The 41,228-nt window shown below is 43.7% G+C and carries 39 protein-coding genes; 24 read left to right on the top strand and 15 right to left on the bottom strand.

From position 1 onward, the window contains the following. Positions 1 to 919 (bottom strand): ORF6N domain-containing protein (locus MMG03_RS00635; protein ID WP_249505375.1); only part of this gene is annotated, 919 nt, incomplete at its 3' end. A 202-nt stretch (positions 920 to 1,121) separates the two neighbouring features. Further along, entirely contained in the window at positions 1,122 to 1,958 is an 837-nt protein-coding gene (locus MMG03_RS00640; RefSeq protein WP_249505376.1) for a tyrosine-type recombinase/integrase, read from the bottom strand. A 45-nt stretch (positions 1,959 to 2,003) separates the two neighbouring features. Here MMG03_RS00640 and MMG03_RS00645 point away from each other — a divergent pair, with 45 nt between their 5' ends. After that, positions 2,004 to 2,438 (top strand): hypothetical protein, encoded by a 435-nt coding sequence (locus MMG03_RS00645; protein WP_249505377.1) that lies wholly within the window; start codon positions 2,004 to 2,006, stop codon positions 2,436 to 2,438. A 284-nt stretch (positions 2,439 to 2,722) separates the two neighbouring features. Here the strand turns inward: MMG03_RS00645 and MMG03_RS00650 are convergent, their stop codons facing one another. Beyond that, entirely contained in the window at positions 2,723 to 4,393 is a 1,671-nt protein-coding gene (locus MMG03_RS00650; protein WP_249505378.1) for a hypothetical protein, read from the bottom strand. Between the two features lie 81 nt (positions 4,394 to 4,474). Here MMG03_RS00650 and rffA point away from each other — a divergent pair, with 81 nt between their 5' ends. The 12 genes from rffA to MMG03_RS00710 are packed head-to-tail and all read left to right on the top strand — an operon-like array spanning position 4,475 to position 15,724. Next, positions 4,475 to 5,608, top strand: coding sequence for a dTDP-4-amino-4,6-dideoxygalactose transaminase (gene rffA, locus MMG03_RS00655; RefSeq protein WP_346348695.1), 1,134 nt, complete (start codon positions 4,475 to 4,477; stop codon positions 5,606 to 5,608). 10 nt (positions 5,609 to 5,618) lie between these two features. Continuing rightward, complete coding sequence (locus tag MMG03_RS00660; RefSeq protein ID WP_249505380.1) at positions 5,619 to 6,800, top strand: hypothetical protein; 1,182 nt, start codon at positions 5,619 to 5,621, stop codon at positions 6,798 to 6,800. Between the two features lie 22 nt (positions 6,801 to 6,822). Beyond that, entirely contained in the window at positions 6,823 to 7,770 is a 948-nt protein-coding gene (locus tag MMG03_RS00665) for a glycosyltransferase family 2 protein (RefSeq protein ID WP_249505381.1), read from the top strand. Further along, positions 7,771 to 8,304 (top strand): GNAT family N-acetyltransferase, encoded by a 534-nt coding sequence (locus MMG03_RS00670; protein WP_249505382.1) that lies wholly within the window; start codon positions 7,771 to 7,773, stop codon positions 8,302 to 8,304. Positions 8,305 to 8,309: 5 nt separating this feature from the next. Beyond that, positions 8,310 to 8,543, top strand: a complete 234-nt coding sequence (locus MMG03_RS00675) for an acyl carrier protein (RefSeq protein ID WP_249505383.1) — start codon at positions 8,310 to 8,312, stop codon at positions 8,541 to 8,543. A gap of 58 nt (positions 8,544 to 8,601) precedes the next feature. Further along, positions 8,602 to 9,660, top strand: a complete 1,059-nt coding sequence (locus tag MMG03_RS00680; protein ID WP_263859240.1) for a 3-oxoacyl-ACP synthase III family protein — start codon at positions 8,602 to 8,604, stop codon at positions 9,658 to 9,660. Beyond that, on the top strand, positions 9,660 to 11,201 hold the full coding sequence (locus tag MMG03_RS00685; RefSeq protein WP_249505385.1) for an HAD family hydrolase: 1,542 nt from the start codon (positions 9,660 to 9,662) through the stop codon (positions 11,199 to 11,201). The genes MMG03_RS00680 and MMG03_RS00685 overlap by 1 nt, the downstream gene beginning before the upstream one ends. A 48-nt stretch (positions 11,202 to 11,249) precedes the next feature. Next, the gene (locus tag MMG03_RS00690) at positions 11,250 to 12,434 is read left to right on the top strand and encodes an ATP-binding protein (RefSeq protein ID WP_249505386.1); all 1,185 of its coding nucleotides are present in this window, start codon (positions 11,250 to 11,252) and stop codon (positions 12,432 to 12,434) included. Beyond that, positions 12,431 to 12,652: an acyl carrier protein gene (locus MMG03_RS00695; RefSeq protein WP_249505387.1), complete on the top strand. Its 222-nt coding sequence runs from the start codon at positions 12,431 to 12,433 to the stop codon at positions 12,650 to 12,652. The genes MMG03_RS00690 and MMG03_RS00695 overlap by 4 nt, the downstream gene beginning before the upstream one ends. A 9-nt stretch (positions 12,653 to 12,661) precedes the next feature. After that, positions 12,662 to 13,582: a phosphorylcholine transferase LicD gene (locus MMG03_RS00700; protein ID WP_249505388.1), complete on the top strand. Its 921-nt coding sequence runs from the start codon at positions 12,662 to 12,664 to the stop codon at positions 13,580 to 13,582. A 51-nt stretch (positions 13,583 to 13,633) separates the two neighbouring features. Continuing rightward, complete coding sequence (locus MMG03_RS00705) at positions 13,634 to 14,440, top strand: phosphorylcholine transferase LicD (RefSeq protein WP_249505435.1); 807 nt, start codon at positions 13,634 to 13,636, stop codon at positions 14,438 to 14,440. Positions 14,441 to 14,455: 15 nt separating this feature from the next. Further along, positions 14,456 to 15,724 (top strand): oligosaccharide flippase family protein, encoded by a 1,269-nt coding sequence (locus MMG03_RS00710; RefSeq protein WP_249505389.1) that lies wholly within the window; start codon positions 14,456 to 14,458, stop codon positions 15,722 to 15,724. Here MMG03_RS00710 and MMG03_RS16260 read toward each other — a convergent pair. The 10 genes from MMG03_RS16260 to MMG03_RS00755 all read right to left on the bottom strand — a co-directional run bounded on the left by MMG03_RS16260 (position 15,704) and on the right by MMG03_RS00755 (position 25,226). Continuing rightward, the gene (locus MMG03_RS16260) at positions 15,704 to 16,444 is read right to left on the bottom strand and encodes an acyltransferase family protein (protein WP_369077387.1); all 741 of its coding nucleotides are present in this window, start codon (positions 16,442 to 16,444) and stop codon (positions 15,704 to 15,706) included. The two genes, MMG03_RS00710 and MMG03_RS16260, sit on opposite strands and share 21 nt — an antisense overlap. 85 nt (positions 16,445 to 16,529) lie before the next feature. Beyond that, positions 16,530 to 16,724: an acyltransferase family protein gene (locus MMG03_RS16265; protein ID WP_369077386.1), complete on the bottom strand. Its 195-nt coding sequence runs from the start codon at positions 16,722 to 16,724 to the stop codon at positions 16,530 to 16,532. A 47-nt stretch (positions 16,725 to 16,771) separates the two neighbouring features. Next, entirely contained in the window at positions 16,772 to 17,944 is a 1,173-nt protein-coding gene (locus MMG03_RS00715; RefSeq protein ID WP_249505390.1) for a polysaccharide pyruvyl transferase family protein, read from the bottom strand. Next, on the bottom strand, positions 17,941 to 19,167 hold the full coding sequence (locus MMG03_RS00720; RefSeq protein WP_263859241.1) for a Coenzyme F420 hydrogenase/dehydrogenase, beta subunit C-terminal domain: 1,227 nt from the start codon (positions 19,165 to 19,167) through the stop codon (positions 17,941 to 17,943). Before MMG03_RS00720 ends, MMG03_RS00715 begins: the two co-directional genes overlap by 4 nt. 17 nt (positions 19,168 to 19,184) lie before the next feature. Continuing rightward, a complete protein-coding gene (locus MMG03_RS00725; protein WP_249505392.1) occupies positions 19,185 to 20,258 on the bottom strand; it encodes an alanine--glyoxylate aminotransferase family protein in 1,074 nt (357 codons plus the stop codon). 3 nt (positions 20,259 to 20,261) lie between these two features. After that, a complete protein-coding gene (locus MMG03_RS00730) occupies positions 20,262 to 21,605 on the bottom strand; it encodes a Gfo/Idh/MocA family oxidoreductase (protein ID WP_346348693.1) in 1,344 nt (447 codons plus the stop codon). A 441-nt stretch (positions 21,606 to 22,046) separates the two neighbouring features. Then, the gene (locus MMG03_RS00740) at positions 22,047 to 23,114 is read right to left on the bottom strand and encodes a hypothetical protein (protein ID WP_249505393.1); all 1,068 of its coding nucleotides are present in this window, start codon (positions 23,112 to 23,114) and stop codon (positions 22,047 to 22,049) included. Between the two features lie 26 nt (positions 23,115 to 23,140). Next, positions 23,141 to 23,395: a hypothetical protein gene (locus MMG03_RS00745; RefSeq protein WP_249505394.1), complete on the bottom strand. Its 255-nt coding sequence runs from the start codon at positions 23,393 to 23,395 to the stop codon at positions 23,141 to 23,143. A gap of 688 nt (positions 23,396 to 24,083) precedes the next feature. Then, on the bottom strand, positions 24,084 to 24,605 hold the full coding sequence (locus MMG03_RS00750; protein ID WP_249505395.1) for a type IV pilin protein: 522 nt from the start codon (positions 24,603 to 24,605) through the stop codon (positions 24,084 to 24,086). 183 nt (positions 24,606 to 24,788) lie between these two features. Further along, complete coding sequence (locus MMG03_RS00755; protein WP_249505396.1) at positions 24,789 to 25,226, bottom strand: hypothetical protein; 438 nt, start codon at positions 25,224 to 25,226, stop codon at positions 24,789 to 24,791. Between the two features lie 471 nt (positions 25,227 to 25,697). Here MMG03_RS00755 and MMG03_RS00760 point away from each other — a divergent pair, with 471 nt between their 5' ends. The 3 genes from MMG03_RS00760 to panB are packed head-to-tail and all read left to right on the top strand — an operon-like array spanning position 25,698 to position 27,641. Beyond that, the gene (locus tag MMG03_RS00760; protein ID WP_073155514.1) at positions 25,698 to 26,054 is read left to right on the top strand and encodes a histidine triad nucleotide-binding protein; all 357 of its coding nucleotides are present in this window, start codon (positions 25,698 to 25,700) and stop codon (positions 26,052 to 26,054) included. A gap of 22 nt (positions 26,055 to 26,076) precedes the next feature. After that, positions 26,077 to 26,919, top strand: a complete 843-nt coding sequence (recO, locus tag MMG03_RS00765) for a DNA repair protein RecO (RefSeq protein ID WP_249505397.1) — start codon at positions 26,077 to 26,079, stop codon at positions 26,917 to 26,919. Beyond that, a complete protein-coding gene (gene panB, locus MMG03_RS00770; RefSeq protein ID WP_249505398.1) occupies positions 26,919 to 27,641 on the top strand; it encodes a 3-methyl-2-oxobutanoate hydroxymethyltransferase in 723 nt (240 codons plus the stop codon). Before recO ends, panB begins: the two co-directional genes overlap by 1 nt. A 101-nt stretch (positions 27,642 to 27,742) precedes the next feature. On the opposite strand, the gene MMG03_RS00775 is transcribed toward panB, so the two are convergent. Next, on the bottom strand, positions 27,743 to 29,977 hold the full coding sequence (locus tag MMG03_RS00775; RefSeq protein WP_249505399.1) for an OmpA family protein: 2,235 nt from the start codon (positions 29,975 to 29,977) through the stop codon (positions 27,743 to 27,745). A gap of 141 nt (positions 29,978 to 30,118) precedes the next feature. On the opposite strand from MMG03_RS00775, the gene MMG03_RS00780 reads away from it, so the two are divergent. From MMG03_RS00780 to MMG03_RS00800, 5 genes are all read left to right on the top strand, one after another. After that, the gene (locus tag MMG03_RS00780) at positions 30,119 to 31,252 is read left to right on the top strand and encodes a dTDP-glucose 4,6-dehydratase (protein ID WP_073155506.1); all 1,134 of its coding nucleotides are present in this window, start codon (positions 30,119 to 30,121) and stop codon (positions 31,250 to 31,252) included. A 186-nt stretch (positions 31,253 to 31,438) separates the two neighbouring features. Next, a complete protein-coding gene (locus tag MMG03_RS00785) occupies positions 31,439 to 33,841 on the top strand; it encodes a Tex family protein (protein ID WP_088658997.1) in 2,403 nt (800 codons plus the stop codon). Between the two features lie 237 nt (positions 33,842 to 34,078). Continuing rightward, a complete protein-coding gene (locus MMG03_RS00790) occupies positions 34,079 to 34,675 on the top strand; it encodes an AgmX/PglI C-terminal domain-containing protein (protein ID WP_249505400.1) in 597 nt (198 codons plus the stop codon). 120 nt (positions 34,676 to 34,795) lie between these two features. Continuing rightward, on the top strand, positions 34,796 to 35,656 hold the full coding sequence (locus tag MMG03_RS00795) for a TIGR02147 family protein (RefSeq protein WP_073155497.1): 861 nt from the start codon (positions 34,796 to 34,798) through the stop codon (positions 35,654 to 35,656). Continuing rightward, complete coding sequence (locus tag MMG03_RS00800; RefSeq protein ID WP_249505401.1) at positions 35,656 to 37,080, top strand: LamG-like jellyroll fold domain-containing protein; 1,425 nt, start codon at positions 35,656 to 35,658, stop codon at positions 37,078 to 37,080. Before MMG03_RS00795 ends, MMG03_RS00800 begins: the two co-directional genes overlap by 1 nt. A 121-nt stretch (positions 37,081 to 37,201) precedes the next feature. On the opposite strand, the gene MMG03_RS00805 is transcribed toward MMG03_RS00800, so the two are convergent. Beyond that, a complete protein-coding gene (locus tag MMG03_RS00805; RefSeq protein WP_073155492.1) occupies positions 37,202 to 37,405 on the bottom strand; it encodes a ferredoxin in 204 nt (67 codons plus the stop codon). A gap of 181 nt (positions 37,406 to 37,586) precedes the next feature. On the opposite strand from MMG03_RS00805, the gene argB reads away from it, so the two are divergent. The 3 genes from argB to MMG03_RS00820 all read left to right on the top strand — a co-directional run bounded on the left by argB (position 37,587) and on the right by MMG03_RS00820 (position 40,975). Then, complete coding sequence (argB, locus tag MMG03_RS00810; protein ID WP_249505402.1) at positions 37,587 to 38,378, top strand: acetylglutamate kinase; 792 nt, start codon at positions 37,587 to 37,589, stop codon at positions 38,376 to 38,378. 101 nt (positions 38,379 to 38,479) lie between these two features. Further along, positions 38,480 to 39,673: an aspartate aminotransferase family protein gene (locus MMG03_RS00815; RefSeq protein ID WP_249505403.1), complete on the top strand. Its 1,194-nt coding sequence runs from the start codon at positions 38,480 to 38,482 to the stop codon at positions 39,671 to 39,673. A gap of 438 nt (positions 39,674 to 40,111) precedes the next feature. Then, positions 40,112 to 40,975 (top strand): hypothetical protein, encoded by an 864-nt coding sequence (locus MMG03_RS00820; protein WP_249505404.1) that lies wholly within the window; start codon positions 40,112 to 40,114, stop codon positions 40,973 to 40,975. Positions 40,976 to 41,228: the final 253 nt, after the last annotated feature.

The raw sequence follows: 41,228 nt of genomic DNA on the forward strand, positions 1-41,228 counted from the left end.
AATGGAACATTTTTTCGTGACTCGTTCCGTAATCCAACACGATATAACGGTCATGGAATATACCGCCTGCAGGTCTCCACTCGAAGGAAACGTCAGGACGAGCAGCCTTGAAGTCGTCAATCATCGTTTGAGTCAAAGCGCAGCCATTCCGCTGGTCGCTAAAAATCGTCACATTCACATTCTGAGCAACACCTCGCAATAAATCCAGTGTTTTTACACCAACAAAATCATCAAATACGAAAATTGACTTCTGAGCCATACCATAAATCTGCGTGTAGGCAACATCGGCCTCCAGCTTTTGCCCGTTTAGAATCAAGTGATGCTTATAGGTAGATGGATCGTGAAAGAATTCCATGACCTTGCCCAAGGATTCCTGGGTTTTCAGGGACTCCACCTCCAAACGAGCCACATCCGTGCGAATTTCCGCAATTTCGTGGGAATGTTGAGCCGTGAGGGTCGCAATTTGAACGCAGTTGGAACAACCCAGTAACTGCTGATTTTCGGCAGCAATGTAATCCTTCATTTCTTTAAACAAAAGCATTATGGCAATACTTTGCTTAATAGCAAGCTCCCCCTTAAGAACAGTCATCAACATATAAATTCCTTGTTCTGTAAAGGCATAAGGTAAATAGACTCGCCCACCTTTCACCCCTTTGACCTGCATCGAGGTGCAATTTTTGCACCTCGATAATTCAGCAATTTCGTCCATAGTCAACTGAAATCGGAAAATCTCGGGAAAACGTTCTATATTATTCTTAACTTGCCTATTGAAATCCTTGGTGCTATACCCATAAATTTCCGCCAGATCGGCGTCAAGCATCACCTTTACACCGCGGATGGTGTAAACCTTGCTCTTCAGCAAATTCTCGTCAATGAGGGTGATTCCATTCCCCGCAACAGGGGTATCTTTCTTCTTCATAACATATCCTTTCCGTTTTACAGGCATAAACAAAAACGGCTTTACTTTGATCAGACTGCACAAATATACACTAGTTTTGCAAGTTTGACAAGACACTTACAATAAATTTTCAATGTCATAGCCATCCGCCACCAACTTTTCAATGATTTGTTCTTTTAAAGAGGACATAGTTTCATTATACATATCCTTTTTCCTTTCCGTTTTACAGCCTATTAAATTTTTTCATTTCCTTGTCCAAAAATGAATCCACATATTTCGCATAAATCAAGGTCGTATCCAAGTTGCGATGACCAAGAAGTTTACTTGTCGCAGGCAGAGGAATCCCCAAAGAAATGCAGGTCGTGGCAAAAGTATGACGAGCCAAGTGACAGTGCAAATATTTTGTAAAACCAATTTTCTTTGCCGCACGACGCAAGCGCTTGTTAAAAGTCGAATTTTCAACTACATGAAATACGGGACCATTTCCATTTAATTGGCTTGGCAAGAGCAAGCGTGCCTGTACTGGTATTGGAATATACACAGACTCTCCCGTTTTCTGAGTTTGCTTACGAATTTTCCAGTCAAAAATTTCGTTGCAAGTTAACGATTGCAAATCACTATACCGAAGTCCCGTAAAACAACTGAATAAAAATACCTTCACACATTCACACTCTTCTCTTGTAAGCAAGAACTTGTTATCCGAAAAGTTTAAATAGAGCATTTTCAATTCTCGCACAGTCAGGAAACCGCGCCTTGTATAAACCCGTCCAATCCTCACCCCCTTGAACGGATCATTTTCAATAAGGCCTTCCCTACGCAAACGATTTACGAAAATTCTAAAGACAGACAAAGCTTTCGTCACGGTTGCGGGTTTATTTCCCAACTCCTGCATATGGGCCTTAAATTCGCGAATCAATCTTTCATCAATTGCAGAGCAATCAAGTTCAGGAGAAAAATCATATAATTTTTTCAAATTCCACTGATAAGTTTCTATAGATGAATCAGTGAGTTCACCAGGGTTATTTTTTAAACTTTCCAGTGCAGCATCATAAAAAAGCATAAAGCCTCCATTCTACCCCAAAAACATTTCAGGGACGAGCAAAGTTTGAAAAAAAATGATATCAACACAAATCCCATTCCCAAAACTCCCGCAGATTACGTGAAGTTGCAGGACGCATACGTCGCTGAAAAGGGCATCCGCGTTGGTACTTGGAAGGAAATTGGCTATCTCATGAAGAATAGCTCTAACTTCTACTACTGCGATGCTGCAGCCTGCACAAATAGCACGAATGCTGCTGGATATGGTGATGTCACTACCATTGATGAATATATTTTTGTTAGCAACTGGACTGCAACCAACGTTGCAACTCTGAATGATTGCAATGCTAATAGCCACTGGACCTTGACTACTAGCGGTAATTCTTCTGCAGGTGGCTTGGTTTCCTATTCTGCTACGGTTGATGGTGCCTCTGGTAAGACTGGTGCAGGAAATTGCGCAGTTCTCACTCCGAACTTCCGTCTTCTCCACACTGCATCCTAATTCTAACGGATAAGGCTTGAAAAAAGGTCTCCCCCTTTGGGGAGCCTTTTTTTGTATAGGAAAAAACATTCGCATAACGGGTGATTTCGTTTTGAAAAAGATGTTTTATGGGGAAAACTTGAAATAGGAATTATCTTCTAAAAGAAGTGTGTATTTTAGGTGCATTTAGGCGGCTTGAATTAATTTTGGGAGAAATATTTCTAAGATGACTTTTTTTTTGTCTTGATTAAAGAATTGTGTGGACGTACGACGATGATTTCCTAATTCTTAAGTGAGGATTAGGATTATTGGTTTACTGATACTGTGTATTTGTAAAATTTTAGAACGTCGAATTCTTTTTCAATACGAACGCTTACACTGTCGTCGTAGTGTCGTTCCAGAAATTCGTTTAGAACGTTGTTTCCGACAACTAGTACGTTTTCTTTGGTTGCGTCTTTTAGAGGATTTTTAATCCCCTTTTCTTTTAAAGTGTTCTCTATATCAGGGAAAAAGGGAGTCCAGTATCCCATGGGAATGATTTTTTTCCAACTACCGAAAGGCTCTGATCTATAAGGAGGTTCTTTCTTTTTTGAGAAAAAGATGTATGTCGTGTGAGAGGCGAGAACGGCGTAATTTGATGGAAGAGATTCGATGTAGTCAAGTGCATCTGCATAATGTGTTAGTTTTGCTTTTGAAACCTGGAGGTTTCTTCCGTTTGTTTGATTACGGACGTAATCTCCTTTTGTGCCAAAGGTTGCAGTGATTGCTATGACGGATACTGCTAAAGCGCTTTTAGCAAATTTTGGGGGAATTTGGGGAACCGACTTCATGAAAGGGATTGCTAGGGCGGTTGCGTAAAGCCAGAAACCCATTTCGACTCTGTAAACTATGCGGTTTAGAATGAGTAGGTAGGATGTGAGCATGGCTATTATTAGGATGGATCCCCATGCATAGGATCTTCCGTTTTTAATAAGGAACAGTACTCCACAAAATAAAAACCAAATCCAAAACATTGGTTTGTTTGTTGCGTTAGCTAATGCCGAAGGCAGGGTGTAAAGAATTGCAACAGGTTTTGTGTCTAAGGTGTTTGCGTATACGGATTTTGCGTAGTTTCGCAGACTATCTACTGAAAAAACCTGACTGTCGTAGAATACCCAGTTTCTAAGTAGGTGGAATTCCTCACTGTATGAACCCTGTTCATCGAATTCGTCGGCGACAGCGCTTGCGTCAAAAAAGGCTCCGTCTCCAAATGTTGCCCGTAGGGACTGGAATTCCTTGTAATATCGGTAATCCGGAGCTTCGTAGTGTTTTTTGTCTATCCATTGGATTGTTGTTAGACCAATGAGCAGAATGATCAATCCGAGTATTGTTCTTGTTTTATGCTTCCAACAATCTTTTACGTATAGAAGCAATGCGAATGCGAAAAAGGGGACTCCCATTAAGAAGGCCTCTCTGCGCATGATTGCTCCCCAGAGCAAGAAAAATAACGCAGATATTAAGAGTGCTATTTTCTCATTTTTACTTGAATGCTCTTTTTTTGTTGCGTATGACAAAAAAAGGAGCATTCCTGCGGCCGAATATAGTGTAGCACATTGGGTGAATTGAACGGACAAATAGCAGTCAGAAGCGAATGCCGCAGAAAATAGCAAAGCCAGTAAAGGTCCCCATTGCATCCCGGCCCGTTTAATGATGATGGTTCCTATGGTGGTGAAGGATAGGAAAACCCCAGTCATTTCGCCAATATAGTACCACCCGATTTTTGGGAAAAGGTAGTAGAAAGGTAGCAGGGCATAACCATAAAGCACATTGACAAACGTCAAATGAACGTTATAATTCTCACCGTAAACACCTTCCAGCAAACGAGCCATAAAGTAGTCGTCTGTAGCTCCGAAAGCGAGATTGCCAAAGATGAGGCAAAGTCCTAAAAGGAAAAGATTTATTAAAAGAGAGGTAATGAGGGCTCTTTTGTTACTCATGGTCAAAAAGATAATAAATATGTAGCATTAACTTTGGGATTGCACCAAAGAGGTGTAAAATAATGTATACTTGAACACATGATGAAGATTCCTTTTAACAAGCCCCCTTTTGTAGGGACTGAATTTGATTACGTTAAGCAGGCTGTTGAAAGTGGCCGTATTTGTGGAGATGGAACCTTTAACTTAAGGTGTCATGAATGGCTTGAAAAATCAACGGGATCTTCTAAGGCTCTCCTGACGACCAGCTGCACTCACGCCTTGGAAATGGCGGCTCGCCTGTGCGACATTAGGCCAGGTGATGAAGTCATTATGCCTTCGTTTACTTTTGTTTCTACGGCAGATGCTTTTGTGTCTCAGGGGGCAAAGTGTGTATTTGTGGATATCCGTCCCGACACAATGAATCTGGACGAAAATTTGATTGAAAACGCCATTACCGAAAAGACCAAAGCTATCGTTCCTGTACACTATGCTGGCGTGGCCTGCGAAATGGACAAAATTAATGAAATCGCTCGCAAACATAATCTTCTTGTGGTTGAAGATGCTGCCCAAGGAATGATGGCAACTTACAAAGGAAAGGCTCTAGGAGCATTGGGGGACTTCGGTTGCTACAGCTATCACGAAACCAAAAACTATAGCATGGGTGAAGGCGGTGCCCTGTTGATAAAAGACAAAAAGTTCAGCGACCGAGCCGAGATTATCCGAGAAAAGGGGACCAACCGTTGCCAGTTCCATCGCGGAGAAGTGGACAAGTATACTTGGGTTGAACTGGGATCTAGCTACCTGCCTAGTGAGCTGAATGCCGCCTATCTTTATGCGGAACTTGAATGTGCAGATATCATTTATGATTACCGCATGAATTGTTGGAATCAGTATAAAAAGTTGCTTACTCCTCTTGCTGAAAAAGGCTTGGTGGAGTTTGCTACGATTCCTGAACATTGCAAGCATAATGCCCATATGTTCTATCTAAAAGTCGAAGACCTGCAAACTCGAACGGCTCTCTTAAAACACTTAACCTTTAATGGAATTCTTGCGGTGTTCCACTATGTGCCGCTGCATTCTTCTCCGGCTGGGTTGAAGTTTGGTCGTTTTGATGGTGAAGACCGCTATACCACCACAGAAAGTAACAGACTGCTTCGCTTGCCCATGTTCTATGGACTGAAGCAGGAAGAAATCGAATATACCTGTCAGAAGGTATTTGAGTTCTTTGGAATGTAATTAAAGTTTTATGGATAAATTTTTGTATCCAATAATCGCAACGGCGTTAGTTACGATAGCACCTTTTCTATTAACCTTCGAAAAGGGGCAAAACGTTGTTCACGGGCTTTTGTGCTACAGCATCTTTGGATTGCTGCTGCTATTTGTTTATGTGCGTGAATCTCAAGCTAAATCAAAAAAGGTGTGTCTAGCCTTGATTGCGGTTCTTGTTGCAGCAACAAGTTTCCTTGATTTGAAAAATATTCTCTCTGCGAACCATGGAAATCTATCGTGGTATTGGATTATACCTTTGATGTCAACGGCTATAGCTATTGTCCTTTTAAAGGAGACGAGAAAGATTTCTTTAAATGGGATAAGTTTTATAATGTTTGTGAGTATGGGGGTGAATATTGTTGCCGCAAATTTCTTTCCGTCGCAACCTGTTTTTGAAATGCCCATTCTTAGGTTCATGACATCTTCTTTTAGAAATCCGTCAGAAAGGATAGGCCTAACAGAAGATCTGAAGAAACGTTATAATGCTGTTGATTCTGCGATGGTCTCTCGGCTGTATATAGATAGTAGCCGAAATAATGTTATGATCTTAGTAGAATCGTGGGGAATTCCTATCGATACAAATATTTTCAATGATGAAATGAAGATATTTGAAGGAAGCTTGAATGTTGCAGGGACTCATTCCCGAATCTATTCTAGAACTCGTGGTGCCGAAAGAGAGGATCTGGTTGATTCCATAATTAAAAATGAAAATGGTTCAAGGGATTCGGTGTTTATTCCAGCAGTCTTAAGCAGCAAGGGCTTTAAATCTGTGTTTATGTTTGGGGGTGATTCCTCCATCCAGCACCGAGATCGGTATATTCACCGATTGGGTTTTGACGAAGTTGTCTTTACCAAAGAGATTTCTTCTGACAGTGTGATTGCGTTAAAGATTGATTCCATGTTGAATGACTCCTCATCAAAAACATTCGTGGCCTGGACTACTCGCGATACTCAATTCCCTATGGGAGATGATGCTGCTACAGTAGAAAAGATATACTTCGAAAAGATGTTTAACACCTTGAAAATTGTTGCGGAATTAGCCAAAAAACACCCCGAAACTCGCTTTATAGTGCAGGGGGACCATGAACCCATTTTGTCGCCACAGGAGTTTAGGCAAAAATTCTACCGCAGATGGGTCCCCTACGTGGTGTTGAACTGATTTTTAATACTAACTTTGCAATATGACTGCAAATGCTCAAAATCCATTGATTTCCGTTGTTTCTCCGGTTTACCGTGCGGAAGAAATTGTGCACGAGTTGGTTTCCCGCTTGGTGACGGAACTTTCTACCATTACAGAAAATTTTGAAATTATTCTGGTGAACGATTGCTCTCCGGATAAGTCCTGGGAAAAGATGGTGGAGGTGTCTGCGAAAGATTCTCGTGTGAAGAGTGTGAATCTCAGTCGCAACTTTGGGCAGCATTATGCAATCTCAGCGGGATTGAGTCTGGTGAAGGGTGATTGGACTGTGGTGATGGATTGTGATTTGCAGGATGACCCTAAGGAAATTCCGGCACTTTTTGCAGAGGCCCAGAAAGGTTTTGATGTTGTATTTGCAAAACGACAGTACCGTGTAGACGGATTTTTTAAGAAGATGTCGTCCACTTTGTTCCATATTTGCTATCGCTACTTTAGTGGTATTAAGACTGATAAGACTATCGCGAATTTTGGCATATACAATAAAAAGGTCATTAAAGAATTTAATAAGATGTCGGAACGTGCAAGATCGTTCCCTTCGCTGGTCGCCTATCTTGGCTTCAAGACTACGGCAATTCCTGTAAAGCACGGTGCACGTTTTGCTGGAGAAACTAGCTATACCTTGTCTAAACTTATTCAACTTAGCTTTGACGTCACCATTGCCAATAGTAATAAACCCTTGAAGCTGGCTGTGGAATGGGGCTTTGTTTTGGCGGCTCTTTCTTTCTTGCTTGCCGTGTATAATTTGATTGCCTATAATCTTGGAGCCATTCAGGTTCCTGGCTTTACCACCACGGTTTTCTCCATTTGGTTTGTGGGTGGTTTGTTGTTGGCCATGCTGGGGATTGTCGGCTTGTACGTGGGCAAGATTTTTGATCAGGTCAAGGGGCGTCAGCTTTTCATCATTTCTGAAAAAGTGAACTTCGAGGACTAAATGGAATTCTCGAAGTATGGTGTAACATTGCAGAGATTGACAGAAGACAAGATTGAACTTGTCCGTCGTTGGCGCAATGATCCGAAGATTTCTCAGTACATGGAATATCGCGAGCATATCACTGCCGACATGCAAAAGAAATGGTTTGCGAAAGTTGATAACGACCAGAATTATTATTTCATCATCTGCTATAAAGGTCAAGAAATCGGCTTGACCAACGTGAAGGATGTTGACTTAACTGCAAAAACAGGTGAAGGAGGCATTTTCATTTATGAAGATTCCTACCTGAATACCGATGTACCCTTTCGTGTCATATTTGCATTGAACGACTTTTGCTTTGATGAATTGAAACTGGAATCCATGGTAGCGCACATTATGAGCGATAATAAGCGGGCCATTGATTTCAATGTTCTGCTGGGTTATAAAGAGAGCCCGGAAACGCCAAGTGATGCGGCGAAACTGACTTATACACTTTGCAAAAATGATTATTTTAAACAACGAGATAGATTCGCTAAGGTCCTTATTCGAGGTTAGTCTTTATGAATATTAATGAATTTGTTGCTTTATTTGCTGAACAGTTTTCTGACCCTACAGAGACTAATTTTGCACCGGAAACGAAGTTCCATGAATTGTCTGGTTGGACCTCTATGACAGCCTTGTTGGTTATTACTGTGATTGAGGAAAACTTTAGTGTATTGCTGTCTAGCGATGAGTTTCGCAATGTACAAACAATTCAGGAATTATACGATTTGATTCAAGAGAAGAAAGGCTAGATCCTTCGCTTCGCTCAGGATGACGAAGGGATGATGCTGTAGGTGACACGGATGGTATATGGCGATTTTAGAGTATAATAACATTGGGATTTCTGCTGTTGCGGCATGTGTGCCGAAACGTGTAATGAAGAATTCTGATTTGGCAGGATTCCTGAATGAAGAAGAACTCAAGCGCACCTTGGGCTATATTGGAATTCGTGAAAAGCGTTACGTTGACGAAGGTGTTTGCGCATCGGATTTGTGCTGCCAGGCCGCTGAAAAACTGTTTGCAGATAACAATGTTGACCCTGCAGAAATTGATGCTGTTATTTTCTTGAGCCAGACCCCTGATTATCGCCAGCCTGCCACGGCACCTAGCTTGGCTCATCGATTGGGTGTTCCTACATCTGTTTTGTCCTTTGACGTGAATTTGGCCTGCTCCGGCTTTGTATACGGCGTGGCAACCTGTTTCTCTTTTTTACAGAATCCGGGAATTCGCAAGGCTTTGCTTTTGGTTGGCGAGACCATGTCCAAGACCATATCTCAGAAGGATCGTGCCACGGTTCCTCTGTTTGGTGATGCTGGCACGGCAACCCTTATTGAAAAGGGTGACTTTGGTACTTCTGCATTCTCCTTGAATTCCGATGGCAGCAAGATGGATGTTCTGAAGATGCCCTATGGAGGCTATCGCAATCCCAGCTGCGAAGAGGGTTTGAAAGAAGTTGAAGACGAACACGGTAACATCAAGAATGGTGAAACCTTGCGCATGGATGGCATGGAAGTTTTTAACTTCGGCATTCGTGCAGTTCCCTCGGACATCCGTGATTTGCTGAAACATTTGAACAAGACTATCGATGATGTTGATTTGCTAATCTATCACCAGGCTAACAAGTTCATGACGGATTTCTTCAGTAAGCATCTGAAAATCCCGGCAACAAAGACGCCATATTCTTTGGATCGTTTTGGTAATACCAGTTCTGCGTCGGTTCCTTTGACTATTGTGTCAGAGCTGTTTGATAAAGAAAAGTTCTCTGCTCGTAAGTCCGTTCTTTTTTCAGGATTTGGTTCTGGACTTTCATGGGGAACCGCCTGGCTGAATCTTGAAAAGACAAAAATTTCTGAACTGGTAGAATACTGATGACTCACATTTTTAGGAATACAACTGCGGAACTTCTCTTTGGCGGTGCTGGCTATAGCTACTCCGGTTACGATGAATTGAATGTTCCCGAAGTAGAAGCTGATTCCTATGTGTGGTTTTATACAGCCCCGATTTTGCCGGATGCTTTGTCTGCCGCAAAAGAAATCAATAGCTATGCGGAACGCCTGAGTTTTGTCCATTCTCAATTGCCTGCAACAAAACCTCTGTATGTTTTTACGCTTGTGGATCTTTTTGATAGCAAGTATGAATCGACGGACTTTTCCGTAGCTCAGTCCATTGCAGATTTCAATAAATTTGTTCTTGATTTCGCCAACAAAAATTCCAATGTCAAGATTGTAGATTTTGCTGCGTTTTGTAACCGTTATACTCAAACAGACTTGGTAGATTGGAAATTCTACTTTATGTCTCAGGCGGCAATTAGTCCGAAGCTCGCCGGACCTTTCAGAAAATGGTTCGTCGCTGAAAAAGAGGCTACGGTAAAGACTGCAAAAAAGTGCCTGGTTCTTGACTTGGACAATACACTGTGGGGCGGAATCCTTGGGGAAGATGGTCCGGAGCATTTGAAAATTGGCGGCGACTATCCTGGCAAGGCTTTCCATTTCTTCCAGGAACAGATCCTTGAACTGCAGAAGCGGGGAATCATCCTTGCTGTTTGCAGCAAGAACAACGAAACGGACGCATGGGATTTTATTGAAAATAGCCGAGACCTGATTCTGCGTAAGGAACATTTTGCGGCCTGGCGCATTAACTGGACTGACAAGGCTACAAACATCCGTGAGCTTGCCCAGGAACTGAATATCGGCTTGGATAGCATGGTGTTCCTGGATGATTCTCCCACGGAACGGGAGCTTGTGGCGACCATGATTCCCGAAGTGGTTGTTCCAGAATTTCCGACGGCACCCTATGCGTTGCCTGTATTTTTCAACGACTTGAAAAATCAGTATTTCAAGATTTATCAGGCCCGCGCAGAAGATCGTGAGAAAACTCAGCAGTATAAGGCCAATGCAGAACGCCATCAGTTGCAATCTCAGTTTACGAACATAGATGATTTCATCAAGAGTCTGAATATTGAGACGACCATCCGTGTGAACGACGATGCGGACTTCCCCCGAATCGCACAGATGAGCCAGAAGACCAATCAGTTTAATTTGACCGGTAAACGTTATACAGATCTTGATGTGGTTGATGTGAAGGCTGCGGGTGGCTTTGTGTTCTCTCTCTCTGTGAAGGATAAATTCGGGGACAGCGGCATGACCGGTGCTGCGATTGTGACTGTAAACGGAGACGAGGCCTCTATTGAAAATCTGTTCCTAAGCTGCCGAATTCTTGGCCGAAAGATCGAGAACACCTTTATGAAGGCTATTCTTGATAAACTGCAGGCTGCTGGGGTGAAAAACGTCCGCGCCAGCTATGTTAAGACGTTGAAGAATGGTTCTGTGGCTGATTTTTATGAGACAGTCGGTTTTAGTACGCTAAAAAAATGTGAAAATGAGTCGTTATACCAGCTGAAATTTACGTAATTTTTACCTGCAACTCCCAAATTACGTGAAATTAGGTATATTTAGGGCATGATTCATCGTGATTTGACAGAATCCTTAAAAAAAATGGCAGAAGTCTACCCGATTGTCACCTTAATTGGACCAAGACAGTCTGGTAAGACAACCTTGGCTAGGGAGACCTTCCCTAGCTATACCTATGTCAATTTGGAACGTCTAGAAACGCGGCGCTTTGCAAAAGAGGACCCTAAGGGATTCTTTGAATCGTATCCGCCACCCCTGATTATAGACGAGGTGCAAAATTGTCCAGACCTGCTGAGTGAAATACAGGTGCTGAGCGATAATCTTGGAAAAAACGGCAACTTTATTTTAACGGGAAGTCAGCAGCTTTCCTTGATGCAGGGAGTGACGCAGTCTCTTGCAGGGCGGACCGCCTTGTTAACGTTATTGCCGTTGTCTTTGAAAGAACTAGTGCAAGCGGGTATCGATAAGAGTCGTGATGAAAGTCTCCTTTGGGGAGGAATGCCTAGAATTTATGATAGTGGCATTGCCCCCGGAGTCTACTACAGGGATTATTTTAGAACGTACGTAGAACGGGATGTGCGTTCCCTAATGAAAATCAAAGATTTTGACAAATTCGAAATATTTGTCAAATTACTTGCAGGACGAATCGGACAAGTTTTTAATGCATCCGCCTTGGCGGGTGACGTTGGCGTTTCGAACAAGACCATTGGCGAGTGGGTCTCCCTGCTAGAAACGTCAAATATCATTTTTAAATTACGGCCCTGGTTTGGAAATCTCGGTAAGCGACTAATCAAGTCCCCGAAAATCTATTTTACAGATACCGGGCTTGCAACAATGCTTCTTGGCATCGAAAATACGCAGCAGCTTTCAAGAGATCCGTTACTTGGAAATCTGTTTGAAAACCTTGTTGTGCTGGAAGTGATAAAAACTGCGTATAATGAAAATAAAATGACGGAGTTTTTCTACTTTAGGACTGATACTGGCGTTGAAGTAGATATGCTCTTTAAAGTTGATGAAAGGTGGAACGCTGTAGAGATCAAGTCTGCTTCTAGCGTGAATTCTGATTACTTTAAGAATATGGAAAAACTCGCTAAGTTGCCGGGATTTGAAACTCTGAACAAGAATCTTGTTTATTCTGGTGAAAATCTGAAGAATTTCAAGGGTGTTCGTTGTTGCAATTTTCAATCCGTTAGTTCCTTGCTGTTATCTTATGAAGAAGGAAATAGTGTATGAAAGAAAAACTTCTAAATATCTTCAAGGAAACTCTGGAAGTTTCTGACATTGATGAAAATGTTTCCCAAGCGAACTGCGAAGCCTGGGATTCTATCAAGCACCTGAACTTGATCATCGCCATCGAAGGCGAATTCGGCATTTCTTTGGAACCCGAAGAAATGGAAAAGATGGTGGACTTTGCGGCAGCACTGAAAATTGTGGAAGGGAAGGCTTCCTAAGGTTCTAATATGGTTCAACTGAAAAATTCACCACCACCAGAATTTCTAAACGAGGAAATTAGGTGCGGTTATAAAATTCCGGTCGAGATGAAAAAAGCTTGGAGTGTGCAGTTGGATCTTGCACAAGAATTGTTTCGTGTGTGCAATAAATATAATCTCAAAATAGTAGCAAACTTTGGAACCTTACTAGGCGCCGTCCGTCACAAAGGATTCATCCCATGGGATGATGACATGGACTTTACCATGTTGCGAGAAGATTATGAAAAACTTTGTTCTATTGCAGAAACAGAATTTAAATATCCATATTTTTTCCAGTTTGATAATTCTGGAAAGAGCTTTGTTAATGGTCATGCAAAATTAAGGAATAGCGAAACTACTGGAATTGTATCGGATGAGCTTAATCGCAATTTGAACTATAATCAAGGAATTTTTATAGATATTTTTCCTCTTGATAATGTTTATGATAACAAAGTTGCTCGATATTTTCAGATGAAAACAGCTTGGCTGTTTAGAAATTTGATGCTCGCATTTGCATATTTTTCAACAAGATACTTTGAGTCCAAGGGACTTGTCCGTATCCCTAAAAAGGTATTTCATTTCGTTGTAAATAAACCTTTTGGATTGCTTCAAGTAATAGCGTATAAGTTGATGATGAAGGTGTCCTTAACTTGCAGAATGAAAGAAACAAAAATGGTTTCTGGATTGTCTTTTAGCGATGCGTTGAAGACTGTTTGTCGAGATGATTTGAAAAATGTTGAATTGATGAATTTTGAGTATATCAAAATTCCTGGTTTACTGCAATATGACAATGTTTTGAAAGTATGGTTTGGGGATTGGAAAACGCCAAGAAAGGCGGCTGCAACGCACAGCGGAATTATTTTTGATACTGAAAAAAATTACATAGAATACTTAAAAAATGAATCAAAGTAGTGTTTAGTTAATGATGATAGAATTCGAAAAAGTGAGCGTGTTGTGAAAGAAATGACTTTGAAGGAAATTCAGTCTTTTAGTTTGGATATTTTAAAAGATGTTCATTCATTTTGTATTGCTCGTAATATAAAATATTCATTAGCGTACGGCACATTAATTGGAGCTATTAGGCATAAGGGCTTTATTCCCTGGGACGACGATATTGACATTATGATGCCGAGAGATGATTTTGATTTATTTTGCAAAACATATAAATCAAAAAAATTTCGTATAGCGTCTCCCTATGACGAAAAATGTTGGATAAGCTTTGCTCGAGTCTATGATTCCGATAGAACATATGTGGACTCTCCTTGCGAATGGGGTGATTTTGAGTCTGGTGTGTGGATAGACATATTCCCTCTCGACGGCGCAGATGATGAAATAAAAATTTTCAAAAAGGATGCTGAGAGAGCTCGGTGGCTATGGATGAAACAAGTTTTTTTTAGAGACGCCAAGAGCCCTTTTGTATCGCGTTTATCTTTTTTATTTAATTTTAAATTGCTGATAAAGAAAATTTTCTTTAGGAAAAATCAAAAACTTGCAAAAATAAATTTTGCGTTGACACAAAACGCAAAACGCTATAAATTTGGAGAAACAAATCATTGGACTCAGTTTGTTTGTATGGATGATAGAGATCGGAATTACCAGCTAATTGAAGATTTTGCCTCTGTATATGAAATGCCGTTTGAGGAACAAACTTTTATGGTCTTAAATGGTTATGACCGCTATTTAAGAACGATTTATGGCGATTATACGAAACTTCCCCCAGAATGTGATAGAGTTCCAAAACAGTATAAGATGAAATTTTACTGGAAGTAATACATTGTTAAAGTAATGTTGATCGAGATTTTAAAAAAACACTCTGCAATTTTAAAAAATGCAAGCTGTCTGACTGTGGTAGAAATCGCAAGTCTTGTTATGCCGTTTGTCACCTTGCCGTATTTGCTTCGAACTGTTGGTGCGGAAAAATATGGTATGGTTGTTTTTGCTCAAACAATAGCCGCTTATTTCTCTTATCTCATAAATTTTGGGTTAGATGTTTCTGCTGTTAGAGACATTTCTATAAACAGAGATTCCAATGAAAAGCTAAGCAAAATTGTTTGCACTGTTTTAAGCACAAAGCTTCTGTTTTTCTTGATTTCTTTACTTTTGCTGAACTTTGGACTGACGCTTTTCCCGATAGGAAATTTGCGAATATCATTGTTTTATTTTGCTTTTTTGGGCTGTTTTGCTGATGTGTTATACCCGACTTGGTTTTATCAGGGAATTGAAAAGATGAAATATTTGACTATTGTCAAAACAATATCAGTCCTGGTATATACACTATGTATTTTTTTGTTTGTGAAAAATCCAATTCATTTTGAACGAGTTGCTTTGATTCAATCTCTATGTAATATATTAGCTGGGGCAATATCTACTTTTATTTTACTGAAAATAATAAAAGTAAAATTAGTGATTCCGTCTGTCAGCGAGATAATAGCAACTATAAAGGACGGTTTCCCTTTTTTCTTGTCAAGAATTTCAAATTTTTTCAACAGTTCTCTTGCAAAAATTGTATGTGGAACTTTTTTTTCCATGCAATTGGTTGCTGCATATGATCTTATGTCCAAAGTGGCTTCGGGTATGTCTTTACCAATGTCTATGTTAAATCAGGCTGCTTATCCTTTTATTGCAAAAGAAAAGAACCGTTCTTTTGTCGTGAAATTTTTTGTAGCTGTAATGATGATTTCTGCCTTGTTGGGGACAACGATGTTTATTTCGGCCCCGTTAATGGAATTTATTTTTGCGAAAGGATCTCTGCCGGAGGCAATTCCTTTAATTAAAATTGCTTCTGTTACGGTATTTTTTATTGGAATAGATGTTTGTATGGGGGCGCCGATTCTCATTTCTTTTGGGTATTCGGCCCCTTTTAATAGAAGTGTTTATTTGGCTTCTGCCGTACTTGTTCTTGTTATTGTTGGTTTATATATCCTTGATGGAATTACTTATAAAAGTTTTGCTTTGGCCTATTTACTAGCTGAAATTACAACGACAATCTATAGATTTTACTATTGCAGAAAGTATAACTTAATTGACTTTTCGTTACTTCATGGATTGCGATGATTTTAATACATTCAATTTTATTAAACATCCTGTTACTGGGTTAATCATAAAATTAAGAAACCTTATATGAGATGTTATATGTAGGATTATTATGACACTTGATGTATAAAGAACAAGAAATGGCAACGATGTAGGTAAATTTAATCGTTTGATTAGCTCAAAAAAGCCATATAAAATTAAAGTATGGTATATGTAAAAGAATAGCGTCTTTTGACCATAATTGCTGAAAAAAGAAGATTTTGAACGCGATAAACAAAGTATCGATAGACCTATTAATGTAGCCGTAGATATAAAAATAAATCTGTATATTACGGCATCTTTCCAATAGAAACCTGAATAATTATAGTTGAAAAAGCCCCATATTATTTTATTGATGTCGAAATTGATAAATACGATACAGATTATTAATGATGCTGATAAAATCAAGATTGGGGGAATAGTCTTTTTTTGAATTGTAGAAATAATGTTGTTTCTTTTAACAACAAAACCTGCCAAAAAAAAGAAAAGATATACGCATGTTCTTTGTGATGAAAGGAAACCATTGATAGGGAAAAAACCTGATATGAGACTAAAAGCAAATGCTGAAGGTAGAATTAATGAACTTCTAAAAAAATTAGAGGGGATGAACTGATGTATGAATCTCCATGAAAATAAACTTATGAGATACCACATTGACCAACTTGCGTCAATAAGCATTTCTTTAAAAGAAATTGAACGCATTTCAATGAACTGATGAACGCAACAAAACAAAACAAAAGTTTCCAATAATTTTATTTCAGAAAAAATAAAATGTTGACGTTGGTCTTTATCTTTCAAGTTGTATTTTTGAAAAATATCCGCTTAGGAAAATAAAAAGAGGCATGTGAAATAAATTTATGAAATTGTAAATTCCTCTGCAAATTGCAGAGTTTTCATAATAGTTTCCCAAACAGTGCCCGAAAATAACGCATACGATGAGCATGTATTTCAAAGCATCTAACGATTTGTCTCTTGTTTGCATTGAGTTTCTATAGCTATTGTGTGTATCTAAGCGAATTTAAATTCAAACTACATTATGGAGTTGATAGCTTGCTGCAATAAATTCATTGATTTTTGTCGGTGATATTCTATAATAGAATTCACAGGTGCGTAATCAATATCATAATTTGTTAGTGGTAGCGTATCAAATTCCCAAACAATCCTGTTGTTCAGGTGGCAAATTTTGGAAAGCGAAAGCATCCTGCTGTTTTCTTCATCGCATTTGTCTAGATACAAGTAAAAGTTTTTATTGAAAATTATTGAGAAAAGCATCGCGTGGTAACTGTTTGTTATTATACATTTCGCATTATGTATTAGCCAAAGGAAATCTTCTGGAGACACTTCATATAGTTGTATTGCATTGGGATAGACTGAGGCTTTGGGAGGACAAAATGATCTTTTTAAAATGACCATTCTGCAATTATTTTTTTTTGCAAATTTATCAGCTTGATTATATATTTGATATGAATAGTTTAACGAATATACAAGAATGAAATTTTCATGTATAAGTTCGTCATGGCTGATTAAAGTTTGGTATTCTTCTTTTGAGAGAAGTAGTGTTGGGTCCAAGACGCATTCTGCGTCATTTCTTCCCAAAGTCTTGCATAATTCAACTCCGTTCTCTTCTCTAACAAGCAACTTGTCAAAACGATTTATTCGATGTTGATAATTGTTGAATTGTTTTTGGGGAATAGTTTTTAATCCAAAACTAGCTGCATATGAAAGACCTTTTCCGTTGAAATAATCTAGCATATAAATGTCCTGGCAAGGGACCTTAATCCCATTCCAAACTTGATCACTACCGACAAGAATTGCAGAATACTTGTTGAGTACGCCATTTCGGATGTCAGTGCAAGTATATTTTTTCCTTGAGTAAGGGATTTTTCTGATTAGGCTAGAAAATTTTTTTATTCGTTTAGCTTCTTCTTCAGAGTGATCCTTCTTTTTAATTAACCAATCTTCAATTCTCCACTTTATGAGATAAAATATTTTTTTGATGGATTTCGTTTTATAGTAAGAAACGCAATTTATTAGCAATTTTTTTTTGTTAACGACTTTTTCTGACCAAATACCTTCTATATTGATGACTTCAAAAGGTAGACTGCTGGGCTTGATTTTTTCAATAGCTTTGCAAAGAGCGTAAGATTGTAGTCGTGTTCCGTAATTGAAAAATACCAAGGTAAGAATTCCGAGTTTCTTCATTGTTGTATTCTCCCTAATATTTTACAAATCTTACGTAATTTCTTTTCTCCCAATGAGAGCAAAATGCAAAAATAAATTTTTCTACTAAGTCGTAAAGGGAAGAACTTCTGTTGAGTTTCATGCCATGTGTGCTGTTTAAGATATTTTTTTGCAGCATCGTTGTTTATTGGTTTGTGACTACTTCTTAATCCGCCGTTGGTTGAAAATTCTTGCCAAGATCTTTCTGTTGTTTCAATTTTTTTTGAACAATCTTTGAGTAATTTTTCACCCTGATTTGTGTTTACAATGATTGCCGAAATACCTTTTGTGTAGTTCTTTTCATTAAAAGGAATCTTGTTACCAATTCTCCAAAAGTCAGCTAGCGTAATGTCTGCATAGTAACCCTGATGGTTGCTTTTGAAATTACAGTCATAACAAGATTCTCTCATGAAGTACTCCTTAAAAAAGGCGTTATAGTACTCATTTTCATCAAGAACCTTTCTAAGCACTTTCCCGTTTTCCAGGGTGAGCTTTAACTGGAAAAGTCCTGATCTCCAACCTCGATCTTTTGTTCTAAAATTACAATCAATAACTTTTGATCCGCTTTTCGTTTCTATTTCCTTTAGGTAGGATCTAAAACTCTCTGGAGATGGTACTCCTTGGCATAAAATATCCAAGAGGTAAAGTTTTTCGTAATTTTTATTGAGAAAATGCTTGAGCCCCGCAATTTGGCAAGGTGTTCCGCAATACAATACAGTTCTTCCTTCCTTCAAAAATTTTTCCGTTTGGCGAAAAGTGTCGTTTACATCGCTTTGCACATACTTGGATCTTCGAATGAGGTCTAAATTATCCTGGCGTTCAATTGCTTTATGCTTGAGAGACATGTTTTCGTCCCAGGCGGCGCCAAAAACGATGCCACCAATGGATAAAATATGTTCTGCGAAAGCTGTGAAAATTCCTCCGGAAGAACTTTGCTCGCGTATGCCAACAGATTTATTCCATGCTGCAAGACATGTTTGGATTTTTTCATGGCAGTTTCCCTTTAACGCCTTTAGGTTCAGCACGGGGCACGCGTTCAGGCACAATCCACACGCTTTACAAAGATCTTTGTTTATGGTTGGATATGCAAATCCATCTATATCTTTTATGGATATGGCTTTGTTTTGACACTTTTGTTTGCAAGCCATACATCCAGTGCATTTGGACTGTTCACATAAGCGAATATTTGCAGGGGTGTGCTCCATGACGTTTTCCCGAGAAGCTAGATGTGTCTTTTTTGAAGTAGATTTCTAAATGCTTTTATGAGTTTATCATAGTCTTCTGTGGTTAATGCTCCGATATGGCCAACTCTAAAAACTGAATCCTTTAAAAATCCTCCATTAGGACATATCCAAATGCCGTATTCTTCTTTTAGTTTTAGAAAAATATCATATGCGGATGCGGTTGTTGGGTGGAGAGGAGTCACTGCATTGGATAACGATTCTGAAACGATTTCGAGGGGCAGATTCTTTATTTTTTCACGAAAATAAGTTGCCAATGCTTTTGTTCGTTCAATTTCTGCTTCAACGCCGCCATTTGCGTCAATTACCAAAAGCCGGGCATGGATTTGACGAAGAATTCCTACAGCAGGCGTCCATGGGGTCTGGCCTCGTTCTGCATTTTTGAGTGCTATTTTTAAGTCTAAATATTGACATTTGCATTTTGTTTCTTCGATGCGCTTTTGTGCCTTAGGAGAAAGAATCATGATGGATATTCCTGGGGGACATGCGAGAGCTTTCTGAGAACCCGTAATCATGATGTCCGCTTCAAGTTTTTCCATATGGAATGGATCTGCTAAGAATGTGCTAATGCAGTCAACGATTAGGAACAATCCGTTTCTCTTGCAAAAGTCACTAATAAGGTCCATATCATAATGGACTCCAGTGGATGTTTCGTGTTTATTGACGATAAAGGTTGTGTATCCCTTTCCTTCATATTCAGCAAGGTGCTCTGCTTTTAGGGCTTTCCCAACATCAAGTTTTATTTCTGAAAAAGGAATGTCATGTAAATCGCAGAGCTCTACAAATCGCTGACCAAAACTGCCTCCATTTACAACGAGGGCTCTATCATTTGGTGTCAAGGTATTCATGATTGCTGCTTCCATACTGGCGGAACCGGACCCTGTTATGAAAACAACCCGAGATTCTTCTGAGGCATAAGCAAATTTCTTGATCATTCGCTCGTTCTCAAACATTATGTTTGAGAACTCTTCTGTTCTAAAATAGGGAACCTGTTCTGCTCCTATTTCAAGAATACTTTGACTTGATTGTACGGGACCTACGGTAAAGTTAATCATATCTTAAATCTCGATAAAATTCTTTTTTTCATAAAAAGCTTGCATGATTCTTGCCATGCAAATGCTTTCTTTTCGATTTAGTTTTGTGGACGTAGGACGTTTGTTGTAAATACTACCGATGAATTCCTGAATTTCGTAGCGTAGCCCAAATCCGTCCCATTTGTAGAAGAATTTCTTTGTGTCATTTTGATTTTCGTATCGAAGTTCAAAATAATCAGTTTTCCACCAGGGGGCAGGAACGTAGGCGTAACCCTTTGTGCCAGAAATGACTAAACTTCCTTCTGTTTTTACCCCTAGACCAACCTTAAACGAACACACTGCGTTGGGGTAGAGAATGACTCCTTTCGTGTGCATGTCTACGTTTTTTTCCATTTTAGAATAGAAATTTAGACTCTTAAATTCTGGTCCCAATAACTTCAAAATCGGAAGTAAAGGATAGGAACCTTGTTCAAACATTGCTCCACCAGCTTGATTTACATCAAACTCGCGACCGCTTTTATCAAGTAACTGAGATAAGGAAGCTTCAATATCAACCACCTCTCCTATAAGACCAGATTTGATCATTACGATAAGGTGGTTGAATGCAGGACAGTGTGCAGTTTTGTTTGCTTCAACTAGAACTAGATTCCTTTCTTCAGCAATGTTATAAAGTTCATTTGCCTGCAGTTCGTTTAAAACCATCGGAGTTTCGCAAAGAACGTGTTTGCCCGCGAGAAGTGATTTTTTTATACAATCGTAATGTGAGAGATGGGGTGTTGCAATATAAACTGCATCAACATGGCTGTAGAAATCGTTTAAATTTTCGTAAGCCTTAACACCAATGTTCTTTTTTTCAAAATCGCAACATACTGCGTAATCTTGATCGTAGGCGGCAGTGATGGAAATTCCACTTACAACTTTAGCTTCAAAAGGAAAACGGCTGGCGACTCGTCCACATCCGATAATGCCTATATTGACGTTATATTGCGTTTCTGCTCTTAGTTGTGTTGAGGATATTCCTTCCGTGCGAGGAAGGTATATTACCTGGCAAAATTCGTTTAGGTAATCAAATTGTCCTTCCCAATCGGATCCTATTGCAAAAATATCAACATTGTATTTTAAAACATCTTCAATTTTTTGACCTACGTAATCTTCAATAATGATTTTGTCTGCAAGTCCTGTAGCCTTTACTGCTTCAACTCTTTCTAAAACATTATTGCGTACGTTTAGTTTGCCACGATCCTTATCAAAGCTATCGTTTGTGACTCCAACGATTAGATAGTCACCGAGTTCTTTTGCTTTTTGCAAAAGATTTATGTGTCCTTGGTGCAGAAGGTCAAATGTTCCGTATGTAATAACCTTTTTCATGTATATGAATATAAAAAAAAGAAAAATTACTAAAATTAGATATGAGTGATTTTAGGCTGCTAAAATGGCTTATTTTGAGACAATTGGATGAATATTGTATTTTATTAATGAAAAGATTTGAATTCAAAAAATATAATTCAAATTACATATCTTATCCACTAAGGTGGTGAATATGGAGAAATTTACAATGATATCTTTGATATTCTTCAGAAACATCACAAACATTCATGACTTACCTTCATCACTTTTAACAAACTGATAAGTTGCCTTGTTTCATTTTCTGAAAAAATATTTACGCGAGACAACATTTCTTCAAGGTGTTCAACAATAGAATCTAATTCAGCAGAAGTCTTGTTCTTCAGGGGTAATTTTATTAACTGTTTTCAGAGGAAAAGACTAAAAAGGCTGTTCTATAGTCTAGTAGAAAATAGTCAAATATTTTTATTTAGCAAATTCATCGTAAAAAAGACTATCTACGAAAGCTGTACGATATTTCCATACGGCCTTCTCAATTGCCGAAGCAGACTCGGTGGGTTTAGAATTCCACCAAAAACTGTCATGGAGGCGACCAAGAACTTGTTTCCAATAACGCTCAAAATTTACTCGTTTATCGCTATTTGCAAGATAACTCATGTTTTCTATGCCAAAGTCCTTCAAAAGATTCTTTTCATTTTTAGAATCAATGCAAACAAAAAAATCAGGTCTTTTCATTGTCAACAAGCGTGTTGCAATTGCCAACCCAATCCCTGTCGAATATTCAAGAATCTTACTTACGAAATCATTATAATGTTTCTTGGTAATCGCGCCTTCTAAGGGGATGCAATCTAAAGCCAAAGAAATGCACCTATCGTTGTTTTTTATTATAGGTTTAAGATCTTTTGCAGCTTGCATACTGCCAAAAAATTTCGTATCACTCTTTTGGGGTAAACCGGCCTTTTTAAATAATTCACTGTTCTGTCCCGCAATAAAGCGCCGAGCATCCAAATTTAATTCTGAAAAATGATCACAACTTCTAAAAAGTGCTTGCGAATATTCAAGAACTTTTAACCTACGTTCAATCCAAGGACCATGTTCATTATCAGCTTCTTCATTTTTTACAGTATCGTAAAACTTTTCCCACGTAAGACTCACTGATTTCATTTCATATGTTGGCCTGATTTTATCCAAACATTTATCATTAGGCAAACCAAAATCTCCAGATACTTTCTGCAACCTTGCCTGATTCTTTTTACAAAAAACCTTGTATTGTTCAAGACTTTTCTTATTAAATAATTTGCCCTGACAATAAGAATTATGAATCAACTCCAAAGCTTGCCCAACAATTTCATCAGATGTTGAAAGATCATCAATGTAGACACAGGCCTCTGTATTCCTTGAAAAAGCAGCATTCGTAAAATTAGCACTACCAACAATCAAACGAAACTTGATTTTTTTTCTTGAGTCAAAAGTGGTTTTGTTATCATCGGCAGCTTGCCAGAGCACATAATCAACTTTGCCATCTTTTAGCACATAGGTTTCTACGCCGAATGTTATCTTTATGTCATCATTGTATTTTTGACTGCATTCTTCGGCAAAATTTTGTATGGCGGAATTTCAAAGGTGCCGTTTCCGATTTTCCAGAAAGCCTTGTAATCAGTTTCTCCTTCGTCTCCGACTTTTGAGTTGGTGATATTCAAAGGGACAATAATCAGTTCATCCGAGGTTCCGTATTTTATTTGCAATCCTTCGTAATTGAGAAATTGGATTGTCCTGAGAGGTGTTTTCGTCTTTGTATTTTCTTTTCTTGACATGAAAGTTTCTTTTGGCTAGTGGATGAGTCTTGCTGAAAAGATAACTTAACGTCATTGCTTTTTTTTCAGAAATTTATTATTTTAGGAGATAAGGCTTCTTGAAATAACCTTTAGTGGTTGGCCGCAGACATACTTAACATATTGACGGATTACCTGCAATTTATTTGGCATTAGTAGCAAATAAATGCGGGTGATTGTAAGTTTCATTTATAACAAGAGGGTATGTCTATATGGCTACTTATCGACTAATTGTAAGATTACAGCGAAATCACGACGAAAAACGAAAGATCATCAATACCGTTCTAAGAAGGAATTGCTTGGAATGCTTCTTTTGCGGTGCCTACTATGAATTTCATGCAAATTCTAATCCGAAGAAGATTGCGGAATCTGTTATGGACACTTTGGATTCTGATGAGTTGGTTTCTTTGGAACCCTTAGATAAAAGTTCTTCGATTGGCTGGTTTTGCGAGTTCGGTGCAAATGGTTGTGTTTGCGTGTCTTGACGCCCCAAAAAAGAAAACATTATAAGAGCGTATGTTGATATCAGCTACGATATGAAAGAAGCAATTTTTTGAAAGCAATGACAAAACCATAATAAAGGATATTTTTCGGCCTAAAGAGCTATGTCAAAAAAGGTCCACCTCGTAAAGAGATGAACCTTTTTCGAATTTGAACCAAATTCTAAGAATTAGTTTGCTGAAGCAGTATTGAGCCTCAAGAAGTTCGGGGTAAGAACATCGCAATTGCCATCTGCACCACCAGAAACAGCTGCTGCATAGAGAACCATACCACCAGAAGAGCCGTTAGCAGAAGTTGTCAAGCTCCAAACACTGTTTGCCTGGCAGTCATTCAGAGTGGCCTTGCTAGAAGCTGTCCAATAAGCCACATATGCAGCATATGTGGTGGTTGAGGTGTTTCCGTAACCTGTGGCATCATCGCAAGTTTGGGCACTTGCACTTACACCACAATAGTAGTAGTTAGAGGAATTCTTCATGACGTAACCAATCTGTTTCCAGTTACCAACATTGGTGCCCTTTTCAGCGACGTATGCGTCCTGCAACTTCACGTATTCACCGGCTGCGGGGCCGACTTCAGATGCCTTGGACTTTGCGATCATGCCGAACAGCTTAGGAACTGCAACAGCGGCCAAGATGCCCATGATAACGATCACGACCATCAATTCAATAAGGGTAAAACCTTGCTTCTTCATAGTGTACTCCTTGTTATTGTGACACATTCTTTTGAGATTCACAGCTCTTGAAGCGTTTGTGTTTCAGAGTGTTTACTCTCGTTTACATTGATAAATATACCTCAATTTTTTCGAAAGTCAATAGTTTTGTCAAACTTTTTTGCACTTTTGTCAAAGTTTTTTCACGTTTCTGTCATAGAATTGTCATGAAATTTTACTTTGTACCAAAAGAAGTCTTCCAAAACCGTCTAAATTTCTTAAAAAACGGGGGATTTCCTCAATTTTTTTGATGGACTTAAGTATACAAATATTTTTCATCTGTGTGAGGCATTCATAAAAAAAATGTGAGAAAAAGTTATTCTTATTTGGAATATTGTGAAGTTTTTCACACAATTCCCATTTTACGCTTTCGTTCAAAATGCACTCGATCCGATAAATAGCCCTCAAAAAGTTCCTTTTAAACCGCCCTATATCCTGCGAATTCGCATCAAAATATCTTTTAATTTCCATCGGCACGATCGATAGCGCATCAAAATATCTTTTGATTGACTTTGTATCCGACAAAAGCGAATTAAAAGTTCTTTTAATCCACTTTGCATCCGTCAAAAGGGCTTTAAAAGTTCCTTTAATCGGCATCGGCACGATAAATACCGCCTAAAAATTTCTTTTGATTCGCCCTGCATCCGACAAAAGCGGGTTAAAAGTTCTTTCAACCGGCATCTGCATGATAAATACCGCTTGAAAAGTTCTTTTGATCTGCCTTGCATCCTGCGAATCCGCATCAAAATATCTTTTAATCCCCTTCGGCACGATAAATAGCCCTCAAAAAGTTCCTTTTAAGCGCCTTGCATCGGATCAATCGAATTTCAGCAATTCCCGGCAAGGGCATAGCCATCGACACCATCCAGCACGCCACATTTTTGACCGCAATTGCTTTCGATAATAAACTGCATGAAAGTTCACCCAGGAACAAATCATCGGATTCCTTGTTATTCCCCCACTCCCTTCTTGATTTCACACCAAGGCAATAGTCCGAAATTAGACGAGATTCCGAAACAAGTTCGGAATGATGTTTTACAGGAGTCCTCCTTTATTTTCTATTATATAGTCACTATGAGTGAAAACTGCCTTTTTTGCAAGATTATCAAGGGTGAAATCCCTTCCAAGAAGATTTACGAAGATGACGATGTGTTCGCCTTCTACGATATCGCCCCCCAGGCACCGGTTCATTTCCTGGTGATTCCCAAGAAGCATATTTCCAGCATCATGGATATGCAGGCCGAAGACTGTGAACTGGTGGGTAAGCTTTTGTTCCAGGCTCAGCGTATCGCCAAGGAGCTTGGTCTCGAAGAATCCGGCGCACGTTTCGTGTTCAACTGCAAGGCTGACGCAGGCCAGACCGTTTTCCACATCCATCTGCATGTGGTTGGCGGTCAGGTGATGGGCTGGCCTCCGTTCCCGGCTAAGTAATAGGCAAGAGGCTTCTGCGCCCATGATCGTCAAGTCCCGGGCCATTGTGCTGCACCGGTTCCCTTATAGCGATTCCAGCTGGATCGTGAAGGCTTTAACCCAGGAATGCGGCGTGGTTTCGTTTATTGTAAAGGGAGGCAAACGCAAGGAGTCTCCTTTTAAGGGCGCTATGGATCCGTTGTCGCTGTGCGAGGTGGTTTTTAACCAGAATCCACAGAAGGCGGGTGGCGGGGACTTGCAGTTCATAAAGGAAGCGACGCTTCTTGACTGGCATGCGGGTTTAAGGGCGGACCTGATGAATCAGGCGGTGGCCCAGGTGATGACCGAGATTCTGCTGAGGTACGCTCCCCAGGGGGTGCCGCTGCAAGACGAGTTCGAACTGTTGGAACAGGCGCTTAGGGACTTGAATTCTGGCGAAGGCTCCAACGGCGCCGCGACGGAATCGCGGGAAGAACTGCAGCCGCGAAGGGTGCCTTCGGATGAGGTTTTTGCGCGGTGGCTGCTGGATACTTGCGACTTGTGGGGTTACCACCTGGATCTGGATGTCTGCAGCCGTTGCGAACGCCCTCTAGAAGAGCCGGCGGCGGACTTTCATCCTGAAACGGGCGGCTTGGTTTGCAAGGCCTGCCTGGGCGTGGATTCTGCCAGGGCCAAGCCCGAAACTTTGCTGGGTTTATGGAAGCTTAGGGGCGGAACTTACCCCAACTCCCCTGCCCTATCTTTAAAGTCTGCTGGGTTCGCCCGCGTATTCGTAGAAAATGCGCTCCTGGCCTACCTGCGGAATCATATCGGTTTCTTAAAAGAGATTCATTCACTAACGTATTTACAGGAGATTCGGAAATTATGCTCAGTCCAGTCGACATAATGGCAAAGAAAGCCCGTGGTGAAAAGGTTTCAATGATTACGTCTTACGACTACGCTTTCGCGCAAATGGCGGAGGCTGCAGGCGTAGACCAGATTCTTGTTGGCGATAGTCTGGCCAACACCATGTTAGGTTATAAGAAAACCAGCGAGATCGGTATGGCCGAGATGCTGATTTTCGTGGCGGCGGTTTGCCGTGGCGCACCCAACACCCATGTGGTAGCCGACATGCCTTATTTAAGCGACAAGGATCCGCAAACGGCTTATGACAACGCCCGTCGATTCCTGGATCTTGGGGCCGCTTCGGTAAAGCTGGAAGGTACGCCCGAAGGCGTGATTGAATTTTTGCGCGCCCACGATGTTCCGGTGTGTGCCCATCACGGTTTGCTGCCCCAGACGGCAGCCAACTTCAAGCAGAAGGGTCAGACTGACGAAGAGGCGGCAGCCATCGTGAAGGCAGCCAAGTTCACCGACGAGCTGGGCTGTTTCGAAATGGTGCTGGAGCATATTCCCGAAGCCTTGGGTACGGCTATCACTCAGCAGGTGAAGGGCGTTACCATCGGCATTGGCGGCGGCAAGTTTACCGACGGACAGGTGCTGGTGATGCACGACGCCCTGGGCATGCACAATCGCAAGAATCCTCCCTTCGCCCCGAAGTTCGTAGACATGTACACGCTGGGTGTAGAAGGCTTCAAGAAATACATTGACAGTGTGAACGGCAAGTAAGGCCGTCAAACGATTTTGTAACAAAGCAAAAAGCCCCGCTTTTAAAGCGAGGCTTTTCTGCTATTTAGCCGACCCCGAGAGTCTCGGGGTGAACAGCCAGATTACTTTTTCTTGCCCTTCTTAGCAGGCTTCTTTGCGGACTTCTTGGAAGCCTTAGCAGCCTTCTTGGACTTTGCGGGCTTTTCGGCAGCAGGAGCTTCTGCGGCAGGAGCGGCAGCAGGTTCTGCAGGAGCGGCTTCAGCAGCCGGAGCAGGAGCTGCAGGCTGAGCTGCGGGTGCCGGAGCGGCAGCGGGCTGAGCAGCCGGAGTCATTGCGGGTGCCGGAGCGGCTTCAGTCTTCTTGGGCTGCTTTACGTGAGAAGCAAACACAACGCGGTTGTTCTTCGGGTTGCTCTTGGCCTTCTTCTTACCCTTCTTGTCGGTCTTGGGGAGAACCAGGAGCTGAGTATCACCGAAAGCGGCGGCACGAACGTGCTTAGAGGGAACGCCCTTCTTAACCAGGTAGTCTACAACGGCGTCTGCACGCTTCTGAGACATATCCTTGTTCTTTTCAGAAGTTTTCTGGTCATCGGCGTGGCCCTGGATTTCAATGCGCAGGTTATCACGGTGGAGCATGATGCCAGCCAGCTGATCGAGAGCCTTGGTTGCACCCTTATTGAACTTGGCGGTCCCCTTCTTGAAGGTCACCAAAGACTGGAGGTATTCCAGGTCTTCATTCTTGTTAGTGGGGCAGCCATCGCCGTCAACGGCAGCTTCGCTAATGGTCCTGGGGCACAGGTCCTGAGCGTTAACAACGCCGTCACCGTCGTCGTCGAATTCGCAGCCGTTTGCGTCAACCGGAGCAGCTTCGTTAGATCCCGGGCACTTATCCTGAGAATCAACAACGCCATCGCCATCGGTATCCACTTCGCAACCATCTGCACCGACCTTCAGGCCAGGCAGAGTACCCGGGCACTTGTCGACCATGTTGGGAACGCCGTCCTTGTCATCGTCGCCAGAGAGCTTGGCCAGGGAGTCATTGACTGCGGCGACAGAATCAAGTCTTGCTCTGTTCACGGAGTCCGCCACCATGTCAATCACCTTGATGGTGTCAACAGTGGTAATTGTGTCGATCTTGGCGACGGTATCGACCTTGGCAATGGTATCAACCTTGGCAATAGTATCGACCTTAGCAACAGTATCGATCTTGGTGGTAGTGTCGATGGTTGCCATGATAGAATCCACCTTCACCTTGGCCAGAGAATCGGCACGGACCTGGATCAGGGAGTCTACGTTAACTTCGGGCTTATCCACCTTGCTGCCAAAGCGCCAGACAAAGGAGAGAGAGCCAGAAACAATAGGAGTAGAGGAATACTTGTAGGTATAGACTTCACCATCGCCCACATCATTGCGAACGTCAAAGCCTTCCTTGCCCTTGAGATCCTTGTCAGCAGTAAAGTCCAGGTTCTTGAACATACGTCCGGCAATATCCACACCCAAAGCAATATCCATATTCTTGCCGGCATGGAAACGCACACCCGGTGTAATCAGGAGCGGATCAACCGTAGGATCAATGGGAGCTACGTCATCATCCAGGTGCATTTCGCCGGAGAGTTCCAGGAAGATGTCCAGGAGGCTGATGGGAGAAAAGTTAAAGCCGGTGCTATAGGAAAGAACATCAGACTCATTATGATCCACTACGCGGATATAGCTAGCCTGGGTATTCCAACGGAGAGGAGCACCAACGCTGTTAAAGTCAAAGGTGAAAACGAGACCACCACCAAAGGCAAAGTCACCTGCGGTGTAGGGCTTGGTATCGCGCTTGCTCAGGTACCAAGCGTGACGGGGACGTACACCGGCATCTTCGCTACCGGTGGGAGCATAGAGCTGACCCAGAATAGCGAGTTTGAACAGGGATTCGTCGTTACCGACAGCGCGAACCTTGAACCAGGCTTCCAAATCGCCCAGACCCGGAGAGCGCATATCGGAGTCGCTCAAGCGGTCTTCGTGGTCGCCAACGATATCCATGTTAAAAGGAAGGACAACACCCAAGTCCAGCCAATTGGTAAAACCCATGGCCAGATTTACATTTCCGGAAAGAGCTACAGCTTCGTCGTTAAGCACAAAACGGTCGCCGTTCTTGTCGTGCATTTCGCCACCGGCAGCCATGGACCAGCAGTCCAGAGATGCATTTCCGCCGAGACCGAACGACACATTCCATTGACCGAGGGTATTGGCACCAATCTGATGCAGACCATCCTGACCACCAGCCATACCGCTCTGTGCGGACGCCATACCGGCAGCCCCAAGCACAAGCAAGGAGCCCGCAAAAATTGAACGCAGTAAACTTGTCTTCATGTTTTCCACCTTAAATTTTTATTGATTGTAGCATAAAATTAACCTAAAAAATGGTTTTTGTCCAAACAGGCCGTCAAAATGTATAGGAAAATTGACAAAAGGTTGTCACAATAGACAATTCTCATTTTTATATTATAAGATATGAAGAATATTGTCATTACCGGCGGCGCAGGCTTTATCGGAAGCCATGTAGTACGCCTTTTCGTGAATAAGTACCCCGAATACAACATCATCAACCTGGACAAGTTGACTTACGCAGGCAATCTGGCCAACCTGAAGGACATCGAAGGCAAGCCTAACTACAAGTTCGTGAAGATGGATATCTGCGACTTCGACGCCTTCTACAAGCTGATGCAGGACGAAAAGATCGACGGTATTATTCACCTGGCAGCAGAAAGCCACGTGGACCGTTCCATCAAGGATCCGTTCACCTTCGCCCGCACAAACGTCATGGGCACCCTGGCTCTGCTCCAGGCCGCAAAGCTTTATTGGGAATCCCTGCCCGAAAAGTACGAGGGCAAGCGCTTCTACCATATTTCTACTGATGAAGTCTACGGTGCCCTCAAGATGAACCATCCGGAAGGTATCGAACCGCCGTTTACCACCACTGCCTCCAGCTCTGAACACCATCTGGCATACGGTGACGACTTCTTCTACGAAACCACCAAGTATACTCCCCATTCTCCGTATAGTGCATCCAAGGCTGGCTCCGACCATTTCGTCCGCGCCTTCCACGACACCTACGGCATGCCTACCATCGTGACCAACTGCTCCAACAACTATGGCCCCTACCAGTTCCCGGAAAAGTTGATCCCGCTGTTCATCAACAACATTCGTCACAAGAAGCCGCTGCCGGTTTACGGCAAGGGCGAAAATGTTCGCGACTGGCTCTTTGTCGAAGACCACGCCCGCGCTATCGACGTTATCTTCCACAATGGCAAGATTGCCGAAACTTATAATATCGGCGGTTTCAACGAATGGAAGAACATCGACATCATCAAGGTGGTCATCAAGACCGTGGACCGTCTGCTGGGCCGCGCCGAGGGCGAAGACCTTGACCTGATTACCTACGTCACCGACCGTCTTGGCCACGACGCCCGCTACGCCATTGATAGTAGTAAGTTGCAGCGCGAGCTCGGCTGGGAACCTTCCCTCCAGTTCGAGGAAGGTATCGAGAAGACCGTGAAGTGGTACTTGGACAACCAGGAATGGCTGGACAATATTACTAGCGGTGAATACGAAAAATATTACGAGAACATGTATAATAGAGTGTAAAGTGTAAAGGTTAAAGTGGAAAGACTTTAACCTTTAACCTTTAACCTAAAAATGACACTCCAGTGTCATTTTTTATTGTTATATTCTCCCTTACTCCCCTGATGGGAGCTGTTGTAAACCAGGGCCTAGGCCGAGACTCCTAGTTAAAGGCTGCCGGACCCTATAAATCAAACTGGAATTAGAATTATGGATTTTTCTGCTGTTATTGCTGAAGAACTGAACCTGGAAGTATGGCGTGTCTCCAAGGCACTTGAATTGATGGACCAGGGTGGTACCATCCCCTTTATCGCCCGCTACCGTAAAGACCAGACGGGCACCCTTAATGAAATTGAACTCCGCGACATCAGCCACCGTCGCGACTATCTGCAGGAACTGGTTGACCGCAAGGAAACCATCCTGAAGAGCATCGAAGAACAGGGCAAGCTTACACCGGAACTGAAGGCTCAGATCGAAGCCTGTAAGGACAAGACCCTGCTGGAAGATATTTACGCCCCCTACAAGCCCAAGAAGCGCACCCGCGCAACCATCGCAAAGGAACTGGGTCTTGAACCGTTGGCTCGCCTCATGTGGGCTCAGGAAGAAACCGGCAACACCGCCGAACAGATCGCCCTCATCTACCTGTCCGAAGAAAAGGGCCTGGCTGATCCCAAGGCTGCACTCAAGGGCGCTTGCGACATTCTGGCCGAAGAAGTTGCAGACAACACCGAATTCCGTCAGTACCTCCGTAGCAAGGTGGAAAAGACTGGCGTCATGATTTCCAAGGTGAAGAAGGACTTCGAAAAGGAAGAAACCAAGTTCAAGGACTACTACGACTTTAGCGAACAGGTGAGCAAGATTCCGTCTCACCGTATGCTGGCCCTGCGCCGCGGCGAAAAGGAAAAGGTGCTCCGCCTTTCCATCGAAGTTCCCAACGAAGAAATGGTTGGCTACCTGAAGGCAAACGTCATCAAGGGCAACACCACCTGGACCCCCTATCTTGAAGCTATGTGCCAGGATGCCTGGGACCGCCTGCTGGCACCCAGCATGGAAAGCGAAGTCCGCCTGCTTTTGAAGGACGCCGCCGAAGAAGAAGCCTTCAAGGTGTTCAGCAAGAACCTGCAGGACGTTCTGCTGGCTGCTCCCGCCGGCCACAAGGCAGTTCTCGCTCTCGACCCGGGTTTCCGTACTGGCTGTAAGGTTGCCGTACTTGACGAAAACGGCAAGTTCATGGACCACGGCATTATCAAGCCCCACGAACCCTGGAACGACAAGGCCGCCTCTGCAGTTTACCTCATGGGCCTTATCGACAAGTACAAGATTGACTTGATCGCTATCGGTAACGGTACCGCCAGCCGCGAAACCGACGCCTTCTGCGCCGAAATGGCCGCAAAGTTCAAGGGCAAGGTTCCGCCCCGCGTTATCGTTTCTGAAGCAGGTGCATCTGTCTATAGCGCAAGCATGATCGCTATCCAGGAATTCCCCAAGGAAGACGTTACTACCCGCGGCGCCATCTCTATCGGCCGCCGCCTGCAAGACCCGCTGGCAGAACTGGTGAAGGTTGACCCCCAGTCCATTGGCGTGGGCCAGTACCAGCACGACGTGAACCAGCGCGAACTGAAGAAGCGCCTGGACGAAGTGGTGGAATCCTGCGTGAACATGGTGGGTGTGGATGTGAACAGCGCTTCTGCCCCGCTGCTTTCTCACGTTGCAGGCCTCAGCAATACTCTTTCCGAAGCCATCGTCAAGCACCGCGAAGCTAACGGCGCCTACGCCAGCCGCGAAGACCTGAAGAAGGTGAAGGGCTTTGGCCCCAAGGCTTTCGAACAGGCCGCAGGCTTCATGCGCATCCCGGGTGCAGAAAACCCGCTGGACGATTCCGCAGTCCATCCCGAAAACTACGCCCTCATCGAAAAGATGGCCGAAAAGGCTGGCGTACCGGTGAAGGAACTGGTGGGCAATGCCGATGCAGTCAAGGCCATCAACCTTGAAGAATTCCTTTCCGACGAAGTGGGTAAGGAAACTCTGCAGGACATCATGCGCGAACTTCAGAAGCCCAGCCGCGACCCCCGTAAGGAATTCCGTTACGCAAAGTTCGACGACAAGATCAAGGAAATCAACGACCTAATTACCGGTAGCTGGATGGAAGGTGTGGTTACCAACGTGGCTAACTTCGGCGCCTTCGTTGACATTGGCGTTCACCAGGACGGCCTTGTACACGTTTCCGAAATCAGCGACAAGTTCGTGGAAGACGCAAAGACCGTTCTTACCGTGGGCGACGTGGTGAAGGTACGTGTTGTTGCCGTTGACGCCAAGCTGAAGCGTATCAGCCTTTCCATGAAGACCGAACAGGTTGATGGTGTGGCCGGTGCAGGCGTTAGCGGTCCTCGCGGCCAGCGCGTCGGTGGTCCCCGTGGTCAGGGCAATGGTCGTGGCGGCTTTGGCGGTCGCGACAACCAGAACCGCGGCAGCCTCCAGGGTCACGCTACCATCGCAGATCTCAAGGCAAAGATTGCAGGCAAGGGCACTCCGGGCCAGGGCAACCGCAACGCCCCCGCTCAGCCCGCCAAGGTCAACCCCCTCCTCAAGTCTATGATGAAAAAGATGAAATAGGTTATCAAGCGCAAGTGCTTGCACTTGCATTTGATAACCGCCACATCTAGCACTGCGAAGCTGTGCCAAGTTCAAATAGAGTCTAGTTCAAATAGCCGCAAGGCTGAGGTTGAAATTGAAAGTCCGGGAGTTTTGCTCCCGGGCTTTTATTTTGCCATTAAGTGAAATTTCTCACGTTCAATCTTGTCTTAAATATGTAAACTTGTTTTCACTATCTACACTTCCTATATTGTTGTAATGATGAATAAATTCGCTTTGAAATTCGCTTGTGGCCTAATCCTCATCACGGGACTCACCTTGCTGGTCCTGGCCATAACTGGAAATCATAAGAAACCCCGAAATATTGTTCGCGACTACTCTGTCGTACCTGAAGGCTTTGCGGAACAGCAGAAACTGGCCAACAGCAACTCTTCCGAATCCTTTACCGGTACAGTCATCATGCCCACCATCGACGAAATATCCGTCCACGGCAATATGGAAGGCGGCATGGCAGAAATCGAAAAGTTCATGAAGGACCGTACCAACGGCCTGAATTACATCTACAAGAAATTCCAGAAGCAGAACCCCGGCTTCGAAGGCAGCCTCTCCCTGGACGTTACGATCGACGTGTGTGGCGACGTAGTCGGCATGACCGAAATCGCCTCCACCACCGGCTACCCCAGATTCAATAACGAAGTCAAGAGTTCCCTCTCTAGGCAGAAGTACCCCAAGACGACCCAGGGGCACTACACCCTGTCATTCACCCTGAAGTTCGTGAACCAGGTTCCCGTTTCAGAAAAGGGCAATGTAAAGCCGTTGCCGCAGTCACCGGCGGATAGCGTTGCGGAAAATTGACGTAAGTTGTCAAAAACGTGTAAAACTTTTTATCAAAATTTAACGTTTTACACCCGACATTCCATAAAAATAACCGAAAAGAAAGATTTCAGCGTGTAAAATTTGCTTATTTTACGGTTCATGAGTATTGCTCTTGAACGTTTGTTTGACTACGACGACTTCCGCAAGTTCTTGCAAGATTACTTCGAGGAACAGAAAAAGATGCGGGCCGTTTTCTCCCATCGTTTTTTTGCGGCAAAGGCCGGCTTCAGTAGCAGCTCCTACTGCCTGAACGTGATTCGTGGCCGGTTCAACCTGACCCAAAAATCCATCGAGAAGATCGCCAAGGCCATGGAATTCGAGCCCCTGCAGAAGTCCTACTTCGAGGCGCTGGTGCAGTACAACCAGGCCCATCAGGTAGACGAACGCGAAAACGCCTGGGAACAGATCCTGCAAATCCGCAAGCAGCTGGAATTTTCCCACATCACCACCCGAGAGCAAGTCTATTTTTCAAAATGGTACTACCCCATCGTCAGGGAACTGGCCGTTTCTTCTAACTGGAACGGCGACTATATGACCTTGGCCCGCCTGGTGGAACCCCAGATTACCACGGAAGAGGCACGGGAAGCCATCAAGAACTTGCAGGAAATGGGGATAATCAGACAGGTTGACGCAGACAATGGAGAAGTCCGTTTCGAGGAAACCGCCCAGATGCTGGATGCCACCCGCATCCCACCCATGGCCCTGCGACAGATCCGCCGCGAATATATGCAGCACGCCATCGGCGCCGTGGAATCCAAGCCCAAGCAGGAACGATTCGCCGCATTCACCACGCTGGCCATGAGCGAAAGTTCCTACGACTACGCCGTCGAAGTTCTGGAAGAAGCCCGCAAGAAGATCATCACCCGCGCCGCCAACGACCCCAACGTGGAGCGAGTCTATGAAATGATGCTGGTAGCATTCCCCATGAGCAAGAAGGTTTCAAAGGAGGACAAGGTCTAATGAACATGCCGAATTTGAAATTCTTGCTGATTGGCGCTGCCATCGCCTCCTTCGTATTTAGCGTCACCGTACTTACCGGATGCTCCGATTCTAACGATGTAGCCGGCGGCGTTACCGACATTGGAAACTCCGTAGCTACAGGCATTGTCCTTGACGTGGCGGGAACCCCCGTGGCCCGCGCCCGTGTTGTAGCCTACTATGACAGCTGGCAACAAGATGGCATCGAGGATTCCGTAGAAACTGTAACCGACGCAGAGGGCAAGTTCGAACTGAACCTGGATGGCAACAAGGCCGCAGTATTGTTCGCCTCTGCCGGAGACAGCAGCGGTTTTGCAAAGCTGGTTCAACCCAAGATTAGCGCAAGATCCACTGAACAGCAGACTGTCACCATCGCCCAGCACAAGATTTACTCCGGCCAGATTGCCGACCGTAACACCGGCATAGTCCGCATCGTAGGCAGCAACGCCACCACCAAGCTGGACGCAGACGGTTACTTTATCTTCTACGACATGCCCTCTGGCGATATCACCCTGACCTACTCCGACACCAGCGCCGCCTCTGACAACGGTCAGTTGCAATCCCACCTGGAATTCAACACCTACGGCGAAAAGCAGATTTACGTATTGCCCAAGATGAACTTCTGGGAAGCAGACACAAGCTGGCTCACCGTAAGCAGGATGGAATACTATAGCGAAAAGGGGCACGACGGCATTATAATCGCCGCCCCGGAATCCGAAGATTGGACGCCCGCAAGTTCAGCAAGCGCCCCCGCATCTTCCGATAGCGCCATCAACTTACTCTTAACCATGGACGGCTCCGAATCCGTCTATGACAATGACACCACTCCCGCAACCAAGGTCGAATACGTCGAAGGCGTCTCGGGCAAGGCCATCCTGCTGAAGCCGGGCCAGTTCATTAGCCTGGATTCCCTGGACCCCACCGGCGGCAACTTCACCCTGTCGCTCTGGACCAAGTGGAACGGTACCAACGGAAAGCACCAGATCCTATTCAGCCAGCGCGCCTACTGGAGCGACAGTACCTCCAGATTCCAGTGGCACTTCGAACATTGCACCGGCTGGTTCACTGCCATGAAGAGCACCCCCGGCGATCCCTATGCCATCTACTTCGGCGACTCCTCCATCGTTCCCGTTGGCAAGTGGTCCCACCTGGCTTTGATTTCCAGGAACAAGAAAGTCAGCATGTATGTGAACGGCGAAGTCATGCACTTCAAGGATGAAAAAGGAGACGACTACACCGAGTGGAAGTTTGTTCCCAACAACCTAAAGCGCAAGGTTCCATTCCGTGTCGGCGGCGATGAAGTCAGCACCGAAACCTGGAACGGGGCAATTGACGAAGTCCTAATCGAGACCGTCGCCCACGACGCCAACTGGGTTAAGGAACAGTACAAGAAATACACCAAATAAAAAAACTCCCCCGAAAAAATTAAGGCGAGCCACAAGCCCGCCTTTTGCATCTAAAAAAAGAAATCCTCCCGCATTTAGGGGAGGAGTCCAGAGGAGGGCGCGAGCCCTCCTTTGCATCTCATTAAGCTTCTTCGAACTTAATCACGCCAGCGGGGCAGCCTGCAGCTGCGTCCTTGATAGCGTCTTCGTTAGCAGCGAGATCAGCGTCAGCCTTAACCTGCATCTTTTCGGGAACGGTGAAAACTGCATCGCAAGTAGCTTCGCAAGCACCGCAGGAAACGCATTCATCACTGGATTCGTCCAGCCAAACCTTAGTAATTGCCATAGTTATACCTCTTTGGGGTTGTTTGTAATTAAGTTTGGTTTAAATATAACAAAAAAAACATTGAGGGATGACAATGTTTTTCTAAATTTCCCACAACAGAATGAAGCCTGTGGCTTGCTATATATTGCGGGAGGTGCCCGCGACAGCCATATGCTTAAACTAAGTGAGGACATCACAAAAAATGAAAAAAGTGGTTGTTAAAATTGGTGGCAGCCTGGCTATTGACGAAGCCAAGTTGGCCGATTTTGTGGCAGCAGTTTCCAAGCTTCCGGCTATGGGCTGCCAGGTCGCCGTTGTGCACGGTGGTGGCAAGGACATTAACGAAAACATTTCCCTGCTGCGAGAACAGCCCACTTTTATCGATGGCCTCCGAGTAACTACACCCGGCATTATGAAAATGGTGGAGATGACCCTCTCCGGCCACGTGAATAAGAAGCTGGTCCGCATGCTTCTGAACAACGGCGTGAATTCCATCGGTCTTTCCGGTGTGGATGGCAAGCTGTTCGAAGTAGTCAAGAAGCAGGGCAAGGTTGACCTGGGTCTTGTGGGCGAAGTCAAGAAGGTGAACCAGAAGATCGTGGAAGACCTCTGGGCAGCCGGCTGGGTTCCTGTAGTTAGCCCCATTTCTTACGGTCCCGACGAAACTGGCGTAGGCGTCAGCTGGAACGTGAATGCCGACACTGCCGCAAGCGAACTGGCTGTGGCACTTCAGGCTGATCAGTTCGTGCTGGTGAGCGATGTGCCGGGCGTTCTCGATGGCGACAAGCAGGTGATTCCCGAACTTTCCGAAGCCGATGCTGAAAAGTTGATCGAAGACGGCGTTATTAGCGGCGGCATGATTCCTAAGGTCCGCGAAAGCTTCAAGTCCATCCGACGAGGACTGAAGAGCATTCATATCGTAGGCTGGAAGGATGCAGAATCCTTCATCAAGCAGATTAACGGCGAACACAACTACGGCACTATTCAGCGCTAGAAGTGATTAGTAAACAGTGGTTAGTAAACAGTGAAAATAAGGCGGCTGCGCCGCGATTATAAAACTAACCACCAATCACTAACCACTAAAGGAATATTAAAATGTCTTTTATTGAACAGGATAAGAACGTCATCGCCCCGCTGTATGGCAAGGCTGACATTGAAATTGTAAAGGGCGAAGGCTCTTACCTCATCGACTCCAAGGGCGACAAGTACCTGGACTTCGTTGCTGGTATTGCAGTGAACGCCCTGGGCCATCAGAACAAGGCCATCAAGGAAGCTGTGATGAAGCAGATGGATTGCTTCAACCACATCTCCAACCTTTATGTGAATATGCCCCAGGTTGAACTGGGCAAGAAGCTTCTGGAAATCACTGGTTTCGACAAGGCTTTCTTCTGCAACTCCGGTACCGAAGCTAACGAAGGTGCCATCAAGTTTGCTCGTAAGTATTTCGATCGCAAGGGTGAAGCCAACAGGCAGAAGATCATCACCTTCGTGAACAGTTTCCACGGCAGAACATTTGCCGCTCTTTCTGCAACCGGTCAGCCGGCTCTGCGCGAAGGCTTCGGCAACATGCCGAGCGACTTCGTACATGTAAAGTGGAATGACTGCGCTGCATTGAAGGCCGAAGTCAACAAGGACACCTGCGCCATCATGCTGGAATCTCTGGCAGCCGAAGGCGGCGTCATGACTCTGTCCGCAGAAATGGTTGAAACCATCAACAGCCTCCAGAAGGAATTCGGTGTGCTGGTGATCGTCGACGAAGTTCAGGCTGGTTGCGGCCGTCTCGGAACTTTCCTTGGCTTTGAAAAGTATGGTCTGAATCCTGACCTGGTGACTCTCGCTAAGGGTATCGGTGGCGGCCTCCCCCTGGGTGGCGTGCTGCTCCGTCAGAAGATTGCCGATGAACTGAAGGCCGGCGACCACGGTACCACTTTCGGTGGCAACCCCATCGCTTGCGCTGCAGGTCTCGCTGTAGTGAACCAGGTTGCAGAACCCGCTTTACTTCAGAATGTTGTGGATAGGGCTGTGCAGATCCGCGCCGCTCTGGCTGACATCAAGGCCAAGTACAGCTTCATCAAGGAAATTCGTGGTGAAGGCCTTATCGTCGGCCTCGCTCTGGACGAATCCATGCCGGTGGGTAACGTTGTGGCTGCAGCCCGCGCAGAAAAGCTCATGGTGCTCTCTGCCAAGGGTAACGTGCTCCGTATGCTTCCGCCGCTGAACATCAGCGCTGCCGAAGTGGACGAAGCCATGGCAAAGCTGGCAGCAGCATTCGCAAAGGTCGCTGGCTAATCCGCGCCTCGCGAATCAAATCGCCTCCCCTAAAAAAGGCGGTGGAAATTGACTAAATCAGGTCTTTTCCACCGCTTTTTTATTATGTTATATTAAATCACACCACAAAAATCAACCGTTCGCCAACCATATTGGGTGATTTAAGGACAAAATCACGTTCCAAAACACCTCTGCACCCCCTATTCTCGCCGCCAACCACAAACAAAATAAAGAAAAGGCAGTGGAAACCTCGCTAAAATAGCCGTTTCCACCGCCTTTTTTGCACACAGTCCAAGCTTTTCGCGCAGCCGCGCCTTATTTTCTATATTTTCATTCGCATTATTATACATTCCCTATCTGATTACTCAGATTTTTTATTATATCGTCCCCCTAAATTTTCGCTACAACCAGACTTTAGAATTCTGGTTTTCATCAAAAGCGTCATAACAAAGGATTATCATGGAAAATGTATTAATACATTTGTCCAAAGACAGAGTGCTGTCTTCACTTCAGAAAAGAGTTGAAGAACTTGACTCCGCAATAAGACAACTCGGGATTTGTTTAAAAAATTCTCCAACAGAAAAACTCAAGGTTTCACCACACAATGGAACATATCAGTATTATCTCATATCCTCAGAAACCGGTAAAAAAGGAAAATTCATTTCAAAAAAAGAATGGAACATTGCAGAACGAATCGCCCAACGCGATTACGATACCAAACTACTAGAGCAATTAATCAACCAACGAACGGCATTACAGACATGCATCGCTACATATCACCCAGAAATTGCTGAAACTTTTTGGTCTGAACAACATCCAGGACGTCAAAAGCTAACACAACCCAGAATCATTTCTGATGATGAATACGCCAATGAATGGCAACTTAAAGAATTCTGCGGTCGTCCTTTTGACAAGACGGATCATGAGCTAAAAACTGCTAGAGGTGAACGGGTCCGATCCAAGTCAGAAGTCATCATCGCAAACGCCCTAGATCATTTCAATGTGCCATATCGATATGAATTCCCGCATAAGTTGAAAATCACCCAACAATCTATCAAAGGAAAGTACAATTCAAAACGCATCAATATCTTTCCGGACTTCACCTGCCTCAACAAAAAAACTCGAAAAGAAATCATATGGGAACACTTCGGGTTAATTGATGACAGCTCCTATGCACAGACAATGGCCTTGAAGCTAGAGGAATATCAGCAGAATGGTTTCTTCCTTGGAGATAATTTCATCATGACCACAGAAACTAGTGAACATCCCTTAAGTTATGAAACCGTTGAAAAGCTTATCCGGCGATATCTATGCGAATCGTGAGATTGTAAGACGTTTTACCGCAAAAAAGGCGGTGGAAATTGACCAAATCAGGTCTTTTCCACCGCCTTTTTGTTACGTTATATTAAACTTGTGCCACGAAAACCAACCGTTCGCCAACCATATTGGGTGATTTAAGGACAAAATCACGTTCCAAAATACCTCTGCACCCCCCTATTCTCGCCGCCAACCACAAACAAAATAAAGAAAAGGCAGTGGAAACCTCGCTAAAATAGCCGTTTCCACCGCCTTTTTC

This window comes from Fibrobacter sp. HC4, from assembly GCF_023373925.1.
Lineage (GTDB): Bacteria > Fibrobacterota > Fibrobacteria > Fibrobacterales > Fibrobacteraceae > Fibrobacter.

Excerpts from the sequence above, each read along its gene's own strand:
- MMG03_RS00745 (WP_249505394.1), bottom strand. The coding sequence starts at position 23,395 with ATGTCAAGAAAAGAAAATACAAAGACGAAAACACCTCTCAGGACAATC.
- MMG03_RS00670 (WP_249505382.1), top strand. The coding sequence starts at position 7,771 with ATGGAATTCTCGAAGTATGGTGTAACATTGCAGAGATTGACAGAAGAC.
- MMG03_RS00660 (WP_249505380.1), top strand. The coding sequence starts at position 5,619 with ATGGATAAATTTTTGTATCCAATAATCGCAACGGCGTTAGTTACGATA.
- MMG03_RS00790 (WP_249505400.1), top strand. The coding sequence starts at position 34,079 with ATGATGAATAAATTCGCTTTGAAATTCGCTTGTGGCCTAATCCTCATC.
- argB (WP_249505402.1), top strand. The coding sequence starts at position 37,587 with ATGAAAAAAGTGGTTGTTAAAATTGGTGGCAGCCTGGCTATTGACGAA.
- MMG03_RS00785 (WP_088658997.1), top strand. The coding sequence starts at position 31,439 with ATGGATTTTTCTGCTGTTATTGCTGAAGAACTGAACCTGGAAGTATGG.
- MMG03_RS00715 (WP_249505390.1), bottom strand. The coding sequence starts at position 17,944 with ATGAAGAAACTCGGAATTCTTACCTTGGTATTTTTCAATTACGGAACA.
- MMG03_RS16260 (WP_369077387.1), bottom strand. The coding sequence starts at position 16,444 with ATGCGTTCAATTTCTTTTAAAGAAATGCTTATTGACGCAAGTTGGTCA.
- recO (WP_249505397.1), top strand. The coding sequence starts at position 26,077 with ATGATCGTCAAGTCCCGGGCCATTGTGCTGCACCGGTTCCCTTATAGC.
- MMG03_RS00800 (WP_249505401.1), top strand. The coding sequence starts at position 35,656 with ATGAACATGCCGAATTTGAAATTCTTGCTGATTGGCGCTGCCATCGCC.
- MMG03_RS00705 (WP_249505435.1), top strand. The coding sequence starts at position 13,634 with ATGACTTTGAAGGAAATTCAGTCTTTTAGTTTGGATATTTTAAAAGAT.
- MMG03_RS00650 (WP_249505378.1), bottom strand. The coding sequence starts at position 4,393 with ATGAGTAACAAAAGAGCCCTCATTACCTCTCTTTTAATAAATCTTTTC.
- MMG03_RS00695 (WP_249505387.1), top strand. The coding sequence starts at position 12,431 with ATGAAAGAAAAACTTCTAAATATCTTCAAGGAAACTCTGGAAGTTTCT.
- MMG03_RS00815 (WP_249505403.1), top strand. The coding sequence starts at position 38,480 with ATGTCTTTTATTGAACAGGATAAGAACGTCATCGCCCCGCTGTATGGC.
- MMG03_RS00685 (WP_249505385.1), top strand. The coding sequence starts at position 9,660 with ATGACTCACATTTTTAGGAATACAACTGCGGAACTTCTCTTTGGCGGT.
- MMG03_RS00710 (WP_249505389.1), top strand. The coding sequence starts at position 14,456 with ATGTTGATCGAGATTTTAAAAAAACACTCTGCAATTTTAAAAAATGCA.
- MMG03_RS00760 (WP_073155514.1), top strand. The coding sequence starts at position 25,698 with ATGAGTGAAAACTGCCTTTTTTGCAAGATTATCAAGGGTGAAATCCCT.
- MMG03_RS00795 (WP_073155497.1), top strand. The coding sequence starts at position 34,796 with ATGAGTATTGCTCTTGAACGTTTGTTTGACTACGACGACTTCCGCAAG.
- MMG03_RS00680 (WP_263859240.1), top strand. The coding sequence starts at position 8,602 with ATGGCGATTTTAGAGTATAATAACATTGGGATTTCTGCTGTTGCGGCA.
- MMG03_RS00750 (WP_249505395.1), bottom strand. The coding sequence starts at position 24,605 with ATGAAGAAGCAAGGTTTTACCCTTATTGAATTGATGGTCGTGATCGTT.
- MMG03_RS00700 (WP_249505388.1), top strand. The coding sequence starts at position 12,662 with ATGGTTCAACTGAAAAATTCACCACCACCAGAATTTCTAAACGAGGAA.
- MMG03_RS00775 (WP_249505399.1), bottom strand. The coding sequence starts at position 29,977 with ATGAAGACAAGTTTACTGCGTTCAATTTTTGCGGGCTCCTTGCTTGTG.
- MMG03_RS00730 (WP_346348693.1), bottom strand. The coding sequence starts at position 21,605 with ATGAAAAAGGTTATTACATACGGAACATTTGACCTTCTGCACCAAGGA.
- MMG03_RS00690 (WP_249505386.1), top strand. The coding sequence starts at position 11,250 with ATGATTCATCGTGATTTGACAGAATCCTTAAAAAAAATGGCAGAAGTC.
- rffA (WP_346348695.1), top strand. The coding sequence starts at position 4,475 with ATGAAGATTCCTTTTAACAAGCCCCCTTTTGTAGGGACTGAATTTGAT.
- MMG03_RS16265 (WP_369077386.1), bottom strand. The coding sequence starts at position 16,724 with ATGCAAACAAGAGACAAATCGTTAGATGCTTTGAAATACATGCTCATC.
- panB (WP_249505398.1), top strand. The coding sequence starts at position 26,919 with ATGGCAAAGAAAGCCCGTGGTGAAAAGGTTTCAATGATTACGTCTTAC.
- MMG03_RS00780 (WP_073155506.1), top strand. The coding sequence starts at position 30,119 with ATGAAGAATATTGTCATTACCGGCGGCGCAGGCTTTATCGGAAGCCAT.
- MMG03_RS00675 (WP_249505383.1), top strand. The coding sequence starts at position 8,310 with ATGAATATTAATGAATTTGTTGCTTTATTTGCTGAACAGTTTTCTGAC.
- MMG03_RS00720 (WP_263859241.1), bottom strand. The coding sequence starts at position 19,167 with ATGGAGCACACCCCTGCAAATATTCGCTTATGTGAACAGTCCAAATGC.
- MMG03_RS00665 (WP_249505381.1), top strand. The coding sequence starts at position 6,823 with ATGACTGCAAATGCTCAAAATCCATTGATTTCCGTTGTTTCTCCGGTT.
- MMG03_RS00820 (WP_249505404.1), top strand. The coding sequence starts at position 40,112 with ATGGAAAATGTATTAATACATTTGTCCAAAGACAGAGTGCTGTCTTCA.
- MMG03_RS00725 (WP_249505392.1), bottom strand. The coding sequence starts at position 20,258 with ATGATTAACTTTACCGTAGGTCCCGTACAATCAAGTCAAAGTATTCTT.
- MMG03_RS00805 (WP_073155492.1), bottom strand. The coding sequence starts at position 37,405 with ATGGCAATTACTAAGGTTTGGCTGGACGAATCCAGTGATGAATGCGTT.
- MMG03_RS00640 (WP_249505376.1), bottom strand. The coding sequence starts at position 1,958 with ATGCTTTTTTATGATGCTGCACTGGAAAGTTTAAAAAATAACCCTGGT.